The 57,671-nt window shown below is 53.6% G+C and carries 58 protein-coding genes, 1 tRNA gene and 1 other RNA gene (2 of these 60 only partly in view); 28 read left to right on the top strand and 32 right to left on the bottom strand.

The genetic code is table 11. From position 1 onward, the window contains the following. A protein-coding gene (locus HS105_07750) for a prepilin peptidase (protein ID MBE7516484.1) crosses the window boundary here: on the top strand, positions 1–362 show its 3' portion. Its footprint begins 523 nt before the window's first position; the window shows 362 of its 885 coding nt (coding positions 524–885); the start codon falls outside the window, past its left edge; its stop codon occupies positions 360–362. Here the strand turns inward: HS105_07750 and HS105_07745 are convergent. From HS105_07745 to HS105_07705, 9 genes are all read right to left on the bottom strand, one after another. After that, entirely contained in the window at positions 359–622 is a 264-nt protein-coding gene (locus tag HS105_07745) for a hypothetical protein (protein ID MBE7516483.1), read from the bottom strand. The genes HS105_07750 and HS105_07745 overlap by 4 nt on opposite strands. A gap of 8 nt (positions 623–630) precedes the next feature. Beyond that, entirely contained in the window at positions 631–1,371 is a 741-nt protein-coding gene (locus HS105_07740) for a tetratricopeptide repeat protein (protein MBE7516482.1), read from the bottom strand. An 82-nt stretch (positions 1,372–1,453) separates the two neighbouring features. Further along, positions 1,454–1,720 (bottom strand): hypothetical protein, encoded by a 267-nt coding sequence (locus tag HS105_07735; protein ID MBE7516481.1) that lies wholly within the window; start codon positions 1,718–1,720, stop codon positions 1,454–1,456. A gap of 52 nt (positions 1,721–1,772) precedes the next feature. Further along, an RNA gene (gene rnpB, locus HS105_07730) (RNase P RNA component class A) lies at positions 1,773–2,179 on the bottom strand. 58 nt (positions 2,180–2,237) lie between these two features. Further along, positions 2,238–3,176, bottom strand: a complete 939-nt coding sequence (locus HS105_07725) for a polysaccharide biosynthesis/export family protein (protein MBE7516480.1) — start codon at positions 3,174–3,176, stop codon at positions 2,238–2,240. Positions 3,177–3,236: 60 nt separating this feature from the next. After that, positions 3,237–5,054 (bottom strand): phosphoenolpyruvate--protein phosphotransferase, encoded by a 1,818-nt coding sequence (gene ptsP / locus HS105_07720; protein ID MBE7516479.1) that lies wholly within the window; start codon positions 5,052–5,054, stop codon positions 3,237–3,239. Next, a complete protein-coding gene (locus HS105_07715; protein ID MBE7516478.1) occupies positions 5,055–5,900 on the bottom strand; it encodes a TIGR00266 family protein in 846 nt (281 codons plus the stop codon). It abuts the gene before it with no gap. A 32-nt stretch (positions 5,901–5,932) separates the two neighbouring features. Beyond that, entirely contained in the window at positions 5,933–6,547 is a 615-nt protein-coding gene (locus HS105_07710) for an LOG family protein (protein MBE7516477.1), read from the bottom strand. A 12-nt stretch (positions 6,548–6,559) separates the two neighbouring features. Then, positions 6,560–7,906 carry an MFS transporter gene (locus HS105_07705; GenBank protein MBE7516476.1) on the bottom strand — a complete coding sequence of 449 codons (1,347 nt, stop codon included), beginning with the start codon at positions 7,904–7,906 and terminating at the stop codon, positions 6,560–6,562. Between the two features lie 295 nt (positions 7,907–8,201). Between HS105_07705 and HS105_07700 the strand changes: the two genes are divergently transcribed. From HS105_07700 to HS105_07685, 4 genes are all read left to right on the top strand, one after another. After that, entirely contained in the window at positions 8,202–9,794 is a 1,593-nt protein-coding gene (locus tag HS105_07700) for a VCBS repeat-containing protein (GenBank protein ID MBE7516475.1), read from the top strand. 136 nt (positions 9,795–9,930) lie between these two features. Further along, entirely contained in the window at positions 9,931–10,929 is a 999-nt protein-coding gene (locus HS105_07695; protein ID MBE7516474.1) for an NDP-sugar synthase, read from the top strand. A 9-nt stretch (positions 10,930–10,938) separates the two neighbouring features. Further along, positions 10,939–11,967, top strand: a complete 1,029-nt coding sequence (locus tag HS105_07690; GenBank protein MBE7516473.1) for a phosphotransferase — start codon at positions 10,939–10,941, stop codon at positions 11,965–11,967. Between the two features lie 68 nt (positions 11,968–12,035). Beyond that, entirely contained in the window at positions 12,036–12,764 is a 729-nt protein-coding gene (locus tag HS105_07685; GenBank protein ID MBE7516472.1) for a hypothetical protein, read from the top strand. Positions 12,765–12,776: 12 nt separating this feature from the next. Here the strand turns inward: HS105_07685 and HS105_07680 are convergent, their stop codons facing one another. Together HS105_07680 and HS105_07675 are read right to left on the bottom strand one after the other, a co-directional pair. Continuing rightward, positions 12,777–13,208, bottom strand: coding sequence for a hypothetical protein (locus HS105_07680; protein MBE7516471.1), 432 nt, complete (start codon positions 13,206–13,208; stop codon positions 12,777–12,779). Positions 13,209–13,226: 18 nt separating this feature from the next. Then, positions 13,227–15,056: an ABC transporter ATP-binding protein gene (locus tag HS105_07675; protein MBE7516470.1), complete on the bottom strand. Its 1,830-nt coding sequence runs from the start codon at positions 15,054–15,056 to the stop codon at positions 13,227–13,229. A 314-nt stretch (positions 15,057–15,370) separates the two neighbouring features. On the opposite strand from HS105_07675, the gene asnS reads away from it, so the two are divergent. Both asnS and HS105_07665 read left to right on the top strand, forming a co-directional pair. Further along, positions 15,371–16,681: an asparagine--tRNA ligase gene (gene asnS / locus HS105_07670; protein ID MBE7516469.1), complete on the top strand. Its 1,311-nt coding sequence runs from the start codon at positions 15,371–15,373 to the stop codon at positions 16,679–16,681. 27 nt (positions 16,682–16,708) lie between these two features. Next, positions 16,709–17,953, top strand: a complete 1,245-nt coding sequence (locus tag HS105_07665) for an alkaline phosphatase family protein (protein ID MBE7516468.1) — start codon at positions 16,709–16,711, stop codon at positions 17,951–17,953. 3 nt (positions 17,954–17,956) lie between these two features. On the opposite strand, the gene HS105_07660 is transcribed toward HS105_07665, so the two are convergent. The 7 genes from HS105_07660 to HS105_07630 form a co-directional block, all read right to left on the bottom strand. Continuing rightward, the gene (locus HS105_07660; GenBank protein MBE7516467.1) at positions 17,957–18,868 is read right to left on the bottom strand and encodes a metallophosphoesterase; all 912 of its coding nucleotides are present in this window, start codon (positions 18,866–18,868) and stop codon (positions 17,957–17,959) included. Beyond that, on the bottom strand, positions 18,869–20,617 hold the full coding sequence (locus tag HS105_07655) for a UbiD family decarboxylase (GenBank protein MBE7516466.1): 1,749 nt from the start codon (positions 20,615–20,617) through the stop codon (positions 18,869–18,871). A gap of 34 nt (positions 20,618–20,651) precedes the next feature. Next, a complete protein-coding gene (locus HS105_07650) occupies positions 20,652–22,034 on the bottom strand; it encodes an insulinase family protein (protein MBE7516465.1) in 1,383 nt (460 codons plus the stop codon). 86 nt (positions 22,035–22,120) lie between these two features. Continuing rightward, positions 22,121–23,470 (bottom strand): insulinase family protein, encoded by a 1,350-nt coding sequence (locus tag HS105_07645; GenBank protein MBE7516464.1) that lies wholly within the window; start codon positions 23,468–23,470, stop codon positions 22,121–22,123. A gap of 63 nt (positions 23,471–23,533) precedes the next feature. Continuing rightward, positions 23,534–24,382, bottom strand: a complete 849-nt coding sequence (locus HS105_07640) for a 3-hydroxybutyryl-CoA dehydrogenase (protein ID MBE7516463.1) — start codon at positions 24,380–24,382, stop codon at positions 23,534–23,536. Positions 24,383–24,500: 118 nt separating this feature from the next. After that, entirely contained in the window at positions 24,501–25,685 is a 1,185-nt protein-coding gene (locus HS105_07635; protein ID MBE7516462.1) for an acetyl-CoA C-acetyltransferase, read from the bottom strand. Positions 25,686–25,782: 97 nt separating this feature from the next. Next, positions 25,783–26,238 (bottom strand): nucleoside deaminase, encoded by a 456-nt coding sequence (locus HS105_07630; protein MBE7516461.1) that lies wholly within the window; start codon positions 26,236–26,238, stop codon positions 25,783–25,785. Positions 26,239–26,275: 37 nt separating this feature from the next. Between HS105_07630 and HS105_07625 the strand changes: the two genes are divergently transcribed. Beyond that, positions 26,276–26,632, top strand: a complete 357-nt coding sequence (locus HS105_07625; protein MBE7516460.1) for a hypothetical protein — start codon at positions 26,276–26,278, stop codon at positions 26,630–26,632. A 60-nt stretch (positions 26,633–26,692) separates the two neighbouring features. Here the strand turns inward: HS105_07625 and HS105_07620 are convergent, their stop codons facing one another. After that, positions 26,693–27,175 carry a hypothetical protein gene (locus HS105_07620; protein ID MBE7516459.1) on the bottom strand — a complete coding sequence of 161 codons (483 nt, stop codon included), beginning with the start codon at positions 27,173–27,175 and terminating at the stop codon, positions 26,693–26,695. A 9-nt stretch (positions 27,176–27,184) separates the two neighbouring features. Further along, entirely contained in the window at positions 27,185–28,387 is a 1,203-nt protein-coding gene (locus tag HS105_07615; protein ID MBE7516458.1) for a proline dehydrogenase family protein, read from the bottom strand. Positions 28,388–28,522: 135 nt separating this feature from the next. Here HS105_07615 and HS105_07610 point away from each other — a divergent pair, with 135 nt between their 5' ends. From HS105_07610 to argB, 13 genes are all read left to right on the top strand, one after another. Beyond that, on the top strand, positions 28,523–29,995 hold the full coding sequence (locus HS105_07610) for a proline--tRNA ligase (protein MBE7516457.1): 1,473 nt from the start codon (positions 28,523–28,525) through the stop codon (positions 29,993–29,995). Positions 29,996–30,093: 98 nt separating this feature from the next. Further along, a complete protein-coding gene (locus HS105_07605; GenBank protein ID MBE7516456.1) occupies positions 30,094–30,672 on the top strand; it encodes a sigma-70 family RNA polymerase sigma factor in 579 nt (192 codons plus the stop codon). A 2-nt stretch (positions 30,673–30,674) separates the two neighbouring features. Further along, positions 30,675–31,367 carry a zf-HC2 domain-containing protein gene (locus HS105_07600; protein ID MBE7516455.1) on the top strand — a complete coding sequence of 231 codons (693 nt, stop codon included), beginning with the start codon at positions 30,675–30,677 and terminating at the stop codon, positions 31,365–31,367. Further along, positions 31,364–31,927, top strand: a complete 564-nt coding sequence (locus tag HS105_07595; protein MBE7516454.1) for a periplasmic heavy metal sensor — start codon at positions 31,364–31,366, stop codon at positions 31,925–31,927. The genes HS105_07600 and HS105_07595 overlap by 4 nt, the downstream gene beginning before the upstream one ends. 111 nt (positions 31,928–32,038) lie before the next feature. Then, entirely contained in the window at positions 32,039–32,809 is a 771-nt protein-coding gene (locus tag HS105_07590; GenBank protein ID MBE7516453.1) for an ABC transporter permease, read from the top strand. Further along, positions 32,809–33,696 carry an ATP-binding cassette domain-containing protein gene (locus HS105_07585; GenBank protein ID MBE7516452.1) on the top strand — a complete coding sequence of 296 codons (888 nt, stop codon included), beginning with the start codon at positions 32,809–32,811 and terminating at the stop codon, positions 33,694–33,696. The genes HS105_07590 and HS105_07585 overlap by 1 nt, the downstream gene beginning before the upstream one ends. Further along, a complete protein-coding gene (locus tag HS105_07580; GenBank protein MBE7516451.1) occupies positions 33,680–34,885 on the top strand; it encodes an MCE family protein in 1,206 nt (401 codons plus the stop codon). Before HS105_07585 ends, HS105_07580 begins: the two co-directional genes overlap by 17 nt. 106 nt (positions 34,886–34,991) lie before the next feature. Then, the gene (locus tag HS105_07575; GenBank protein ID MBE7516450.1) at positions 34,992–35,405 is read left to right on the top strand and encodes an arginine repressor; all 414 of its coding nucleotides are present in this window, start codon (positions 34,992–34,994) and stop codon (positions 35,403–35,405) included. Then, the gene (locus HS105_07570; GenBank protein ID MBE7516449.1) at positions 35,402–36,445 is read left to right on the top strand and encodes a hypothetical protein; all 1,044 of its coding nucleotides are present in this window, start codon (positions 35,402–35,404) and stop codon (positions 36,443–36,445) included. The genes HS105_07575 and HS105_07570 overlap by 4 nt, the downstream gene beginning before the upstream one ends. Further along, on the top strand, positions 36,442–37,482 hold the full coding sequence (gene argC, locus HS105_07565) for an N-acetyl-gamma-glutamyl-phosphate reductase (protein ID MBE7516448.1): 1,041 nt from the start codon (positions 36,442–36,444) through the stop codon (positions 37,480–37,482). Before HS105_07570 ends, argC begins: the two co-directional genes overlap by 4 nt. Positions 37,483–37,532: 50 nt before the next feature. After that, the gene (locus HS105_07560; protein MBE7516447.1) at positions 37,533–38,696 is read left to right on the top strand and encodes an aminotransferase class III-fold pyridoxal phosphate-dependent enzyme; all 1,164 of its coding nucleotides are present in this window, start codon (positions 37,533–37,535) and stop codon (positions 38,694–38,696) included. Next, on the top strand, positions 38,693–39,691 hold the full coding sequence (locus HS105_07555) for an N-acetylornithine carbamoyltransferase (protein MBE7516446.1): 999 nt from the start codon (positions 38,693–38,695) through the stop codon (positions 39,689–39,691). Before HS105_07560 ends, HS105_07555 begins: the two co-directional genes overlap by 4 nt. Continuing rightward, positions 39,688–40,578, top strand: a complete 891-nt coding sequence (argB, locus tag HS105_07550; protein MBE7516445.1) for an acetylglutamate kinase — start codon at positions 39,688–39,690, stop codon at positions 40,576–40,578. Before HS105_07555 ends, argB begins: the two co-directional genes overlap by 4 nt. Before the next feature lie 53 nt (positions 40,579–40,631). Here the strand turns inward: argB and HS105_07545 are convergent. From HS105_07545 to gap, 7 genes are all read right to left on the bottom strand, one after another. Continuing rightward, positions 40,632–40,716, bottom strand: a tRNA-Leu gene (locus HS105_07545). Between the two features lie 19 nt (positions 40,717–40,735). Next, a complete protein-coding gene (secG, locus tag HS105_07540; protein MBE7516444.1) occupies positions 40,736–41,182 on the bottom strand; it encodes a preprotein translocase subunit SecG in 447 nt (148 codons plus the stop codon). Between the two features lie 27 nt (positions 41,183–41,209). After that, positions 41,210–41,965 carry a triose-phosphate isomerase gene (locus HS105_07535; protein ID MBE7516443.1) on the bottom strand — a complete coding sequence of 252 codons (756 nt, stop codon included), beginning with the start codon at positions 41,963–41,965 and terminating at the stop codon, positions 41,210–41,212. A 17-nt stretch (positions 41,966–41,982) separates the two neighbouring features. Beyond that, entirely contained in the window at positions 41,983–42,849 is an 867-nt protein-coding gene (locus tag HS105_07530) for a YitT family protein (GenBank protein MBE7516442.1), read from the bottom strand. Further along, positions 42,850–44,079 (bottom strand): phosphoglycerate kinase, encoded by a 1,230-nt coding sequence (locus HS105_07525; protein ID MBE7516441.1) that lies wholly within the window; start codon positions 44,077–44,079, stop codon positions 42,850–42,852. 129 nt (positions 44,080–44,208) lie between these two features. Beyond that, the gene (locus tag HS105_07520; GenBank protein ID MBE7516440.1) at positions 44,209–46,548 is read right to left on the bottom strand and encodes a hypothetical protein; all 2,340 of its coding nucleotides are present in this window, start codon (positions 46,546–46,548) and stop codon (positions 44,209–44,211) included. Positions 46,549–46,560: 12 nt separating this feature from the next. Next, entirely contained in the window at positions 46,561–47,568 is a 1,008-nt protein-coding gene (gene gap, locus HS105_07515; protein MBE7516439.1) for a type I glyceraldehyde-3-phosphate dehydrogenase, read from the bottom strand. A gap of 199 nt (positions 47,569–47,767) precedes the next feature. On the opposite strand from gap, the gene HS105_07510 reads away from it, so the two are divergent. The 7 genes from HS105_07510 (at position 47,768) to HS105_07480 (ending at position 54,272) form a co-directional block, all read left to right on the top strand. Next, positions 47,768–49,570: a TolC family protein gene (locus HS105_07510; GenBank protein ID MBE7516438.1), complete on the top strand. Its 1,803-nt coding sequence runs from the start codon at positions 47,768–47,770 to the stop codon at positions 49,568–49,570. Between the two features lie 55 nt (positions 49,571–49,625). Further along, positions 49,626–50,384 carry a glycosyltransferase family 2 protein gene (locus HS105_07505; protein MBE7516437.1) on the top strand — a complete coding sequence of 253 codons (759 nt, stop codon included), beginning with the start codon at positions 49,626–49,628 and terminating at the stop codon, positions 50,382–50,384. Further along, positions 50,381–51,076: an NTP transferase domain-containing protein gene (locus HS105_07500; GenBank protein MBE7516436.1), complete on the top strand. Its 696-nt coding sequence runs from the start codon at positions 50,381–50,383 to the stop codon at positions 51,074–51,076. The genes HS105_07505 and HS105_07500 overlap by 4 nt, the downstream gene beginning before the upstream one ends. A gap of 6 nt (positions 51,077–51,082) precedes the next feature. After that, positions 51,083–52,078, top strand: a complete 996-nt coding sequence (locus HS105_07495) for a GDP-mannose 4,6-dehydratase (protein MBE7516435.1) — start codon at positions 51,083–51,085, stop codon at positions 52,076–52,078. 73 nt (positions 52,079–52,151) lie between these two features. Continuing rightward, positions 52,152–52,778, top strand: coding sequence for a hypothetical protein (locus HS105_07490; protein ID MBE7516434.1), 627 nt, complete (start codon positions 52,152–52,154; stop codon positions 52,776–52,778). Continuing rightward, complete coding sequence (locus HS105_07485) at positions 52,775–53,344, top strand: hypothetical protein (protein ID MBE7516433.1); 570 nt, start codon at positions 52,775–52,777, stop codon at positions 53,342–53,344. The genes HS105_07490 and HS105_07485 overlap by 4 nt, the downstream gene beginning before the upstream one ends. Before the next feature lie 13 nt (positions 53,345–53,357). Further along, positions 53,358–54,272, top strand: a complete 915-nt coding sequence (locus HS105_07480) for a VWA domain-containing protein (protein MBE7516432.1) — start codon at positions 53,358–53,360, stop codon at positions 54,270–54,272. On the opposite strand, the gene HS105_07475 is transcribed toward HS105_07480, so the two are convergent. The 5 genes in view from HS105_07475 to rapZ are tightly spaced (at most 33 nt apart) and all read right to left on the bottom strand, a layout consistent with a single transcriptional unit that may run on beyond the window. After that, positions 54,251–55,378 (bottom strand): D-alanine--D-alanine ligase, encoded by a 1,128-nt coding sequence (locus HS105_07475; GenBank protein ID MBE7516431.1) that lies wholly within the window; start codon positions 55,376–55,378, stop codon positions 54,251–54,253. The genes HS105_07480 and HS105_07475 overlap by 22 nt on opposite strands. A gap of 33 nt (positions 55,379–55,411) precedes the next feature. Then, on the bottom strand, positions 55,412–56,341 hold the full coding sequence (gene rocF, locus HS105_07470) for an arginase (protein MBE7516430.1): 930 nt from the start codon (positions 56,339–56,341) through the stop codon (positions 55,412–55,414). Further along, positions 56,338–56,613, bottom strand: coding sequence for an HPr family phosphocarrier protein (locus HS105_07465; protein ID MBE7516429.1), 276 nt, complete (start codon positions 56,611–56,613; stop codon positions 56,338–56,340). Before HS105_07465 ends, rocF begins: the two co-directional genes overlap by 4 nt. Further along, the gene (locus HS105_07460; GenBank protein ID MBE7516428.1) at positions 56,606–57,040 is read right to left on the bottom strand and encodes a PTS sugar transporter subunit IIA; all 435 of its coding nucleotides are present in this window, start codon (positions 57,038–57,040) and stop codon (positions 56,606–56,608) included. The genes HS105_07465 and HS105_07460 overlap by 8 nt, the downstream gene beginning before the upstream one ends. 1 nt (position 57,041) lies before the next feature. Further along, positions 57,042–57,671, bottom strand: partial view of an RNase adapter RapZ gene (gene rapZ, locus HS105_07455; protein MBE7516427.1) — the 3' portion only. It continues 267 nt past the right edge of the window; the window shows 630 of its 897 coding nt (coding positions 268–897); its start codon lies off the right edge, out of view; its stop codon occupies positions 57,042–57,044.

The raw sequence follows: 57,671 nt of genomic DNA, 5'->3' as shown, positions 1-57,671 counted from the left end.
TCGGTACGTGGCCTGCGTGGGCGCTGAGCCTTGCCGGGGCATTATTCGGTGCTTTGATCGGCGGCGGCTCGCTTTGGCTCGTCGGAGCCGTTTGGAAAGCACTTCGCGGCGTTGATGCAATGGGGCTAGGCGACGTGAAGCTGCTGCTTGGTATCGGAGCTCTACTTGGCTGGAGGCTCACGTTATTGACGATATTCATCGGAGCTTTAACCGGCGCGCTTGCCGGCATTGGCGTTGTGTTGCGACAAAAGGATCGCGACCTGCAAACACAGATACCTTTCGGCATTTTCCTCGGCATCGGTTCTGTTATCTCAATGCTTTGGGGTGAGCAAATGGTGAGTTGGTATTTAGGCAGATTCTAGTCGATACCGATTTCAGCGCATCTGACGCAAAGGGTGCTCCCGCTCTTAAGGATAGCCTTGTCAGCCGGGACCCAAACCGAACACCCCGAGCAGTTAACAAGATGAACAGACTGTTTTGAACCGCCCGAAGGTTGAAGCGAAGCGTTCTGCGCGGCCGCACCGGTAAGCATTTTTGCAAATCCGATGATCTGCGCGATCTGCCTGCGATACTTGACCGCCGTCAAGCCAAGTAGCACCAAGACGACAGCAAATATGAACAAGGCTTCTCTCAATGGATCGGTGAGTAAGTACGATTGTCGATCTGCGACGAAAGCTCTTTTATCAGTTCGTTCTTCGGGTTTGCGGCCTTGAGTTGGTCAAGAACCTTCTTTGCAGAATCGAAGTCCGATTGCCGTATGAATGTGGATGTCAAGAACTGAAGAGCCCTTTCCTGCTTCGGGTTGATCTTGATCGCTTTTTGAAATTGATCTGCCGCTTGTTTGAGATCCGGAGGTTCGGTCAAATAGTATGTCAAAGCCATGTCCGTGATCACGTCGGCATCGTCCGGTTTGACGGCAAGTGCTTTCTGATACGCATCGCGAGCGGCTAAATAGATCTTCGGGTCCTTACGAAAAAACGCAAGGTCGAACTCGGCATTGCCAAGGTCGACAAGCACATCAACATCCTTTGGATCAAGCGTATTTGCACGTTCGAGTAAGCGTTTGCCTTCCTCGATCAGGGTAACGTCCTTTTTCATCGCTGCAAGGCGGTAAATACCTCGGCCGAGATTCTTCTGGAAAACAAGATCCTGCGGATTGGCGTCAGCCTCTGCGATCTTTGCGCGTATCTCGTCATCGGAAACGCCAAGATCATTCCCGCCGCCCGACGTATTAGCATTGCCGCCGCGGCTGTCGAGTTGGGAGCGTAGCGCGTTGATGGTGCTTCTGTTCAGGTTGTTGGCAAGCAAAAAACCGCCCGCAAGGCCAATGACCAACGCGATTATACCGACGACTGTAACCTTTGAATTCACGGCATCAGTTTAACATACGCCCGCAGGCAAGAAAAAAGCCGCCCGCGATAACGGACGGCCGGTTAAAAAGTGTCAACTGTCGTTATTTCTTTTCGCCGCCGGAAAGGAAAGGCAGATCTTCAGCACGCCTGCGGATCGGCGGATCCGTTTCGCGGCGACGCGGGATCGTCGCGCCCGCCCGCCGGTCCACGCTTCCTGCCGGCAGCCCCTTGCCATGTACTGCCTCAATTAGTATGCGTGTTATCTCTTGTGACAAGGTGCGGTGTTCGCCGGCCGCCCGACGCCTCAGAGATTCTTTCAGTTCGCTGGGCACATAAGCCCCGATAAACACACCTTTGCGATTAGCCATAATTTACGACGATTCTCCAATCAAAATTTGGGTTCTTCAGAAATACCATTAGCGATGAGGCCCGCCTATAAGCCGAATTTTGTGCCTGTTCGCACAGGCGGCGACCATTCGTCTAGGCCGGCGGTCACCCGCCTGCTCAAGCGATCTACCCGGAACCTGCGGCTGCCCTGGAGCAACGCGCGTACGAGCCGTACGAACGACAGGGTTCCCTATTTGATCTTGCACCACGAGGAGTTTACCCGGCCGCGAGTGTTGCCACACGCGCCGGTGAGCTCTTACCTCACCGTTTCACCCGTAACCCTTGAAAGGGCCGGTTTGCTTTCTGTTGCACTTGTCGTCGCAGTTAGGTGCAGGACGTACCCGCACTTAAATGCGCCCGGACGTTATCCGGCTCGCTGCTCTATGGTGTTCGGACTTTCCTCTCCTGCATATCGCAGCAGCGGCCGCCCGACGAGCCTCATACTAAGGCTTAAAAAGTATAACAAAAACTGTTCAACATTGAAATACCGGTTATAAGTCATCTCCCGATCAATTCGATTATGTTGCCCTGCCTGATGATAGGGTCGGCAATTTTCCCCGAGCTCAATGTCTTGAGATCGATATCGATCGCAACAAGCTGGCCGGATGCATCGCGAAAGCTGATCCTCGCGGTCTTGGCTTTATCACGTACTCCGCCGGATGCAGCCAGAACTTGCGACAAGGTCATTCCTTCGTAAAGTTCCTTTCGTCCACCTGAAACGATCTGTCCGGCCAGATAGAAGTAGCCGGTAACCCCCGGATTCGTGCCGGCGGCAAATTCGATCTGGTCGCCCGGGAGTATCGAAAAGTTGGAGTTTGCGTCAAGGTCCAAGGAGTATATTTGTAGGCTGCCGTCAACCACGCGGCTCACCTTCGCGATCGCAGCACGCGGATGGGCCATTGCGGTTGCCCGTACAACATAGAGCGGAACTGCATCGCGCCGAAGATCCTGTGCTCCCGGAGCGGCGACAAGCCCCGAAACGATGATCGCATGGCTTCCCGATTCGCGGAGGACGACCTTCACCTTTGGGTTATTGAAGAGCCGAACCCGTGATTCGATCGACCGTCTCACATCATCAACATCGCTTCCCGCGACGAAGACCTTGCCTCCGGCAAGCGGAAAGTCAATAGTGCCGTCTTCGGTTATCGGGAAATTTCCGCGAAGCTTTGTACCATTGAGAAATTCAATGTAAAGCACATCGCCGGTTCCGAGGTGATATGATGCGGTCGGGTCAGCATCCGGCACGCGCGAGGTCGGCGTCTTTCCTAACTGATCTTTCGGCTCGGTCAGTGAAATTCGGTTCGCGGCAGGCTCGATCCTGATGGTAGGTGCCGACATTTGTGCTGACAAAGCTCCGTCATTCGCCCCTGATTGAGCGGCGACAGAGGCCGGCAGGGCCATGGCCGCAAGCACTACAAATTTCAGCACTCGGTTCATTTCTGATCACTGCCGATCAACCGGCAACTATTCGTATAAACAACGAAGTCCTTGATATTTCTAAATTTTTGAAGAGAAAGACCTTTCAAACGGGCGAGTGCTCGGGTGCGTGAGGAGTAATTCCGGCCAATACTTAGCGTAGATCTTGCGAAGTTCATCCTCGACCTCGCCCGCTGTTCCGAGTGTGCATAACGGAGCGATCAGTTCGGCGGCCTTTTCTGAATCTATTGAGCCGATGATCTCAGCGACGCCCGGCATCGAAGAAAGGTTCATGCTCAATTCGCGGGCGCCAAGTCCTATCAGTATCGGTACGTAATAGGCCGCGCCGGCCATTTCGCCTCCGATCACAAGCGGCGTTCTTGACCTTCGAGCCGCTGAAACGACGATCTGTATCGCCTTTAGGACAGCCGGATGCAGCGTCTGATACCAATCCGCAACCGCCTCATTATCACGATCGACGCCCAGGAGATATTGGACAAGATCATTTGTACCGAGAAATCCAAAGTCCGCCGCCGCCAGCATCGCGTCGATCGTCAGTACGGCCGACGGAACCTCGATCATCGCGCCGAGTCTCGGGCACTCGCCTTTAGCTTTGCTTGCGCCCAAGGCATCGATCTCGTCGGCAAGGATCTCACGAGCCCGCATTACCTCATCGGCGCTCGAAACCAACGGCAAGAGTATGTCCACGCATCCGCCCGCGCTGATAAGAGATCTAAGCTGTATTCGGAATTGCCGTTCGTGTTTAAGGCTGAGGCGGATCGACCGCAATCCTAATGCCGGGTTGCGTTCACGGCCGGCGCGGGCCGGCAAAAGCTGGCCCATATTTAAGTCGAACGTTCGCACGCACACACGCTTTTCACCCGCGAGGCCGACTATCTTGCTGTAAACGTCGATCTGTGTTTCTTCACCGGGATAGCGGCTTGCGATATTGAAAAGGTATTCACTCCGGATCAGGCCAATTGACGAAACCCCTGCGTCGATGGCTTGTCGGCATTTTTCAATATTGTCAACATTTGGCGCGATGGTTACCGATACACCGTCAGCCGTTGTGATATGCCCGATCCCTTTTTTCAGATCCTTTCGAGACGGCAGGTCATAGTGCTTCAGCCGTTCGACCGTATCGGCCGCAGGCTCCTGTATCACTTGTCCCAAAAGGCCGTCAACGGCAACCATTGAATCGTTCGGGATGCGTTTTAGAGCGTTGCGAACGCCGGAAACGACCGGTATGCCCAATTCGCGTGCCATTATGAACGAATGAGATGTCCAGCCGCCGATCTCGGTGACTATGGCCTTTGGCTCGTGTTTCGCTAAATTGAGGATCGTTGAAGGGCGAAGTTCCCGTGTGATCACGACCGCATCTTTCGGCGGTTCCGGAGGCTGCCGGTCGTCCAAGAGTGCCGATATCAGATGGTCAATTACATCATCAAGATCGGCAAGGAGCGACCTGAAATGCTCATCTTCGCTTGATCTTAGCCGTTCTCGGTATTCGGCGGCCGCTTCGTTGACGGCCCATTCACTATTGCAGGACTCATCGGCTATGATCTCTCTGATCCGCCCGAGCAAGGATGAGTCATTTATGATCGCGCGTTGGATATCGAATATCTCCGCGGCCGGGTCCGGCCGTTTGCCGTCGGAATGCGCGGCAAACTGATCGAGCTGGTCGAGCACTTCCTTGACCGCATCATCGAGCCTTTCGATCTCTCTATTTACGGGTGCCGGCCTGCGACGGATCGTCTCGAAACGGCCATCGGTGAGGCAAAAAGCCCTCCCAATGCCGATGCCGCGTGAAGCCACTCGGCCTTCGATCCGTATCTCACGTCGCGGTGTCGGATCGGGCATCATTTCACCATTTTCGATGTTCGCAGCCGAAAAAGCCAATTAACTTCCAAAGCTGAAACCGCCGCCGCCGCTGCTTTGCGTCGGGAAGAAGGGTTTGAGCAATCCGGCAAACGCCGCCAGATTGCGGGTTTGGATCAGTATCTCGCCGGGGCCTTGAAATTCTGCGACCAAACCTTCGCCGCTTACAAGGCTTCGGAAAAAGCCGCTTTTCGCTGCTTTTCGCAGGTTGTATTGCATCTGTGCTTCCCACGCGACCAAATGCCCCGTGTCAACAACATACAATTCGCCGGGCCTCAGGGTCTTTCTGTGGATCGAGCCGAATGACGAGACGAGCAGAAGGCCGGTTCCGGATATCTTGAGTACGAAGAGGCCCTCGCCGCCAAAGAACGACTTTGCACCGCCGAATTTTGTATCAACGATAAGCGAGGTGTCACCCGCCAGATATGAACTCGACTGTACGCAGAATGCTTGGTTCTGCATCTCGATACCTGCAACGTCACCCGGTGCACCCGGAGCGAACGACACTTCGCCGGGACCGCCTTTGGCCGTAAATGTTGAAACGAAAGCCGATTCTCCGCCGACCGCACGTTTGAGAGCACCGAAAACGCCGCCTTTCATTTCGGAATAAAGATCGACATTCGCTGACATTGAGACCATCGCACCGGCTTCCGCACAGATCGCCTGCTCCGCGGCGAGGTTTACGACCGCGAGCGCGAAGGCGCCTTGGTGTTCGATCGCCCAAGTATAGCCGCGTCCTTGACCGCGACCGTCCGAATCGAACTGAAAGGCTCCGGCGGCAGGCGGCGGTGCGGTCGCCGGTTGGGCCACAGGCTGCTGGGAGGAAATCGTAAATCCGCATGAACCGCAAAATTTTGCACCGTCCATAAGGCTCATGTCGCAACGCGGACAATTCATAGTTAAACTCCTTTATGGTTATCCAGTAAGATCGAGCACGCCTCAGCGGCATCGTTGGCGAAGGTCAAGAATGACAGGTCTGCGTCGGAGACAACAAGATTATCCTGCCAAGCTTTTACGACGCCGTGCCAACAGTCTCCCACGAGAATTAGCGGCCTCTTTTCAAGCACACCTGTTTGCAGTTTGTTCCATACAAGCGAGACCTCGGTGACGGTGCCCATTCCGCCGCGAAAGGCAACAAAGCCTATAGATCGGGTTATAAGGTTCTGGAGCCGGTCATAAAAATGATCGGTCGCAACCTTGTCGGTCAGAAAGCGGTTCGGCTCGTGCTTGAATTGATTCATCACGATGCCGAGCACACGGCCGCCCCGTTCGCGAGCTCCGCGTGAAGCCGCCTCCATCACGCCTAAATAGCCTCCCGTACAGATCGTAAGTCCCGCATCGGCGAGACGTTCGCCCAATTCCTTTGCTTCGATGTATTCCGGTGCGTCGGAACGACACTTGGAGCCGCCGAAGATGGTTATGATCCTTTCAGTCGGGTTTTCGAGCATATGTTCGGGTTCGCTGCTGCTTGCGGCAGGGACAGTATAGCCGAGTATCGCTTCCCGGCCAAACACTCAAAAAACAGCCTAAGCAGCATTCTCCGGTGCCGTGTTCCCGGCGTCAATGATCGCCTGCTTAGTGTTTGTGAAGAATAAAATGATGCTTCCGATAACAAAGAAAGCGATCAGGCAAAGGATCGCGGGCCGATAGGAATTAGTGAGCTGAGCGACAAGGCCGAATACCAACGGCCCGATCCACGATGTGCCGCGTTCGGAGATCGCATAAAGCCCGAAAAAGGCGGATTCGCGGCCCTTTGGGATCATTTGGGAGAAAAGCGACCGTGAGAGAGCCTGCGAACCGCCGAGCACGAGTCCGATCGCCGCGCTCATTATGTATGCTTCGGTCGTGTTTTCGAGAAATCCGTAAGCATAAATAACGATCAGCGACCAGATAGCCAGCGATATAAGAATGGCCGTCTTGGTCGATGTGAAGTTCGCGATCCGCTCGAATAGAAGCGCCCCGATGAACCCGAATATCTGTGCGAGAAAGAACGCTATCAGAAGCACGATGCGGTCCGTCTCGATGCCGCGTGATTCGAAGAGTTCCTGCGAAAGAAAAACGGCCGACATCGCGATCACGGTCTGAATGCCGTCATTATAAAGCAGATAGCCAAGCAGGAAATGGAATGTCCGCTTAAGGCGAAAGAGTTCGCGAAATGTGTCTGTCAATTCTGAGATGCCGATGGCAAGATAGCTTTTGCCTGCGGGAGCTTCGCGTGCGGGAAGGCGAGTTTTTAGCAAAAGCAGGGTAAAGATCGAAAAGCCGCCCCACCAGATACCGGCCGCCAAAAAGCAAAGCCGCTCGGCCTCGACCCTGCTTAGGCCGAACCTTTCGGCGTTGTACAGTATCAGAAAGCCGACGATCAGCGTTGCTATGCCGCCGAGGTATCCTGCGGCAAAGCCCCAACTGGAGACCTTGTCGCGCATATCCTCGGTCGTGATATCACTCAGGAACGAGTTGAAGAACACGATCGACGCACCGGCTCCGAGGTTTGCCAGAATAAAGAGCAAGGCGCCGAAAAGGTAGTGCCCTTCACCGGCAAAGACAAGAAGAGCACAGGCGAACGCACCGAGATAGCAGAAAACCGCGAGAAATGTCTTCTTGAGATGCGTGTAATCGGCGATCGCACCGAGGGTAGGCAAAAAGAAGACCTGCAGGAATACCGAAATGCCGACCGAGTAAGAGTACAGTGATTTTGCCGTTACCAGTCCGTAGCCGCCGAACGATAAGATCGCACCGTTATCACCGACGCTCCGCTGAGCCAGTGATGTAAGATATTCGCCGATCAGAACGCCCAATACGAGCGTAAAAAATGAGTGATTAGCCCAGTCGTAACACAGCCATCCAAAGATCTCTCGTCGGTCGTTCTTCATTCGTCGGTTTTCGGCTGAGCTCAAGATCTCAGGTTCAGGAAGCTAAGCGTACGATAGAACGAAGTGTCGGGGTTTGTCCAATTCTGCATTGTTCGAATTTTGCGGCAAGCCGATCTCTTCCGTATTTTGCTTTGACACGGATACCTTTCAGTAGTAAATTCACTTTGTAGAAAGTTTAGATTCCGGCAATTACGAGCTTGTTTGTGATTTCCGACCATGGTTTGAGAGTAGAAGGAGTCGGTAGCGGTCTATCGATGGCCGATACGGCGAACTAATATCTTTGGAGGGTGAGTTTATGTATCTGTTTTCTAATTTGAACAAGAGTTGGCGAAAGACAGCCTTCTCGAATGTTTTTAGGGCAGCGTTCGTCGCTTCGATAGTGGCGGCGTGTGTCTTTGCCGTAAGTGCTCAGGCGATTACTGAGGGCTTTGATGATATTACGACACTTCCGGGCAACGGCTGGTTCACAAAGAACAACAGCTCTCCGGTTGGTACTACGAACTGGTTCCAGGGCAACGCCACCGTGTTCCCGTCGCAAGGCGGTGCTACAACAGCGTATATCGGAGCCAACTTCAATAATACCGCGGGGACGGGAACGATCAGCAACTGGCTGTTGACGCCGGTTCGAACGCTTAGCAACGGGGATGTAATGAAGTTTTGGACGCGTGGTGTTGACGGTGATCCGTATCCCGATCGTATGCAGGTGCGTATGTCTTTGTCCGGCTCGAGCACTGATGTCGGAACTTCGGCAACGTCGGTCGGTGTTTTTACGACCCTGTTGTTGGATATTGACCCGACCTATTCAGGTACATACCCCGATATTTGGACGGAATACACCATTACTGTCAGCGGTCTGTCGGGTCCTACAAGCGGGCGATTTGCTTTCCGTTATTTCGTCGAAAACGGCGGGCCGACGGGAGATAACTCGAACTATATCGGCATAGATACGTTCAGCTATACGCCGAACGCGGCACCTGCTAATGTTCAGCATGTACTTGACTTCAACGGCGATGGCAAGACGGATTGGACCGTTGTTCGCAACACGGGCGGCGGAGCCAACGGCCAGGTAACTTGGTTCTACAACCTCAACGGAACGGCTACGACCGAAGCGAAATACTGGGGCTTGGCATCAGATTCCTTCGTAAGCGGTGATTTTGACGGCGACGGCAAATCGGATCTTGCAGTGTGGCGATCGGGTGCGCCGACCGTTGCAGCGTTTTACGTTCTTAACAGCACCGACTTTACGGCACGGGTCGAAGCCTTCGGTCAAACCGGAGACGATCCGACGGTCGTCGGCGACTACAATGATGACGGCAAGACCGACCTCGCGGTTTATCGCGATGGAGCGAATGCGGGGGATGCGAGCACGTGGTTCTACCGCACGACTCCGGGCGGCCCCGTGACGTATCAGATTTGGGGTATGAACGGCGATTTCCCGGCACCGGGCGATTATGACGGCGACGGAAGGGCGGACTTTGTTGTTCAGCGTAACAATGGCGGCGGTCAAGCCCGTTTCTGGGGTCTGTTCACCAAGGGTGTTGCTACAGAGGTCTTTGGCACACCAACTGACACCATCGTGCCGGGCGACTATGACGGGGATGGAAAAACCGACTTAGCCACTGTGCGTGGTGTCGGAGGGGCTCTTCAGTGGCAATATTTGTCGAGCCAGAGCGGCACCATCTTTTACAATACGTTCGGTTCGACTGCAACGGACTACCCCGTGCAGGGCGACTATAACGGCGACGGCAAGACCGACATAGCGATATGGCGGCCGAGCGCGACGCCCGGTGCATCTGCTTTCTGGGTTCTCAACTCAGGCGGCTCGGTCAGCGGCCAACCGTTCGGTGCGAGCGGGGATTACCCGGTCGCGACCTACAACTCTCATTGAGCTTACGTTCGATAGACGGAAAAGGCCGCCAAGCGAGGCGGCCTTTTTCGTTTGCTATCAGCTTGTGTGAATTGCCGTGTCCGCTCGTATCGCTTAAAGTATTCTTTTAAGCCGTCTCGCGGCGGATAGATACTCAATGAAAGCAATGATCCTCGCGGCGGGCTTTGGCACGCGGCTTTTTCCACTCACCATCGATCGTACAAAGCCGGCGATACCGTTCCTCGGCAAGCCGCTTGTAGGCTATGTAGCCGAGTACATTGCACGCTTTGGCATCACGCAATTCGTCGTAAATCTGCATCATCAGCCGCATTCCGTTATCGAAGCGTTGGGCGACGGGAGCACATTCGGGGTCGATATCCGCTATTCGATCGAGGAGCCGGATATTCTCGGCACTGCGGGTGCTCTTCGGCACGCACATTCCCTGCTCGGTGATGAAACATTCCTGCTTGTGAACGGGAAGATCATCACGGATATCGACATAAGTGCGGTTATTGAGACACACAAGGCGTCCGGTGCTCTTGCCACGATGGTGCTCAAGGAAAATCATAAACGCGAGAAGTTCACCGTCGTTGAGACCGACGGCGCATTTATAAAGCGATTCGGACCGCATGCGACACCCGTAACCGAAGCCGAGTTGCGCGATGTCGAGCACGACATACCCGTGCCGCTTATGTTTACGGGCATTCATGTGGTCGAGCCGCAACTGCTTGACCTTATTCCCGATAACAGATTCTCCGACATTGTTACGGACGTCTATATCCCGATGCTTCACGGCGGCGAAAAGATCGCGGCACACGTCGCCGAAGGCGAGTGGTACGAACTTTCGACGATCCCTCGCTATCTCGACATATCACTTGCGATGATGAAAAGCGGCAATGTCCACTTCGGCCATAACTGCACGATGAACGGCACAACGAACGTAAAGGATTCGGTGATATGGGATAACGTCACCATCGGCGACGGCGTCAGCCTCTATCGAACGATCATTGCCGATGATGTCGTCATCCCGGATGCTGAACACTTTGAGAATGCGGCCATAGTCCGCGCCGACATGGTCCGAGGCTGCAGTGAGATCCCTGAAAGGGCACTTCGCGGCTACGTGCAGGGAGAAAACTACATAGTTCCGCTGAATTAGGCTTTAGATATGGAAGAGTCGCCGCTAGAAGAAAGGCTCCGGCAGTTTCTTGCCGCTCGAAACGTCACATCGCCTATCCGGCCGCTCACGGCGGATGCTTCGACGCGTGAATTCTTTCGCATCGAATGGCAAGGCACGACGGCCGTCGCCTGCGTATATCCCGAACCTTTCGATCCGGCCGAGCAGCCTTACATCGATGTTACGCACCTCTTCCTTGCAGCCCATCTGCCTGTTGCGGGTATTTACGATGTTGACGGCGGCCTCGGCGTTATCATCCAAGAGGATCTCGGCGACAGGATACTTCGCGATGTCCTGATCGAGAAAATGCACACCGAGGACGAACGCTCGCTCCGTGAGGCGATATCGCTGATCGCACGTATTCAGACGGCAACCGAGCTTGCGTATGAGATGAATTCCGTCGCGTCGAGGCTAAAATTCGATACCGAAAAGCTGCTGTGGGAGCTGTCGTTCTTTAAGGAGCACTACTTCACGACGTATCGAAAGACGCCGCTCGACGAAAGGACGGATCGGCGGCTTTCGGAGGAATTTGCCGAACTGTCGCGGCTGCTCGAAGGCTATGCGAGCGTGTTGTGTCATCGCGATTTTCACGCCGCGAATTTGATGATCGACCCGCAAGGCAAGATGCGGATCATTGACCATCAGGACGCACGTATCGGTGCGCCCGCTTACGACCTTGTCTCGCTTTTGCTCGATCGGATAACGGAACCGCCGTCACCGGAATGGCTTGCCGAGAAGCGCCTGTATTTCCTTGATATGCGGCGCAAGTTCGGGCTGCCGAAGATCGACGAAGGCGACTTTGCGTATCAGTTCAGGCTTCAGACGCTGCAGCGATGCCTAAAGGCCGCCGGGACATTCTCCTATCAATCGGCTATGCGCGGCAAGGCATATTTCGAGCCGTTCATTCTGCCGATGTTCCGTATCGTATTGCGGTCGTCGCGAAATATCAGCGGCTTTCCCACGCTTATCAGTGTTCTGGAAAAGGAACTTGCGGCCCATTCGGCTGACATCCCGAATTGATAGACGAATTAGCCGCCTACATATAAAGCAATGTGCAGACACACACGCGGATATCCGCCGAATTATTTATGAAGGTCATATACATCGTTGTTATTACACTGGTTCTCAGCATTGCAGCGGCCGCGCAGACGGGTAAGTTCAAGTGGGAAGACGAACTGTGCGTTCACACCGGCACCTATAACTCCAAGAGCTACACCAAGACGCAGCTTTCAGATACGCAGAGGCTGGTCAAAGGCGAGTTGTCGGCGATCTTTGCGTCTGCGATGGTATTCAAATACGCCGACATCGCTTCGATCGATGTGGCAGCCATTGATGCCGAGTACCGGCAGAAATCGGAGACGCTCAAAGCCCTAAAGCTTGTGCCCGGCAAGTATTGGGAGGAACTTCGCCAAAGCGAGATCCGCGCCCTTGAGGAAAGGTATCGGCTTGAGCGGGCAACGGCTCTCGGCTATTCGGATCCGAAGGTGCTCCTAAAGTATGAAGGCGCTGACGCCTGCAAGGCCGCCTATGTAGAACCGCTGATAAAGGGCGGCGATGCTATGATCAATGCGTGGCGTAAGCTGAATCTCGAACAGCAGAAGAAAAATGCCGACCCGAAACGGCTCGAACAGGAATTCAGAACACAGAGTACGTCGCCTGACAAGGGAAACTATGCGCTTGTCGAACTGGTAACATTCGGCTGGACAAATTGTGCCAACGATCTTACGCACAGCGTTGACGCTGTGTCCGACGGAACGGCTGCCGGCCGGTTCCGAAAGCTTTTCACCAAGGTAACATCGCGCTGCGATGAACCGTAGATTTGCGGAGCCTCAGACGCGAAGATGATCGGCGCGCCAATGGGTTACGGCCTTCTTGATGTCGTCCGGTTTGGCAAATTCGCCGTCCAGCGTACGCCGCACGAGGCCTTCCAGCTCTTGATCCGAAGCAAATCTGAGTGAGATGATCTGCTGCACGTCCAGATCGTTTGCTTTGGCGGCAAGGTCGGCGGGCAGAATGTCTTTATAGCGAAGGCGTTCTTCGAGCCGTATGATACGGTTCTGTGCGATCAAAGCTTGCCAGCGTGCGGTGATGGCGAGCAGGACAAGCGTGAGGGCAAAGACGGACCAGTACACGCCATTCATGCTCGGGTGCATGATCAGGAGCACTACTTGCGAAATGAAGTGGAGTGCCAGCAGAGGCACGACGACATAGTGGAACAGCGGGTAGTAACGTCTGTGGTTCGCGTAAGATTGTTCAGCCATACATCTGGTTCCTTCCTTTTACAGTTTCGATGCCGCGACGGTCTCGGCGGCGTGTCCGGTAAAGTCCTCGCCCGGATTCACGAATAGATTCTGCTCAAATCGGTATTGTTTATCATAAAGCTGTTTGTATCTTCCGTCCATAGCGAGCAGTTCGCGGTGGCTGCCGCGTTCGATGATCCGTCCGGCTTCGACGACGAGTATCTGATCGGCGCTTCGGATGGTTGACAGACGGTGGGCGATAACGAACGTTGTCCTGCCGCGGCGCAGATTGTTCAAGCCCTGTTGGATAAGGGCTTCGGATTCCGAGTCGAGCGATGAGGTTGCTTCGTCGAGGATGAGGATACGAGGGTCGGCAAGCAGTGCCCTTGCGATGGCGATCCGCTGCCGCTGGCCGCCGGAGAGCTTTACGCCGCGCTCGCCCACGAGTGTCTTGTAGCCGTCCGGGAACTTCTCGATGAACTCGTCCGCATTGGCGATGACGCACATTTTCTTGACCTCGTCGATGCTCGCCTGAGCGTTGGCGAAGCGGATATTATCGAGGATCGTGCCGTCGAACAGGAAGTTATCCTGCAAAACGACTCCAAGATGCCGCCGATAGTCGCGGAGCTTTATCGAATTGAGGTCCTTGCCGTCGATCATCACGGCGCCGGCACTCGGCTGTATGAAATTGAGCACGAGCGACAAGATCGTTGATTTTCCGGAGCCGCTGGAGCCTACAAGTGCGGTGGTGGAGCCTGCTTCGGCATGAAACGAGACGCCATGGAGCACGGGAACATTCGTGTCGTACTCGAAATGGACATCGCGGAAGTCGATCGTGCCCTCGATCGTGCCGAGCGAGGCCCGCTGTGAGTCATCGTCGTCCTCGGTCGGTTCGTTGAGCACTTCTCGGATGCGGTCGAGGCCCGCGAAAGCCTCGGTCATCTGCGTTCCGATGGCGGTCAGCTCAAAGACCGGCATGGCAAGAATGAACGTGAACGCGATATACATCAGCAGGTCGCCGAGCGTCATTGCGCCCGACATCACGGCGTTCCCGCCCATTACCATCATTACGAGAGCCACTGCGCCGACAAGCACTGCCGAGAAGGATTGTATCGCTGAGACGCCGGTAACCGAGCTTGCGATATTGCGAAAGAGCTGATGAGCGCCGCGTGCGAACGCGAGTTCCTGGCGTTTTTCTGCCGTGTACGCTTTTACGATGCGGATGCCGCCGAGCGATTCGCCGAGGCGTCCGGTAACGTCTGCGGTGATAGCTCCGCGGTCGCGGAAGACCGGCCGCAGATATCTGAGGGCAAGGTACAACGCACCGCCGAACACCGCCAAGATCAAAAGGGTTGCCGCCGTCATTTGCCAGCTAAGCCAAAAAAGCACGCCGATAGCCACGACAGCCGTGAAGAAGCTCCCAAAAAGCTGGCCGAGCCCGGTGCCGACAAGATTGCGTATCCCTTCGGCGTCGTTCATTATCCGCGAGATCAAATTGCCGGTCTGCGTAGCGTCGAAGTACGAGATCGGAAGGCGTTCGACGTGCCGCTGAACCCGTTTGCGCATTTCCGTGATCGCACGCTGTGCCGCGACGCCCAAGATCTGCGATAAAGCAAATCCCGTGGCTCCCTGCACAATTGCGGCAACCCCGATCGCAAGTGCGATCCATTTCAGGAGGCCGTAGTTCTGCTTCGCGAAAACCTCGTCGCCCAGCGACTTGATCGAGGCGGGCAAAACCATGCTTGCAAGCCTCGAGATAAGAAGCAGAATGACCCCCAAACTCAGCCGCCAACGCGCCGACCAAATGATCCGCCTCGCCTCATACCACGCCGAGGCATAGTTGACCTTTTTCTTGGGTTCGTCAGACATGTAGGTACAGTTTTGGCTTCGATATACGCTAAGTCAAGCAGGCGATGGGCAAAAACCGTACAAATCTGAAGAAGTTCATCCCGGAGGCGGCGATCGCGCGACTGCCCGCGGCCCGAACGTGCGGCTTTATGGTCCGGTTAAGATGTGAGATGAGTCGTCCGAGAACCTCGGCGGGACAGCCCAAAAGCACGGCGGCAGGCATCATTTTCGGCCCGGCCGCTGCGTAATTTAGGCACTTTGGATCGCAATGCTATAATCTCACCGATGACGCGAATGCACCGGAAAATTTACCTCTGCGGGTCATCAAGATCATAATGGCACAAACTTATATCAACCAACTTAACAATAAGATCGGCGAAACGGTCACGCTGAAAGGCTGGCTTTATAACTCGCGTTCGAGCGGAAAGCTCGTGTTCCTGCAGCTTCGCGACGGAACCGGCATCGTGCAATGCGTCGTTTTCAAAGGCAATGACGAGGCCGTTTTTGAAACGGCGAAGGGCCTCGGGCAGGAAAGCTCGATCATCGTTACGGGTACCGTAAAGGAGGATACTCGTTCGACGATCGGCGTCGAACTCGACGTAACCGCCGTCGAAGTGCTTCAGAATACACACGACTATCCGATAACCCCGAAAGAACACGGCACGGACTTCCTTATGGATCATCGGCACCTCTGGATACGTTCAAAGAAGCAGCACGCCGTGCTGAAGATCCGCCATACCGTTATCAAGGCCACGCGGGACTACTTTGACGGCAACGGATTCACGCTCGCCGATACGCCGATCTTTACGCCGGCCGCGTGCGAGGGCACGACGACCCTTTTCGAAGTGGATTACTTCGGCGACGACAAGGCCTACCTTACGCAGAGCGGCCAGCTCTATAACGAAGCAACGGCCGCGGCCTTTGGCAAGTCGTACGCATTCGGGCCCACGTTCCGCGCCGAGAAATCAAAGACGCGACGGCATCTTACCGAGTTCTGGATGGTCGAGCCTGAGGTCGCATACGCAGGCTACGAGGATATGATGGAACTCGGCGAAGGCCTCATTCTTGCTATCGTCAAGCGTGTCCTTGCCGATCGGCAGGAGGAACTTGCAACTCTCGAACGCGATGTGTCGAAGCTGGAGGCCATTACGGCACCGTTTCCGCGGCTTCATTACGACGATGCGGTCAAAATGCTGCAGGATGGCCACGCAAAAGGCGAGCTTGAGAACCGGTTCGAGTGGGGCGGCGACTTCGGCGCTCCGGACGAAACGTACCTGTCGAATCAATTCGGCAAACCGGTCTTTGTCCACCACTTCCCCGCCGCGATCAAGGGATTTTATTTCGAGGTCGATAAAGATGACCCGAAATACGCCCTCGGCATCGACCTGCTTGCCCCTGAAGGCTACGGCGAGATCATCGGCGGCGGCGAACGTGCCGCTTCGCTCGAATATCTCGAAACACAGCTAAAACGCCATGACCTGCCGCAGGAAGTCTTCGAATGGTATCTCGACCTTCGCCGCTACGGCAGCGTGCCGCACGCGGGCTTCGGCATGGGAATCGAACGCTGCACCGCCTGGATGGCCGGCATCGAACACGTCCGCGAAACGATCCCATTTCCGAGGATGCTCTATCGCCTGAGACCGTAAGGAGATGTTCTACCCATGTATTCGACGATGAAGATCATAAGACGTTACTTGTACACTCTCGTTTTGGTTGCTGTTGCGGTCGCTTCCGCGGCGGCGCAAAAGCCGATCAAGGACCTGAAACCGACGGTCATTCTGCTCTCGCTGGACGGTTTTCGATACGACTACATCGACAAGTTCAAGCCCTCAGCACTCAAGAAGATCGCAAAGGGCGGCGTGCGTGCAAGATGGATGATCCCTTCGTTCCCGACAAAGACCTTTCCGAATCACTATGCGATCGCGACTGGCCTTTATCCCGAACATAACGGCATTGTCGAGAATAATATCTGGGACTTTGGTGTTGTATTTGGAATGTCGAAACGCGAAGAGGTGCAGAACGGCCGTTGGTGGCTTGGCGAACCGATTTGGGTTACCGCCGAAAAGCAGGGGCAAAGGGCCGCGGCATTCTTCTTCCCCGGAACCGAGAGCGAGATACAAGGGCGGCAGCCGACCTTTTGGAAACAATACGACGGCAAGATCCCGAATGAAGAGCGTGTCGATACCGTGCTAGGCTGGCTCGACCTTCCTGTTGACAAGCGGCCGACGATGTACACGATGTACTTTAGCGATACCGATGACGCCGGGCATAAATATTCTCCGGATTCGCAGCAAGTTGCTGATGCGGTGAAAAAGGTCAACGGTGATGTGCAGAGGCTCTTGGACGGCCTGAAAAAGCGAAAGATCAACAAGAAGGTGAATCTTATCATCGTCTCTGACCACGGAATGGCAACCGTCGATCAGCGGAACGCCGTTGTGCTGGATGATTACTTCAATTTTGACGATGCTGAACGCATCCTATGGACGGGCGAGATCGTTCAGATCTTTCCGAAGCAAGGCAAACAGGACGAGATCCTGCAAAAGCTACATCAGCCCGGCATTCACACGACCTGCTGGGCAAAAAAGGATATACCCGCGAGGCTGAACTATCAGGACAGCCCGCGTATCGCACCGATAGTCTGCTCGTCAGACCTCGGCTGGGTGATGACGAGCCGCGACCGTAATGAAAAGAACAAAAAGCGTGCTGATTATCTCCAACTGGGCGGTGCACACGGCTACGACAACAAATATCAGGAGATGCAGGCGATATTTATCGCCCGCGGGCCGGCGTTCAAGAAAGGCTACGTTGCACAGCCGTTCGAGAATGTCGAGGTCTATAACATTATGTGCAAGATCCTGGGGCTTACACCGGCTCCTAACGACGGCAATATAGAACACGTAACGGCACTCTTGAGGTAAAGTTTATACCGACTGCTCAGGCCGCAAGGTCAGCACGACGATCTCAGGCGGCACCATAAAGCGGAACGGCAGGATACTCGTTCCGACGCCGCCCGTGACGAACATATCAATTCCCTTTTCGCGTATATGGCCGTACGCGAACTTCTGGCCGTAGCTTGAAGGTATCATCGGGCGGCCTAATATCGGAAGCCAAACCTGCCCGCCGTGTGTGTGGCCGGCCAGGAATAGTCGCATTTGTGACGAAAGCAAGGGCGAACCCGCCATTATAGGCAGCACGTCAGGACTGTGTTCCAACACGATGAGGTCGCCGGATCCACCCGCCTCGGTAACCACTTTCTCAATGTCCGTATTCCACCGGCTCCACGTTTTTATATGCATATGATCCCGAAGCCCGAGCAATCGGAAGGCGGTTCCGTTATATTGAACCGCCGCTATTTCGTTCTGCAATACGCGTATCCCGTTCCGTGAGAGGGCCGCAGCAACCTCATCATCGCTATACCAGCCGTCATGATTTCCCAGCACCGCAAAAACACCGATATTGGCATGGAGGCCTGACAGGGCTTTTCCGATCTCATCAACCGGCATTCGAAGCGCTCGCCGCCCAGCGGGTTCGGCAGAATGCGTCTGAGCAACAAAGTCACCCAGAATAACGATAAGATCAGCGTTTTGAGCGTTTACGGTCTGAACTAAATTTTCGATATAGGCATGATCAACTGCGTTCGAACCCGCGTGAATGTCGGAGATGACCGTGATTCGCAAACCATCGAGAGTTCTGTCGAGCCCTTTCACTCTGATCTCTGTATTTCTTACAACGAGGCGGTGCGGCTCAATAAAGTAGCTGTAGGCGAGACACGCTGCGGCGGCGATAAACAGCAGGCCAATGAGCCGTAGCAGGCGGCGGCGAGGCATTTTCATTTATCGAAAATACACTCCCCAGCGATTGTTCACGAGTTCGACCGTCGCTTCATCCGCTTCTACTTCTTTCGGATACCAAGGTTTCATTCGAGCGTCGATGACGATCGGTGAGGTGTACCCGATGTGATTATTCTTGAGCGAGACATCCTTCGCGTAGATGTCGCGTGCAGGATCGAAGCGGGTCCAAGTTGCCCAGAGGAACTTCTCGGTCGAGCGGGCGAACTCGATATCGTCGTGGAGAACTATGACCTGCCATTCGTCGAAAATGCCGCACGCGGCGATCTCTTTGCCTAGCCCAGGAGAGGTTTCGTACGACGGCCCTTGGACGACGAGACAGCCGGCGCAGAACGGCTCAGCCGCGGAAATACCGGCCGGAAGCGATCCGCGAAATTCGCGGATAAGTTCACGTTTTGCATTACCGACACCCAACAGAATTGCCTTGCTGCCGTGGTTCACCTTTCCGCTTGCGTAATCAAGCGTATCAAAGGCGGTCTGGCTCAGAATGTGAAGGTCACGCTGCCAATCCGCGCGAGCGAGAATGTACTCAAAAACTGTTTTGAAGTCACGAAGATCCTGCTCCTTGTCGGTAACAAGCAGGAATTTCGTGAGCGTCAACTGCCCTTCACCAAGTATCCGGAATCCAGCCGAAAGGGCCTCTCGTTCGTAGCGTTCGCGTACGATCGCAGCGGTGAGTGAATGAAAACCGGTTTCTCCGTAACTCCAAAGATCGCGAACGGCGGGCATTACGAGAGGTATCAGCGGCAAGAGCAGTTCCTGCAGGTAGTCGCCGATAAAGAAATCTTCCTGTCGGGGCTTGCCGACGATAGTTGCCGGATAGATGGCGTCTTTGCGATGAAAGACAGTTTCGGCACGGAAGACCGGATACTCGTGCTGCAGCGAATAATAGCCGTAATGATCGCCGAAAGGGCCTTCGGGCCGGCGCTCTTTGGGAGCAACGCTACCGCAAATGGCAAACTCGGCATCCGCAAGCAGTCTATGACGGCAACGCGGGTCGGTAAGTGCTCTAAGCTTTTCTCCCGCGAGGAGTGATGCGAGCATCAATTCCGGCACGCCTTCGGGCAGCGGTGCTATTGCTGAAAGTATCAATGCAGGCGGCCCGCCAAGAAAGATCGTAACGGGCAGCGGTTCGCTTCTTTGTTCGGCCTCGAAATAATGAAAACCGCCGCCTTTGCCGATCTGCCAATGCATTCCCGTCGTCGCCGCATCAAAACGCTGGATGCGGTACATTCCGAGATTGTGTTTGCCGGTCGAAGGGCTTTCCGTATAGACCAGCGGCAGCGTGATGAAATGGCCGCCGTCGTCGGGCCACAACTGCAAAAGCGGCAAGCGATCAAGATCGACACTCGACTGCCGCGATTCGAGAATCGGGGCGTTTGAGACCTTCTTAAGGCCAATGTGCGAGGCTTGCATCGCGAGACCGCGAAACTGCCATAACTTCGATAGGGTCGGCGGCAAAAGCTCTTCGGCGGCTTGCACGACACGTTTTACGAACTCAAGAGGCCGCGGGCCGAACGAAAGATCGATGCGTCGCTTTGTACCGAACAGATTGGTAACGACCGGAAAATCGGAGCCCTTGACGTTCGTGAAAAAAAGGGCTTTGCCGCCGTCTTCGATCACACGGCGATGGATCTCGGCGATCTCAAGATACGGATCAACCTCAACATTGACCTCGATCAGCTCGTTCTCACGCCGGAGAAGTTCGATGAATGAACGAAGGTCTTTGTGCATATGGCGACGGCCGAACCGTTATGCGTCCGTTTTGCTACTTTTGAAGCATCAGGCTGCTGAGATCAAGCTTGTCAGCCGCAATGACCTTCGGCTTAAGCTTCGGAAACCGTTTTGCAAGATCGTCCTTGAAGACCGAGTAATCGCCAACGATTATCAGGTCGCCGTTGACAAAAAGCTTGTCCGCAACCGCCTTTACCTGTTCGGCAGAAACTGCCTCAACGCTGCCGACGTACTTATTCAATTCCGATGTCGGCATTGAAAAACTGTAAAGCGAACCAAGCTGCATGGCAAGGTCAGACGTCGTTTCGAGCCCGCGTCCGAAGCTTCCGATGAGCACGGCCTTGCGCGGCGTGAGCTCGGCAGGGGTAACGATCTTGGTTCGTATCTTGTCAAGCTCAGTGACAAGCAAGGCCGCAACCTCACCCGCCGACTCATTCTTTGTTTGGGCTCTCGCGCTGAAATTTGCACTGTCGCTGCGCCACGCTAAAGAACTGCCCGCGCCATAGCTCAATCCGCGTTTTATCCTTATTTCCTGATTCAACCGGGACGAATAGCCGCCGCCAAGGATCGAATTCATAACCGATGCGGGATAAAAGTCTTGAGAGTTCCGCCCAATGCCATCGCGTTTGACGTAATAGCCGACAGAGGCTTGGCCCGAATTTGGGAGGTCAACGACAAGGATGCTCCCGACGGTAGATGTTGGAACGCTTCCCGACCTTATGCCGCCGGCGCCGTAGCCCCTGCCGGATTTTACGGAAAAGTATTTGGCGCTGAGCGTGCGGGCTTTGGCAGGCGTTATATCGCCTGTAAAGATCACAACGGCCGGGCCTGACGAATAGTAACTATCATAAAATTTCCTAACATCGGCCGCTGTTATCGACTTTATCGACTCAGGCGTGCCGCCGGCCGGATGTTCGCCGAACGAATACTTGCTCGCAACATAATTCGCCAGAGAGGATGGCTGCTTCAGGCTGTAGGCAAGGCCGTCCAAGGTCTGCGTTTTTAGTAATTCGAGTTCCTTTTCATCAAATGACGGGTTGCTAAAGACATCGGCAAGAATGGCCATTGCCTGAGCGAGTTTATCCGAAGTGACCGTAACCGTTACGACCGAGCTGTTCCAGTTCGCATCCGTGTCGAGCGTGCCGCCGAGGAATGCAATGTCCTCGGCGATCTTTGTCGCACTTCGTGCCTTGGTTCCTTTGGTGAGCATAGAGGCCGTGATATTGGCGAGGCCTGCCTTATCGGCGCCGTCAAAATTCGCTCCGGCATCTACAAGTAGCCACACGGTTACAAGCGGCGAAGAATGATTCTGAACGACCGCCACCTTAAGGCCGTTCTTCAGCTTGGCCTCATGCACAGGAGGCACCTTTACAGGTCTCGGGGCGGAAGGAGCCGGCGGCGTTTCAACCTGTGCCATTGTGCCGGACGATGAAATACTGAGAATAGCCATTAACGATACAAAACCGCAGAAACGATTGAAAATTAACTTGAAATAGGCCGGCATTATTTTTCGCCTCCTTGATCGGTGTAGTAGATCACTACGCGATTGTTGTCGTTAAAATATTTCTTCATAACCCGCTGAACATCGGCTGCCGTTACCGCTTGAAGTTTCGCGACGCTTCGATTCACTGCCGACGGATCATGCTGATACGCAACCGCACGCTCGATCGCGATGGCTTTGCCGTCATTGGTTTCCAGATCCTTGACCGCCGATGCGATGAGCTGATTTTTTGCCTTTTGAAGTTCCTTAGCCGTTATGCCTTTCTCCTGTATCAGTTTGAGTTGAGAAAGAAGCGCCGCCTCAAGTTCCTTTGGCGTGTGGCCTTCGGAAGCGATCGCGAGGAAATAGAGCAAGCCGCCGTCAACCTTATTGTCAATACTGAATTCCGCTTCTTGAGCGATCTGCTCCTTATAAACAAGCGACTGATAGAGCCGCGAACTCTCGCCGGCAGCAAGTATATTTTCGGCAACTTTGAGTGCCGGAATGTCGGCATCATCCGAACGCGGGCCCAGATATGTAATAGCAACCGCAGGAAATGGTACATTCGGTGCCGATTTCTCAAAACGAAGTTCCTTCGTTCTCGCAGGTTCTTTGACCGTAACACGAGGTATCGCCGTTGAAGGCTTTGCGAGTTTGCCGAAATACTCATCGACCCATCCATCGAACTGTTTCTGATCAAAATCGCCGACAACGATCAGATACGCATTGTCCGGCCGATAATAAAGGCTGTGAAAAGCGCGCGCATCTGCTGATGTTGCCGCGTTGAGTTGATCGAGGTCGCCGATAACGCCCCGCTTGTACGGATGCGTCGTATATGATAGTGAGCCAAGGTATTCAAAGAGCCTGCCGTATGGTTGTGCAAGTACGCTCTGCCGAAATTCCTCTTTCACGACATCTCGTTCCGAGGCGAAATTCGTATCGTCCACATTCAAATTCGCCATTCGCTCGGCTTCCGCCCACAGCAGCGTCTTCAGATAGTTGGACGGCACGACCTCGTAATAGTTAGTAAAGTCATCCCACGTCGAGGCGTTGTTGTAACCGCCGACATCTTCGGTGAGGCGGTCCATCTGCTCATTTGCCATGTTCTTAGTGGATTTGAACATCATATGCTCGAACATATGGGCAAAACCCGACTTGCCTTGCGGATCATTCTTTCCGCCGACGTTATACCAAACATGGATCGCAACGGTCGGGCTGGAGTTATCGCGGACGGATACGACCTTGAGGCCGTTCGCCAACGTACGTTCTTTGATAGCAAGCGGCTTTACTTTTATTTGTGCCATGCCGCTCTGCCAAAGAAAAATGAGAGCAACCGCTGAGGTGACGATCGACTTAACATATTTCGCATTCATAATTACTCGATATCGGATCGATTGACCCAAAATGGCAGGCAATGGATCTTGCCGTAACCTGCGTTAATTGTAATCGTAAAAGCCCTTTCCGCTCTTGCGGCCGAGCCAGCCCGCATCAACATATTTTTTGAGCAGCGGGCAGGGTCGATATTTCGGGTCGCCAAGACCTTCGTGAAGCACGTTGAGTATGGCCAGACATACATCGAGGCCGATAAAATCAGCCAGCGTAAGCGGCCCCATCGGGTGATTCATACCAAGTTTCATTATCTCGTCGATCGCCTCTTTTGCAGCCACGCCCTCGTATAAAGCGTAGATCGCTTCATTTATCATCGGCATCAACACGCGGTTCGAGACAAAGCCCGGATAATCATTACATTCGACCGGCACCTTGCCGAGCTTTTCCGAGAGCTCCTTGACAGTCGAATACGTCTCGTCGCTCGTTGCGATACCGCGGATGACCTCGACCAGCCGCATCAGCGGTACCGGATTAAAAAAGTGCATCCCGATCACCTTGTCGGGCCGTTTGGTAACAGCAGCGATCTTCGTGATCGAGATCGACGATGTGTTAGATGCAAGTATCGCGTCAGGCGTGCAGATCGAATCAAGCTTCTCAAAAAGCTGCTTCTTGATGTCAAAATTCTCAGAAGCAGCTTCGACGATCAGGCTGCATCCCGTAAGGACGTCAATGTTCGTTGTGGTCTTTATGCGTGCGAGTATATCGGCCTTCGCGTCTTCCGTGATCGTCTCTTTCTTAACAAAACGGTCGAGGCTTTTGGAAATGTTCGCCATTCCGCGTTCGACGATCTCGGCGGATACGTCGCAGACGATCACATCAAACCCCGAAGCCGCTGCGGTTTGCGTAATGCCGTTACCCATTGTCCCGGCCCCAATTACTCCAATAAGATCAGCCATAGTCTTCTTTATGATATTAGTAAGTCAAAGCAAGCTTAGAATTTATCAGAAATACGCTCCAAAACGAAAAAGCGGCCCGAAACTGCGAGCCGCCTTACCCACGAGATGCGTCGTTCCGTTAGTCGCGCTCGACCGCCATCGCGACGGAATTTCCGCCGCCTAGGCAAAGTGCCGCAACGCCGCGTTTTACTCCGCGACGTTTCATTTCGAACAGAAGTGTCGTAAGGATACGGGCGCCGGAATTGCCGATAGCGTGCCCGAGGGCGACCGCGCCGCCGTTTACATTGACCTTTTCGATATCAAGGCCCAGTTCCTGCATAACGCCGAGCGCCTGTACCGAAAAGGCTTCGTTCAGTTCAAAAAGATCGACTTCGGACATTTCCCAACCGGCCTTTGCGAGTACATTTTGAACGCCCTTGACCGGCGCCATCATAATGAGTTTCGGTTCGATGCCCGACGATGCCCAAGCAACGATACGGCCGAGCGGTTCAATGCCGGCCGCCGCAGCGTTCTCTGCGCTCGTAACGACCACTGCCGACGCTCCGTCGTTCACGCCGGGCGCATTTCCCGCCGTTACCGTACCGCCGTCCTTTTTGAACGCGGGTTTGAGCTTTGCCAAAACCTCCGGCGTAGTATCAGGCCGTACGGTCTCGTCGTGGTCGAGAATTATCGGATCACCCTTCTTCTGCGGTATCTCGATCGGGATGATCTCATCCTTGAAGCGGCCCGCAGCCTGTGCCGCCGCCGCCTTCTGATGTGAAGCCGCGGCGTATTCATCCTGCTGCTCTCGCGTGATGTGGTACTTTTCGGCTACGACCTCGCCGGTGTTGCCCATGTGCCAGTTCTCGAACGGACACCAGAGGCCGTCGTGCACCATAAGGTCCGTAACTTTTTGATCGCCCATGCGAAAGCCTTCACGTGCGGTTTGCAGTGCATACGGTATGTTTGACATTGATTCCATACCGCCTGCGACGACGTATTCGGCATCGCCAAGGGCGACCGACTGCGACGCAAGAGCTACCGCACGCAGACCCGACCCGCAAACCATATTCACCGTCAATGCCGAAACTTCCGGCGGCAAGCCTGCCTTTAGTGCCGCCTGCCTCGCGGGGGCCTGTCCTTGGCCGGCCGGCACGACGCAGCCCAATATCACTTCGTCAACCTTGTCAGGTGCGATCCCTGCACGGCTCACCGCTTCTTTCACGGCAACCGCTCCGAGATCAGAAGCCGTAAAACCCTTTAATGCACCTTGAAACTTTCCCGTCGGCGTCCTCGCCGCGCTGATAATGATCGGATATTTCATAAATATTCTAAAAAGTAAAAGAAATTGTTATCAAGTTATAATTGTGGCACCGGCCGCATCGCCTTGCAAATCGGCAATATGCGGCAGCAGACAAACATTATTCCTCGCCGATATCCTCATTCCATATTTCAGGGCTGCGTTTGATAAAGCTTGCCAGCATTTCGACGCATTCATCCGAATCCGCGTCGATAACATCTACGCCCGCTTCACGAAGCCATTCGAGACCGCCTTGAAATGTCCTCGATTCACCGACAACGACAGTACCGATGGCGAATTGTCGAATGAGGCCGCTGCAATACCAGCACGGCGCAAGCGTCGTAACCATCACCGTGTCCTTGTAGCTGCGGCGACGGCCTGCGTTTCGAAACGCATCGGTTTCGCCGTGGATCGACGGATCGTTGTGTTGGATGCGTCGATTATGTCCTCGGCCAAGCAGCTGCCCTTTCAAATCAAAGAGTGCGGCTCCGATAGGGATCCCGCCTTCTGAAAGGCCAAGCCTCGCTTCCTCTATCGCAACTTTCAGCATTCCGTGAATGTCCATATTGGTTAGCATTTTAACTCGAATGGTATGCGTATGTTAATGTTAGATGATGCAGGATGATCTTTCGGCAGGCGACTTTTTGGTGTTTCAGCTTGAATCGGGTTTTGGTCTGCTTCGGCTTCTCGCGGTGGATAGTGGCGACGAACGTGTATGGCATGTCGCGGGCTATCGTGATTTCTTCCCGGACGTTGATTCGGCGGAAGCGGCGGCTCATTCGCCGAGCGATCTTACGCTCGAACTTTCGCACGCGGCGCTGACAGAACGTGCATTCGGCAGCACTGAGGTCGCGCGTCTCATCAATATCCGACTTTCTGACGCCGAGATCGAACCGCTAGACCGCTGGCGAAGCACGCCCGATCGCACGATCTATGATAGATCGGTGCGGCTGTTGATGGGATTTCGATGATCCGCGCTCGGCGTCCGGCACTCGAATGTCCGGCATAGAGACTCTAATATACCGATCCGTTTATTGCTTGGATTCATTTGACACGCGGGATTCGTCCAAACGCCGCGTGGTCGCATCAACAACGCTTGGCGGCACGATATCTTTGAAATTCGCAGCGGGAAGTTCGTTGTTCGCGGGCATTCCGAGAATCCGCGTTTCTGTGATCTCGTCAACGGCACGCGGCGATCTCTTTAGATGTTTACGCAGGAGCATCGTTCGCCAAAACGTTTGGACGTTCCATGCGGCGATCGCGATGAGGAAGCCCGCGGTTACGTAGATCAGCGGGTGCGTATTTTCGCGAAAGCCCAGCATCACATACAGCAGCGTCGCCAGTCCGAGGGCGACGACCACGGTCATAACGCTCAGCACGGCATTCGCATTCACGTTCTGGATCGGAGTTTGTGCCTTCTTTCTTGGCTTATCGAGGTCGGGCAAGTAGGTGCCGCAACGGCGGCAGAATGTTTCGGCTTGTTGGTCGGCGTTACCGCATTTTGGACAGAACATCAGCTGAGGTTACGAGGCTTTCGCGTTCGAAGTTCGCAATGATGAGCGGCGCTTTATCTCCTTCTGAAGCATAACGAGTTCGCGGCTCATATGCCCTGCGGCCGATGAGTTCTCTTCGGCTCGGCGAATGAGATACGGAACCGTGTCTGAAACCGGGCCGTACGGCACATATTTCGACACGCGATAACCATTGTCGGCCAGAAGGTAGGAAATATTGTCGCCCATTCCGTAAAGCTGCGAGAAAAAAACATGCTCGTGGTCAACGGGCACGCCTTCCCGGTACATAGCGGCAGCAAGTGCTTCGGTACTCGCCTCGTTATGTGTGGCGGCAACGAATGCGATCTCATCTATATTCCGCAGGCAATGTTCGATCGCCGCATCGTATGCAGTATCGGTATCCTGCTTGGTCGGATAGATCGGCGATTCGTAGCCAAGCTCTGCGGCTCTCTCGCGTTCTTTTTCCATATACGCGCCTCGCACAAGCTTGACGCCGAGGAAATAGCCGTTATTGACCGCTTCTTGGTGTGAGTCCTTGAGAAACTGTAGCCTGTCGGTGCGGTACATTTGAAGCGTATTGAAAACGATAGGCCGTTCTCGGTTGAATTGCTCCATCATCTCTGTCGTCATCCGATCGACGGCATCCTGGGTCCACGATTCTTCGGCATCAACGAATATCGGCTGTCCGGCATCGTATGCATAACGGCAGATCTCATAAAAGCGGCTTTTAATGCGTTCGCATTTTGCTTGGCTTTTTGCATCGAGCTTTTTCTTTGCACTCATGCGGCCGAGTGTGCCGAACGGCGCAATACCGCTCACCTTGAACACCGAGAACGGGATATTCGGATCGTTCTTCGCCCTTTCGATCGTTCGGATGATCTCGTCTTTCGTAGCGTCAAAATCAGCCTCGGCGGATTTGCCTTCGATCGCGTAGTCAAGGATGGTTCCGATCTTCGCGTTTCCGAGCCGGCGGATGACATTGTCGCATTCCGCTATTGTTTCGCCGCCGCAGAACTGTTTATAGATCGTTGATTTGATCAGCCCTTGAACCGGCAGTCCGATCTTTAACGCCAATTTGGTCGCCGACGCACCCAATGAATTGAGCGCCGGTGAATTCAGCAGTTTGAACAATCTGTGTTTCTCTTTCAGTTCCGCATCGGTGCGGTCGGCAAAGGCGACCGCCGTATCTTGAAGATCAAGCCGAAATTCGCTCATAGCGCGAAAATTCTAACATAACGCCAACCGAACACGCAGTGGCGGCGTGCGGAGTTGAGGCAAAATTGCTACATTTTGCCAATTGCCTTATCATTGCAGTTTTACCGACGCGGCACAGCCGCGCGATACATCATTATGAGCAAAGGACTTCCGAAAAGGTCGGAGAATTACTCCGAGTGGTACAACGAGATCGTCAAACGGGCCGATCTGGCGGAGAACTCTTCCGTTCGCGGCTGCATGGTGATAAAGCCGTATGGCTTCGCCATATGGGAGAAGATGCAGCGCGCTCTTGATGATATGTTCAAGGCAACAGGCCATCAGAATGCGTATTTTCCGCTCTTTGTACCGCGATCGTTCCTTGAAAAGGAGGAAGAACATGCGGAGGGCTTCGCAAAAGAATGTGCTGTCGTCACCCATTACCGCCTGAAGGCGAAACCTGACGGTAAGGGCCTTATGGTCGATCCGGATGCGAAACTCGAAGAAGAACTGATAGTGCGCCCTACCTCGGAAGCAGTGATCTGGAATACCTACAAGAACTGGATCCAATCGTGGCGCGATCTGCCGCTCTTGATCAATCAATGGGCAAATGTTGTCCGCTGGGAGATGCGGACGCGTCTGTTCCTTCGTACAACGGAATTCTTGTGGCAGGAAGGACATACAGCTCATGCCACGAAGGACGAGGCAGTAGAAGAGACCGAGAAGATGCTCGGCGTTTACGCGGACTTTGCCCAAAATTGGATGGCGATGCCCGTGTTGAAGGGCGTGAAAACGCCGAACGAACGATTTGCCGGTGCGGAAGAGACCTATTGCATCGAAGCGCTAATGCAGGACGGAAAGGCATTGCAGGCCGGCACGTCCCACTTCTTAGGGCAAAATTTTGCGCGATCCTTTGACGTGCGATTCGTTAACAAGGAAAATCAGCTCGAATATGCATGGGCGACAAGCTGGGGCGTGTCAACGCGGTTGATGGGAGCCTTGATAATGGCTCATTCCGATGATCAAGGGCTTGTGCTGCCGCCGAAATTGGCGCCGATCCAGGTCGTGATCGTGCCTATTTACAAAGCACCGGAAGATTTAGCCGCGATCACCGCAAAGATCGATCCGATAGTTGCCGATCTCAAAGCCGCAGGCGTTTCGGTAAAATACGATGACAGCGACAATCAGCGTTCGGGCTGGAAGTTCGCCGAGTATGAACTTAAGGGCGTACCGGTAAGGCTCGCGATCGGGATGCGCGATCTCGAAAACAATACCGTTGAGGTTGCGCGGCGTGATGAATTGACAAAGGAAAGTGTGTCGCTTGAAGGTATTGTCGGCCACATTACGCGGCTGCTCGATGATATACAGTCGAATATCTATGCACGTGCGTTGAAGTTTCGTGCTGAAAATACTTTTGTTATAGACAGTTGGGGCGATTTTAAGGCACAGATCGAGCGCGGAGGCTTCGTGTCGGCGCATTGGGACGGCACCGCTGAAACCGAAGAGGCGATAAAGGCTGAGACAAAGGCGACCATTCGCTGCATTCCCCTCGATGAGGGCGACGGCGCCGGGAAATGCGTGTTCTCAGGCAGAGACTCAGCTCGTCGTGTAGTGTTCGCAAAAGCGTACTGATCTAGGTTTATTCGACTTTTTTTGTAATTCGGCCGTCTAATGTTACATAAGGCGGTCGTTTTTCGTATCGGCCGCGAAAGTTTTAGGGCCGTTTCTGAATGTACAGGGACCTGACTGACGAAAAATTGGTCGAGCTTGCAATACGTGACGATGATGACGCGTTCGGTGAGATCGTGCGCCGTTGGGAACGGAAGATCTTTGCATTGTGTTTCGGAATGCTGGGCCGTGAGGACGACGCGGCAGACGCGACCCAAGAGGCTTTTGTGGCGGCATATCGAAATATCAAAAAATTCAGAGGCGAGGCGAAGGTTTCTTCGTGGCTCCATAGAATTGCCGTTAACCAGTGTCTTACGATCAAGCGGCGGCAAAAGTCCCGGGCGGAAGACCACTTGGACAGCGAGGACGGAAGCGAAGATCGCGTATTTGTGGCATCGGCATCGGCTTCACCGGCCAATACAGCCGAACGAGCGGAGCGAATGTCGCTTATCAGAAATGCGGTAGCTGGGTTGCCCGGCGACCTTCGGCAGGTGATCGTGATGAAGGAATTTGAGGAAATGACGTTCCAGGAGATCTCCGACACTCTTGAATTACCGTTGAGTACGGTCAAAAGCAGGCTTTACACGGCGTTGAAGCAGCTTCGGCATAAATTGGATCGAACGCCCATCGAGGTGGTTTAGCGATGAAAGCAATTAAGAGCAACGACTGTGAATTTTACGAATATTTGACTTCGTATATCTACGGCGAGCTTTCGACCACGGACGGAGAGAAGTTCGAAGGCCATCTGGCTGATTGCTCTTTGTGTATAGATGAGCTGGCAGCCGTTTCGCTGTCGCACTATTCCGTCTTTGAGTGGAAAAATGAAGAATTCGAGCCGCTTCGAACCCCGCGGATCGTAATTCCCTACGGCGAAAGGCAGCCCGGATTCATTGAAAGTCTGAAAGGCGCATTCTCATGGGGTTGGTCAACACCCGCATTCGTCGGTGCGTCAGTTTTGATCGTACTGGGCCTGATGACCCTGATGTTGGTTCAACGAAGCGGCGATCGGACCTTAACGGCACGCAACAGTGCGGCTCCTGCGGTAATTTCGCCGGCGGTGGCGGATCAGCGTGCGGCGACAGAAACCGAGACGGCAAATGCTGTAACTGATGACAATTCTGCCGAGATCGTTGCGGCGAAGGTTGTTCGGCCCAGACAAGGATCGATACGGCCTCAAACGGCTGCATCGACCGGCAGTGCCCCTCACGTTCCTGCGGTGAAGACGCGCTCGGCTTCGCCTGCCCGGACGGTTCCCGATCCGCAGTTCGAGGCGGATGAAGAGGATCAGTCACTTCGTTTGAGGGACCTTTTTGACATGGAAGAGGCAAGCTTATGATAAGTTCATTTGTAAAACATATCGGGTTGACGGCCGCTGCGTCGGTGATAGTTTTTACATTTGCAGCGGCCGCCAATGCTCAGGATGCTCCTCCGCAAAAAGCACCGGCTCCGCCGATGTCGAAAGGCAACCCTGAGCGGGGCAGCTTTTTGATGCACCTAGGACTAACGGCCGAGCAATGGGCGGATGTCAAGGCTCTTTATGCAAAGCAGAAGCCTGTGCTTCAGGCGGCGCAGCATCGTCTTCGCGAAGCAACGAAGAGTCTCGACGAAGCGATCTATGCTGACACCCTTAATGAACCGGATGTGCAGCAGAAGCTGAAGGAAACGCAGGAAGCGCAGGCCGAGGTCGCCCGAATCCGGAACATCTCTGAGGTTTCGATTCGTAAGATATTGACGCCTGAGCAGCTTATACGTTTTCGTGATCTGAGAAAGCAATTCGAAGGAATGCGCCGGCCCGCCGCCCGGCCAAGGATGCCCAAAAACCGAATGGCTCCCGGCCGTCCCGGCGGCACAGACAGCCGTGAGGCTCCGCCGATGCAGCATCCGCGAACGAACTAACGGCAGACAGCAACCCTCCGTACCCGGCCTTTCGCTTTTTGGGAAAGGCCTTTTTGCTATGGACGTTCATTCGTTATACCATTGTTGCGAAACGACTTTAGTCCTGCCGCGATGAATCTGTTCAAAAAGTTCCTGTTAGAGCTTCAAGGTGCAGCCAATCTCTTGTGGCGTGCGATTAAAGGGCTTGGGAAACAGCCTCGCTACGCCCAAGAGATCATACGGCAAATGGATCTGATCGGTGTCGGTTCGGCAGGCATAGTGCTTTTGACAGGGTTTTTTACCGGCGGTGTCCTCATTCTCCAGGCATATCCGACGTTGGTTTATTACGGTGCACAAAATAATGCCGGCCAGGGTGTCGCCACTTCGCTTATTCGCGAACTTGGGCCGGTACTGACCGCATTGATGGTCGCCGGCCGCGTGGGCAGTGCGATCTCGGCGGAATTAGGCTCAATGGTCGTATCCCAACAGATCGATGCAATGCGGGCGCTCGGCACATCACCTGCAAGAAAACTTGTGACGCCGCGCATTACCGCCTTGATCGTGATGCTGCCGCTCTTGACCGTTGCGGCGGACCTTGCCGGACTGATCGGCGGCGGTTTGATAGCAAAGTATCTTTACAATCTTGATATGGCGGTTTATAGCTCGTCGGTCCGTGCGGGTGTATCATTTACCGACCTTCTCGGCGGTGTTATAAAGCCTTTGGTCTTTGGGCTGATAATCGGGCTTGTTAGCTGCTACAAGGGTCTGAATACAACCGGCGGTACCGTTGGTGTCGGGCGATCGACGACGAATGCGGTGGTTGCTGCCTCTGTCTGCGTGATCATTGCCGACTTCTTTTTGTCAAAGATCCTGCAAACCTTCTTTTCGAGTACGATGTTCTGATGATCGCAGTTGACGAAATCGCTGATAACGCTGTCGTCGAAAGCCGCGGCGAAGAGTTCGGGCTTGTTCCGGCGATCGAGTTTCAAGATGTTGAACTGGCGTTTGATGACCTCGTGATCCTAAATAAGGTCAGCTTTACGCTCGGACGCGGTGAAACGCGGCTTGTACTCGGCGGCTCCGGTACCGGGAAGTCAACCATCATCAATTTGGTGCTCGGCCTTATCCGCCCCGACTCGGGAAAGGTCTTTATTGACGGCGAAGACATAACCGAGCTTGATGATCAGGAAATGATGCGTATCCGGAAGAAGATCGGAATGGTCTTTCAGGAGGGTGCTCTTTTCGATTCGCTCTCGGTTTACGATAACGTCGCCTACCGGCTTGCCGAGGAGAATGTCGATGAGGACGAGATCGAGGATGAAGTGAGGCGAATGTTAGAGTTCGTCGATCTCGCGGACGCGATAGACAAGATGCCGTCCGAACTGTCGGGCGGAATGCGGCGGCGCGTCGGCATCGCGCGGGCACTCGTCGGAAGTCCGACCATTGTGCTGTTCGATGAACCGACAGCGGGACTCGATCCGCCGACGGCACGCACGATCTGCGAACTTGCGATCAAGCTCCGTGATCTTGAGGAAGTATCCTCCCTTTTCGTCACGCACGAGATGAACAACCTTGAGTATCTCGCGTCAGAATATGCTATTGTTGACGACAAGGGCGGCGTTAGTTTCGAAAAAGAGGGCGAAACGCTCTGTATGCTGAATACTTCTGTTATGATGCTCAGACACGGAGATATCATATTCAGCGGCTCTGAGAACCAGCTGTTCGAGAGCCGCGAAGACTATATCTACGACTTTATTCGCGGACGAAGGACGAATGCCACGAAGCAATAAGGCCATTACGATCAGCGAGTTACGCGTCGGTATTTTCGTGCTGGCGGCTCTGATCGCGCTCGGTTTCTTGATCCTGAATTCGAGCGGCGATTTCAACCCATTTGCAAAGAAGCTTCGATTGAAGGCTCGCTTTCCAACCGCGGACGGGCTCAGACCCGGAGCTGAAGTGCAGCTCGCCGGCGTTTCCATCGGCAAGGTCGATGAGGTAACGTTCCTCGGTTCGGATGCAACGGAGCAAGAGCGTGTCGAGGCGTCAATGTCGGTTACGCGAACCTTCGAGAAGCGCCCGATCACCGAGCTTATCAGAACGGATTCGACCGCGCAGATGGTGGCAACCTCGCTGCTTGCGAACGACAAGCTAATAAACATTTCGCCGGGCACGTCAAAAGGTTCGCCCATCGATGAGAACGCCATCCTGCCGAGCATCGAATCGATCTCGATGAATCAGCTAACCGAAACAGGTAACAACCTTCTCAAACAGATCAATAAGCTCGCAACGCCGGTTAACGACATCTTGAACAAGGCGAATACTGGCGAAGGTACGCTGGGACGTGTGATCAATGACGAGCAGTTATACGACCATCTTGACGGAGCCGTGGCGGAAACGCGCGACACCGTATCGCGCCTTAAGACAACGATCGAAAAGATAAACAGCGGCGAAGGCAGCGCAGGCAAACTTGTTAACGACCCCGAACTTTACGACAGCCTAAACCGCACCGTTGCTCAGCTCGAGGCAATATCCGCTGACATTAAAGCGGGCCGAGGCTCGGCCGGAAAATTCGTTTCTGATGATGCGCTTTACAACGAGACCCGTGCGGCGGTTACCGATCTGCGCAAAGCGGTAAGTCAGTTCAACGATATTGCTGCCGATCTGAAGGTCGTTTCTGCCGACCTGCGCGACGGCAAAGGTTCAGCGGGCAAGCTGCTGAAGGACGAGGCCCTTTATAACGATGCCCGTTCTGCTCTTGACAGATTTAATACTGTAGCGGCAAAGCTCGACGCGATACTTGGCGATGCCCACAACGGCAAAGGCACGCTCGGCAAGATATTGAATGACGAGACGTTGTATAACAATCTAAGTGTTACAGCGAATAATGTGGCGACATTTACAGGTGAAGGGACGCAGCTTGTTAAGGACTTTCGAGCAAATCCGAAAAAATTCCTCCGCATAAAACTTGCCTTGTTTTAGGAAAGTTCCGCATAAATATACATCGTACTTGCATAAACATACATTTATTTGTATAGTTATGTTTGCTTACTGAGCATCGGTGTTCCGCTGATATTCTGTGTTCGTTATGAAAAAATCCGACAGACAAAAGGCCTTGCAGCAGCTTATTAGGCAGAAAGACATTTCAACGCAGGAAGAGTTAGTTGCAGAACTGATCGAGGTCGGTTTTGCGGTAACGCAGGCGAGCATTTCGCGGGATATTGAGGAACTTGGTATTGCAAAGGTGAACGGGCATTACAAAATGCCGCCTGTTGCTATCGGCGACCCGATGCTGCGATCTCTGGAACCGGCGGGAAGCAATCTGATCGTAGGCCATTGCCCTTCCGGCCTCGCATCCGCTGTTACTGTTAAGATCGATGCCGCCGCCATTCCATACATCATCGGCACCATCGCCGGCGACGATACGATATTTATTGCAGTGGCCGACGAAACTATGCAGGCGGCCGCGGTCAAAGCGATTTGGGAGTTGTTCGAGATATGAAAATGGTCGAGGTGCAAAAGCACGGCTCAGTTGTCGGAAATCTTGGTTTGGGCCGAACGGTCTCTGTCGTTACCGAGCGAAGGAAAGTTCGGATGGGCGATGTAGTTGCGGTTCGAGCTCTTACGGAAAGCCTTACCTACGGCAACATAGAACTTCCTTCGGGCCGCCTTGCAAAGGTAAATTCCGGTGATGTTTTTATCGGGGCATTTGGAAAGCGCCGAGCTCTAAAGGGATTTGTCGGCGAGGTGCCGGAATCCGTTCAACAAGGCGAACGTCTCCATTTGCTCAACATGGGCGGCGTCATAGGAGAGTGCCGCGGCCACCACTCGTCTTTTTCGGATGCGATCGAGGTCGAGGTTATCGGCGTTGTATGCTGTGATAACGGCGGAATGGTAAACATCGACCGGAGTGCATTGCCCTCGGAAAGTTCGCTGAAGATCGATTCCAGGCTGGTCGTAGTAGCCGGTTCATGTATGAATTCGGGTAAGACGGTTGCAGCGACCGAGATCATCAAGCAAGCAGCCTATGCCGGCGTGCGTGTCGCCGGCGCAAAGCTGACAGGCATCGCCTGTATGCGGGATACACTGAATATGCAGGATCATGGGGCAGTCGCGACGGCGAGTTTTCTTGATTGCGGGCTTCCCTCTTCGGTCGATCATCCTGACCTCGCATCAGTGGCGAAGGGTATTCTGAACCATCTTGAGAAAAGCGGGCCTGAACTTATCGTTGCCGAATTGGGTGACGGCATCCTCGGCGGCTATTCTGTCGAATCGATCCTTGCTGATGCTGAGATCCGTGATGCGATGGGAGCTTTTGTTTTCTGCGCATCAGATTATGTCGGTGTCGCCGGCGGCATTTCGATCTTGAAGCAGTTCGGCATCATTCCCGATGTGATCGCCGGTTCCGTAACCGATTCGCAGATGGGCGAGGACTTTGTTGCACACAATTTCGGCATCGCGGCCGGAAATGCTCGGCGCGACGGCAAAAGACTGTATGAATTGGTCGATGCCGCACACACCTTTGCGGAGGCAGTCGCATGACCGATCAGCGAGATCAACGCATCCGTATAGGCATATTCGGTGGTTCGGGTTATGGAGGAAGTGAGCTGCTGCGAATACTCTTGATCCATCCGAACGCGGAGATCGTCTTCGTTACCGCTAATGAACACGGCGGGAAGGCTGTCGGTTCTGTTCATCGGAACCTCTACTCGCTCACCGATCTGGAGTTCATACCGACACCGGAAGATCTTACCGAATCGGAGATCGACGTCGCATTTTTCGCACTGCCGCACGGGCAGGCGCTTGAACTCGTCCCGCAGCTGCCGCCGAACGTCAAGGTAATTGATCTGTCGGGCGATTTTCGTTTGGACGACGAAGACGTGTTCAAGGAATACTATGGCCGCGAGCATGCCGGTGATCTGCAGAAGAAGTTCGTGTACGGCCTGACCGAGACGAATCGCGACAGAATAAAGGACGCTCAATACATTGCAAATCCGGGCTGCTTCGCAACGGCAACATTGCTCGCGCTGGCCCCGATGGTGAACAGCGGCCTTTTGAGCGGAAAGATCATAGTAGATGCCAAGACGGGGTCGAGCGGTTCGGGGGCAAAGCCGACCGCAAATACGCACCATCCGCAGCGAAGCAATTCTTTTTATGCATACAAACCATTTGTTCATCAACACTTACCGGAGATAACCCAGCATTTATGCGAGGTCGGTCCGTTCGCTGACCGTCTGGTATTCATGACGCACAGCATGCCGGTTTCGCGCGGGATCTTTGTATCGTGTTATCTGGACACGACGGTTCTGGTTACTAACAATGACCTCCGGCACCTTTTTACCCACTACTATCGCAGTTCCTTCTTTGTTCGCGTGGTTGACGGCTCGCCAGATATAAATTGGGTGAAGAACACGAATTTCTGCGACATCTCTCTTTACACAAGCAATGATCAGGTCGTTATATTCGCGGCGATCGACAATCTCGTCAAAGGCGCTGCGGGCCAAGCGGTGCAGAACATGAACCTTATGTTCGGCCTCGAAGAGCGAACGGGCCTTGTCTTCACAGGATCAAATCCGTAGGGGCGGCCGGCCGCGACCGATAAGAGCGGCGGTCATTTTGGGCGTTTCAAATGAAATTCGAAGATATTAAACACATCGAGGACAACTGCGAAGTGTCCACATACGCAAAGATGGGTATTGCTGTTGAGCGTGGTTCGGGCACGCGAATTTGGACAAGCGAGGGCCGCGAATACCTTGATCTCTACGGAGGCCATGCGGTGTGTGCGACAGGCCACTCGCATCCGCACGTTGTCAGAGCGATAACAGAACAGGCAAACCGGCTGATGTTCTACTCGAATCTTGTTTATTCTGACGTACGTGCAAGAGCCGCAGAAAAATTGGTCTCGATAGCTCCCGACAGCCTGAGCCGCGCGTTCTTTTGCAATTCGGGGACAGAAGCGAACGAAAATGCGATGCGGACGGCCCGCCTTGCAACCGGCCGCGCGAAGGTCGTGTCATTCGACGGCGGCTTTCACGGACGAACTGCCGATTCGATCTCAGCAACATTTCTCGGAAGATACCGGCAGATCGGCGAACCGAATGTTCCTTTGCATTTGATGGCAGCGTTCGGCGATATCGAAAGTGTGCGTCGGGTTGCAGATCGCGACACAGCGGCGATCATTGTCGAGCCGATACAATCAATGGCAGGCGTGCGCGAGGCACCACCCGAATTCTTTATTTCCCTGCGTGAATTGTGTAATGAACTCGGCATCATTCTGATATTCGACGAAGTTCAGACGGGAGTCGGACGCACGGGCAACTGGTTCTTTTCTGGCAGCGATAACGCCGGCGGAGTTTGTCCTGATGTGATCACGCTCGCAAAGTCCTTAGGCAGCGGTGTTCCGGTCGGCGCCTGCCTTATGAGCGAAAGTTTGGCTTCGGAGATCAGAACAAATGACCTCGGCACGACTTTCGGAGGCGGAATGCTTGCGATGGCCGCGGTCTCGGCAACCATCGAAGCCATCGAGCAAGAGAATATGCTGGAGAATGCACTGGCCGCCGAAAAACACCTGCGTTCGTATCTCGAAGGGGCCCGCAGTGTCATCAGCATACGCGGAAAAGGCTGTTTGCTTGGGATCGAATTTGACACTGAATGTGCTCCGATCCATCAGAAACTTATCGAAAGAGCAATAATTACCGGAACATCGAGCGATCCTAATGTGATGCGGCTTCTGCCGCCGCTCTGCGTCAGCACGGATGAGTTGGATAAATTGATCGAGGTATTGGCTGAATGAAAAATTATCTTTCGACCGCGGGGCTTTCGGCCGAACGGCTCAACTCACTGATCGATCTTGCATTAAAGATCAAAAGCGGCGCGATCGTCGAAAAGCCTCTTGCAGGAAGGTCCGTCGCGCTTGTTTTCTTTGATCCGAGTTTGAGAACAAGAGCGTCGATGCAGGCAGGCGTTTACGAACTTGGCGGAAATCCTATCATTCTTGAACCCGGAAGCACATCCTGGAGTTTAGAGCACCGCGAAGGTGTTGTGATGGATGGCGATAAGACGGAACATTTGAAGGAGTTTGTTCGGGTGCTTGAACGTTATGTTAGTGCGATCGGGGTGCGGACATTCGCGAAACTCGCGGATTGGGAAAGCGAACGAACGGATCCGATCCTTAATGCTTTCGCGAGATACGCATCGGTACCGATCATAAATCTCGAATCGGCGATGCACCATCCGTGTCAATCAGTGGCAGATATGATGACGATTCGCGAAAAGCTCGGTGCGGGCAAAAAGAAGGTCGTGATGACTTGGGCGTGGCATCCTAAGCCATTGCCGATGGCCGTGCCTAACAGCTTTGCTCTTGCATCTGCGCAGATCGGCCACGAGCTAACGATCGCGGCACCGAAAGGATATGAGCTGGATGATGAGCTTGTTCGGACACTCAACGAAAAAGCTGATGAGAACGGAACGACCGTTGAACTCACGGATGACGTGAACGCTGCGTTCGAGAATGCAGATGTCGTGTATGCAAAAAGTTGGGGCGCCAAACAATTTTACGGTGATGCGGCGGCGGAGATCGCGTATCGTGAAAAATTACGCCCCCAATGGATCGTTGACGCCGCAAAGATGTCGCGGACCAATGATGCGATCTTTATGCATTGCCTGCCGGTTCGCAGAAATGTGGTCGTTACCGACGAAGTTATAGAATCTGCCCGCTCCGTCGTCGTTGATGAGGCCGAGAACCGCCTCCATATTCAGAAGGCGATCTTGACCGAGGTGTTTAAATGAATATTGAAATGCTTGACCTGCTGCGCGAGGCACTTCCGTATATTCAACGCTTTGCCGGCAAGACTTTTGTCATCAAGTTTTCAGGCAAGGTTACCGAAGATAAGGCAAACCTCGAATCACTGGCAGAAGAGATCGCCTTGCTTCACGAGGTCGGCATCCGCGTGTGCGTGATCCATGGCGGCGGCAAGCAGCTTACCGAACTCGCAGAGAAACTCGGCGTGGTCCAAAAGATAGTCGAGGGCCGTCGCGTTACGGATGATGACACGCTCGAACTCGCGAAAATGGTGTTTCGCGGTAAGATCAATACCGAAATTCTCGCGCAGTTCCGCCGACGAGGTATCCACGCGGTCGGCATTTCAGGTATCGACGGCGGCATTATTTCGGCACGACGCAGGCCGCCAAAAGATATCCTCGATAAGGATACGGGCGAAAGGACGACGATAGACTTTGGCCATGTCGGCGATGTTGTGAGCGTTGACGTTGCTTTGATAAATGCAATGCTTGCCGAAGGCTACCTGCCGATAGTTTCATCGCTCGGGGCAGATGACGACGGCCGCGTGTTCAACATAAATGCCGACACTATCGCTGCGGAGATCGCGGTGAGCCTGCACGCCGAAAAGCTAATTTTGCTGTCGGATGTGAACGGCATCTATCTCAAACCGGAGGATGAAACGACAAAACTTTCATGCATTACGACCGATGACGCTCGTGGAATGATCGAAACCGGAAAGGCCCTCGGCGGAATGGTACCGAAACTCGAAAGCCTGATCTCGCTGCTGGAGCGCGGCGTAGCATCAGCTCACGTCGTCAGCGGCACTCATCGTAACGCCATCTTGGCTGAGGTCTTTACTGATGAAGGAACAGGGACGATGGTCGTAAGATCGTAGGCAAAAAATGCAGGCTGTGCACCTCGTGCTGCCTGCATTTCTTATTAAATGAGTGGTGCTCAGGGCGAGACTCGAACTCGCACGGATCACTCCACACGCCCCTCAAACGTGCGCGGCTACCAATTACGCCACCTGAGCAAAATTTTCAAACAAAGCCCTACTTCTTCTCGACGGGCTTCTTTGTGCTGTCGGGTTCTTCCTTGATCACCGCGCCATGGCCGGTATCCGGAACGAGAACTGAATTCGCGGCCGGCGCCGCTTCCGTGTTATCGGCGGGAGCCGCAGTATTCGCATTCGCATCCGCGGGTGCCGGATTAGCGGGTGCCTCGGTGACTGCTTCAGTTTCCGAAGCAGTACTGTCAGGGTTGCTCGAAAGTACTGAAACATTGCCTGTCAATGCCGGCATCGAAAGCAAAAGAGCCGAGACCATAAAAATAACGGCTGCCGCGATGGTGATCTTTGACAGGACGCTTGTTGTTCCGCGCGGAGCAAGTGCCGAGCTCGCAACGTTGCTCGTGAACAACGCTCCCGCATCGGTCTTGCCGGGCTGCAAAAGTACCGCGCCGACCAAGACGATACAAGAGAGAAAAAATATTCCGTACAAGAGGTATTCCAACGTCGCGACTCCCGATTACTTATAATTAACGATCTTAGCGAAGCTTTCAGCATCGAGGCTGGCTCCGCCGACCAATGCACCGTCAAGATCGGGCTGCGACATAAGCGTCGAGATGTTGTCCGGTTTGACCGAGCCGCCATAAAGGATACGGACGGCTTTTGCTACATCCGCGCCGTGCGTATCGTTAAGCGTTCGGCGGATATGAGCGTGCATTTCTTGAGCCTGTTCGGGCGTTGCCGTCTTACCGGTACCTATCGCCCAGACAGGCTCGTAAGCGATTATGATACGTTCCATGTCGGCAACTGTCAAACCTGACAGGCCCTGTATCAACTGTGCCTCGACCACTGCATTTGCCGCACCTATCTCACGCTGATCGAGCGTTTCGCCCACGCAAACGATCGCCGTAAGCCCGGCCGCAAGTGCTGCAGCCGTCTTCTTGTTGACCGAGGCATCGGTCTCGCCGCAGAACTGCCGCCGCTCGCTGTGACCGATAATGGTATGCGTACAGCCTACGTCGCGCAGCATGACAGGTGCAACCTCGCCGGTTCGTGCTCCGAACTCGTTCATTTCGGCACAATCTTGGGCAGAGATACGTACATTTGAGCCTTCCATACGGTCTGCAACGGTCTTCAGTGCGGTAAAAACAGGTGCAATAATGACCTCGCAATGGTTCGCATTCGCAACGAGCGGTTTAAGAGCAAGAGCCGTCTCAACGGCTTCGGCGAGCGTCTTATACATCTTCCAATTTCCGGCAATTACAGGTTTTCGCATAGTGTGATCTTATGGCATCAATGAAGGAGTTGCCGTTTGATAAGGCCTCCGTCCACATCGGTCAAAGTGTGTGTAGTGATGAACGCATATTGGTCAATATCCGTTACGGCGGACTTGATCACTCCGATCTCCAGACGCGTAACTACACAGTAGAGAATATCGCGTTCTTCAGCGGCCTCACCCGCTGTTCGAAGTCCTCCGCTTCCTTTCAAGACGGTTACGCCGCGTCGAAGCTTTGTGACCAGAGCCTCTCGGATCTCATCGTTCTTTGTCGATACGATCATTATTGCAGTGTACTCTTCGACGCCGTGTATCAGGAAGTCAATCGCCTTTGTCGCCGCGACATAGGTCAAGATGGAGTACATAGCCGGTTCGATGCCCAAAAAGAACGCCGCAGCAAGAAAGATCAGTACGTTAAAGATCAGTATCACATCGCCGACGTTCAGTATGTAACTGCGACGGCTGATCAATAGAGCGGCGATCTCGGTGCCGTCGAGAACTGACCCTCCGCGGATAGCGAGGCCGATGCCCGCACCGATAAAGAGTCCGCCAAATACCGCGGTCAAAAGTTTGTCCGGCGTTACGTCGGGAAAATGTACGACCTGCAGCACCACGGCAAGCCCGACGATGCCGAGCGTGCTTTTGATCGCGAAAGCCCTGCCGATCTGTTTATATCCAAAAGCGATGAACGGCAGATTAAAGATAACCAACAGCGTGGGCAATGAAAATCCGAATATATTCGATACGAGCATCGAAACGCCCGTGACGCCGCCGTCGATGAAATGGCTTGATAGAAGGAAACCTTTTAGTCCGAATGCAGCTGAAAAGATACCTGAGGCAATAAGGCCGCAATTCACAACTGCACCGGGAACTCCTTTTATCATCTATTTATCGTTCAAAGCAGCAACTCCGGGCAAAACATCGCCCGCAAGGAATTCGAGCGTTGCGCCGCCGCCCGTCGAAATGTGTGTGATCCGATCGTTAAGCCCTGCGAGGTTTATCGCCGCAACTGAATCACCGCCGCCTACGATCGACGTCGCACCGGCGTCCGTCGCCCGTGCGACGGCTTCGGCAATAGCAAGCGTCCCTTCGTCAAATGGCTTTTCCTCGAACATCCCCATCGGGCCGTTCCAAACGATAGTTTTGGCACCTTCGAGTGCTGCGGCAAAACGCGCCGCCGTTTCGACGCCGATATCAAGGCCGACAAGTCCCGCGTTAGTGAACTCGATCGGTATCGTACGCCGTGAATTTAGCGGATCGAATGAATCAACAACCTGATGATCGGTCGGCAGAATCAGCTCAACGCCTGCGGCTTTCGCCATTGCCTCGATCTCGAGTGCCTTGGGCATCATATCGTCCTCGACAAGTGATTTTCCGACCGTGAAGCCCTGTGCCTTGAAGAATGTGTACGCCATAGCACCGCCGATCAGCAGTTTGTCCACCTTTCGCTCTATGAGCGATTCGATGACCGGGATCTTATCCGAAACCTTTGCTCCGCCCAAAATGGCGACGAATGGCCTTTGAGGGGCATGCAAGGCCCTTCCGAGAAACTCGATCTCCTTTTCCATCAGAAGGCCGGCGACCCTTTCCCCTACAAAGTGCGTTATGCCTTCGGTTGACGCATGAGCGCGGTGAGCGGTGCCGAATGCATCATTCACATAAACATCGACGCCGTCAGCAAGTTGTCTTGCGAACTCGTCGTCGTTGGCCTCTTCGCCAGCGTAAAGTCGTAGATTCTCAAGCAGCAGTGCCTGACCATCATTCAAAGCAGAGACATTCGCCGATACATCACCGCCAACGCAATCGCCTGCAAATGCAATAGTTAAGTCATCTAACTTCGACAAGTACTCAAAGACAGGCCTCAATGAATACTTAGCCGGATCGTACGGCAGGCCGCGTTCCTCCGCTTTCTTCTTATCCTTGAGAGGCCGGCCGAGATGCGATGCGATCACAAGTCGGGCGCCATGCTCCAACGCGTATCTTATAGTCGGCAAAGCGGCCTTTATGCGGGTGTCATCGGTGATGACGCCATCCTTTATAGGTACGTTAAAATCGACCCGCAAAAATACACGTTTACCGGCGAGATCAACTTCTCGAATACTCTTTTTGTTCATCCGTTCTGTCCAAGCCCGATGCGGGCGCGTGCCAATACTTTACCATTCTTGGTCAAAAGCGCGTTAGGTGTGATGTGAATGTTCAGCGTTTAGGCTCCAATTTCAACAACTTTTCGATTTACGGGCGCCTTAAGGATCGTCGAAACAATACTTCTTCCGTTCGAATATGGCCTCGTCAAATTTCTGATCAAGTTTGATCTCATCGAGAGCGATGTCAACAACCTTGCCGCTCTTAAGCCGAAACGGCAAAAGCAGGCCGTCAGCATTACGATAATCCGAAAGGTCAAACAGGCCTGCGGCTTGCGAGTAGGAGAGAAGCATCCCGGAAACCGGATCGAAACCCAGCAGCACCTCACCACCCGCCTTTAATTTGACGGCCATAATATCCAGCTTACCGTTCGGCATTCTCGGCGAATCGAACCGTCCGTAATAAACCAGTCCGGAAGCGGCATCCGGATCGTTGATCAGTTTGAAAATATAAAAAATATCGACATTGTCGATCGTGGTTATACCCGGAATGGTCTTTTCAAGTCCGAAATCGGTCTGGAGTAAAAGCGTCTTACCGTCGAAGACCTGCCTTGCCTCACCAACGGTTTCGGACGAGAGGAGCATCAAGTATTTGCCTTCCCCATTTCCAAAGACCTTGAAACCAAATTCCGTTAGTGAGCCGGCGATCTCAACCGTATCCATACCGCTTGCGCTATATGAACGCAGCTTTGCGAGTGCAAAACGGCCACCGATCTTTGCAATAAAATCATCGATCAGTTTTCGAGCAACAGGGTCGAATGGCGTTGTCTGTCCCGAGCCGGAACCCGAACCGGAACCTAAAGTTCTTGGCGGCGATGGATCTGCTTCGCGAATGCCGCCACTCGGCGTTACTTTAGCCCTTGGCGGTGAGTCACGATCGGCGGCCTGAATCGCATTGCCGCTTATCGTTTTGACCTTAGCATCAGGCGGCGGGATCACTTTGGGCTTTTGCGGTGCGTCGCCGCGAGCAATAGCGGCGAGGGCCGTGTCAAGCTGAACATCATGTCCGGCCAGCATGGCCGCTCGGTCATTTACCGCGGCAATGTCGGGCTTTACGCCATTGCCTTCGATCAGGTTGCCGTCGCGCGTACGAAAATTCGCCGCCGGATAGATCAGAACGCCGCCATCCGGAAGGCGCAGGCTGAGCGACGGCAATGCTTCGCCGCCCGTCGGCTCACCTACCAGCAATGCCCTGCCATTCTCTTTAAGTCCTGCCGCAAAGACCTCTCCGGTCGAAAGCGTATAGGCGTCGGTTAGCAAGATGAGTGAGCCGGTGAAGTGATTCGCCTTTGGATATGCAAGTACTTCTTCATTTCCATGGCGGTATATCGCCGTACCCATCAATTCCTTTCTGTCAACGAGCATGCCGGATAATCCGTTTATCGTCCCCAGAACGCCGCCGACATTGCCCCGAAGGTCAATTACCAAGGCTTTCTTGTTCTTGAAATCCCGTACAGCACTGCAGAACCGATCCATAACAGGTACGGCGAAAAGATTAAATCGAATATAGCCTACGTCGTCCGTTAGTGACCTGGCCTCGAAGTCGAGAAATTGGCGCGGGAAATTTGGGCCGATCGAGATCAACTCGCCTTTTAGACGCTCGCGGCTTATCAGGAAATCGACGGGCCTATTTTCACCGTCAAGGCAGCTTATGGCGACTTTCGTATCCTTTTCTCCGTTAAGGAACCATTCGACGATCTCGCGTGGAAGCCGCCGCTCCATATTTCGGATATACGAATAAAAGGTAAGTGTGCGCCACATTACATCGGTCATCGAGACGCCGTTGATCTTATCGAGAATATAACCCGCTTTAACGCCTGCGAATGCCGCAGCCGAATCATTCTCGACACGCGAAATGACCAATTTTTTACCAATAAGGCGTAGTTCAACGCCAATACCGAACCTGTAGTTCGATTCATTGGTAAGGATCAGCGGTTCGTCCTCATCGTTATCATCGGGAATGCCCGCGTTGGCCTGAGGCTTGTTCATTGCCTTTTCCCGTGCCCGCGATTCTGTCCGGGCCTTGTTTATTTCTTGATACGCGGATGGAGCTATGACGGCGAAGTGCGACCTGTTCAGCGTATTCAGCATCTCATACATCAGCTTGTTGAACTCGAGATCGTTCTGAACTGCAAGAACGCGGGGCCGAAAACGCACCTTCACCTTGTTCCAATCGTTTCCGTTAAAGGTAGTGTCAAAGTAGTTGTCGCGAACGGTCTCCCAGATGCGCACAAAAGTTTCGAGTCGGATCCTTTGTTCGGGCGTTGCGTTCTTCGGCGGGGCGTCCGTATCTACGGTTGTGTAGATATTCGCTATGATCTCCCGCCGCTGGACGGCCTTTTTGCGCTTCTGTGCGGAGGCCGCCGGTGCGAATACAAGCAAAAGCGTGCCAAGCAAACAAACTGCGAGGCACGCATGGAAGGCCTTTGTAAGAGATGTCATAAATTGATGGCCTTAAAGTCCTTTTGAGGCGACATATTTTACGAGATCGCGTACCCTGCACGAATAACCCCACTCGTTGTCATACCATGACAGGATCTTTACGCAGTTGCCGTCGATAACGGTCGTATTTTCGGCGTCAACGATCGATGAGTTCGAGTTACCTTTGAAATCCATCGAGACAAGCGGTTCTTCGCAGAACGCAAGAATGCCCCGCAGTTCTTCGTTCGCAGCATCCTTGAGGGCTTGGTTGACCTCTTCGGTCGTCGTTTCCTTCTCAACATTGATGACCACATCGACCAGAGACACGTCCGGAGTGGGAACGCGAACCGAAATGCCGTCAAACTTCCCTTTCAGATCAGGAATGACAAGAGCGATCGCCTTTGCCGCACCCGTTGAGGTTGGGATCATTGAGAGTGCTGCGGCGCGTGCACGCCGGAGGTCTTTGTGAGGAAGGTCAAGCAGCTGCTGATCGTTCGTATAGCTGTGGATCGTGTTCATCAAGGCATTCTTGATGCCGAACTTGTCGTGGATTACCTTTGCGACCGGTGCCAGGCAGTTCGTTGTGCACGACGCGTTCGAAATAATATGATGATTTTGCGGATCATACATCTCTTCGTTCACGCCAAGCACGACCGTAACATCCTCACCTTTTGCCGGAGCCGAGATAATGACCTTCTTTACGCTTCCGCGAAGGTGTTTGCGGGCATCTTCGGCCTTCGTAAAGCGGCCGGTCGATTCGATCACGATCTCTGCTCCGACGGAATTCCAATCGATCGCGGCAGGGTCTTTCTCGCTAAAAACCTTAAAAGTGTCTCCCTCGACCGTGATCGAGCCTTCATTTGCCGTGATCGTGTGTTCGAGGTTTCCCATCACAGAATCATACTTGAGCAGGTGTGCCAGCGTCTTTGTGTCTGTGAGATCATTTACTGCGACGAGGTCAATATCCTTATCGCCAAGCCATGTACGGACTACCGAGCGTCCGATACGTCCGAAACCGTTAATGCCAACTTTGATAGCCATTGTTTTAAGAAGCTCCTCCCGGAATATTTGTGTCCCAAAACATTTAGATTAACGCACGCGGCCGTAAAATTCAAAAAATCGCCGCTCGCGGCACTCCTTATGAGCCGACAAATTGTTGAAACATGGCATTGTTTCACTCCGTACTATGTATTCGACGCCTAAAGTGGCGATCCTTAGCTCGGAGACGCCTTTTTAACAGATGACCTCTTTCCTGCAAAGGTTAAAGTATAGGACAATTCTCGCCGCCGCATTCATCTTTTTCGCGGCGGCGCATTTGAGTGCCCAAGAGGTAGCACATTCCGGTACCGTTGCAGAAAACCTTCTTAAGGTAAAGGTCGTCTTTTTGCCGGAGAACGTGGCCGCGGCCAATACAAGTTCATCGACGATGGACCGAGTCGGAGTACAAGCAGCGCAGCCGCTTGCCCTTTCGCTTAACGAAGCTGTTCAGCGGGCACTAAAGAACAATAATGATATCGAGATGTCGCGTTCCGATGTCCGTATCGCGGAAACGACGGTTCGTTCGCGGCTTGGGATCTATGATCCGACGTTCTCGTTCTCGCCGACGCTTTCTCACAGTCAAACAACGGGCGGAGCGGGTACGAACGATCTTCGTACGAGCGCAGGATTAAATCAATTTATCAGGCCGGGCGGCGGCAGCTTTAATACTTTTTTCAACAATAATAGAACCGAGAATGCTTTTGCCCAGGCACAGGCAAGCTCAGGCGGACTCTCGGGCGGCAGCGGTGCAATTTACACATCAAGCCTCGGGGTCTCATATACGCAGCCATTGGCGCGTAACTTCAATATTGACAGCAAACGATATGCGATAAAGATCGCTAAGAAGCAGCTTGCTCAATCTGATTCGGATTTTCGATCAAAGGCGATCAATACCATCGCAGCGACACAGCGTGCGTATTGGAATCTGGTATTTGCTCTCCGCGATCAGCAGAATCAATCCGACAATCTTGAGCTTTCACGTGAGAATCTTCGGCAGATAGAGGCCCGCATTGCCGCGGGCGCTGCGGCTCCGCTGGATAAGGCCGAGGTTGATACGGAACTCGCGACCCGCGAAGGCAATCTCCTTTTGGCTACACAGCAGGTAACTGTTGCGGAGAATGCTTTGAAGCAGCTGATCTTCGGTGATCCGATATCGCCGGATTGGGAGCGGAGCATCGTGCCGACAGATAAGCCGGCATTTTCCACGGACACAGTGAGCCTCGATGCGGCAATGAAGGATGCGATGGATAATCGTTTTGAGCTTCGGCGACTCAAGCTTGCCCGCGAGATCAACGCTATCGATATCAAGTATCTGCGTAATCAGACCTTGCCGCAGATCGACCTTAATACGCAGTTTTCGTTGAACGGCCTCTCACAGAGCGGCTCAAGCAGTGCGTTTACCACAAACCTCTTTACAAGCACGGGCGATCTTTTCCTCTTGAACGGGATAAATACGACGCGATCGTTCGTCGGGCTTCCGGTGCTGGCCAATCCGAGTTTTGTTGTCCCGGCGTCGCCGGCGTATCTTTACGGAGGCTTCGGGAGGTCGCTGTCGAATATCTTCCGCAGTGACGCTCCAAATTACTCGATCGGCGTTACGATCTCGTTCCCATTTCGCAACAGGACGGCGAAAGCTGATCTTGAAGCGGCGAAGATCACTTCAGAAAGGCTCGCGGCCCAGACACGTTCACAGGAGCAAGCGATCATCGTCGATGTCAGGAATGCGGTTCAGGCCGTCGAAACGGGACGCAAACGCGTTCTTACCGCGCGCCGGGCACGCCAGAGTGCCGAAGTGCAGCTTGACGGCGAAAGAAAGCTCTATGAAGCAGGCCGCTCAACGACCTTCCTTCTGTTCCAACGTGAGAATGCATTGGCGAACGCTCGAACGGCAGAGATCCGCGCAGAAACGGATTATATTTCGGCGATCGAAGCCCTTCAGCAGGTAACTGCAACAACCTTTAGGGAGAATAACATTACCCTCGACTCACCGGTCGAGATCAAATGACGGGGCGATAATCATCTCGCTATTCTTTCGATTTTCGCCGAAAACTGAGAAAATCTTGCTCGTGAAGATCTCAGCCGTGATCATCGTCAAGAATGAGGAGCTCCATATAGGCGGACTTTGTGAAACGATCCCTTGGGTCGATGAGATAGTTATCGTTGACTCCGATTCGACTGACCGCACCGTCGAGATAGCACGGCAATACACTGCAAATATTTTCAACCGCGAATTTCGGGGCTTTAAGGATAAGCACGAATTTGCGGATGCACAGGCGACCGGCGATTGGATATTTTGGCTCGACGCGGATGAGCGCGTAACACCCGAACTTGCCGCTTCCATACAGAAACTTCGCTCCGTGCCTGACGAGAAGTTGCTGAATGGGTACAAGGTCCGTCGAAAGGCTTTCTACTTGGGCCGATGGATCGAACATTCGGGTTGGTACCCTGATATGCAGATGCGGTTTTATCGAAAAGCAGGCAGCTATTGGGACGGTGTCGCGCCGCATCAGTCGGCTCGCGTTCAGGGCAAGCTTGGTGTTTTGGACGGAGAACTGCTCCATTTCACGAAGCAGGATATTGCCGAGCACCACCACGTAACGGGTTTCTATGCGGCGTTGGCTGCCGAGTTCAATGCAAAAAATGGACGCCGTGCCGGCTTTGTCTCGATCTTTTTCAAACCGATATTTGCATTCCTGCGCGTGTATTTTGTGAGGCTCGGCTTTCTTGACGGGATACAGGGGCTTATTATTGCGTACATGGTCGCTCATGGCGTCTTTCTGAAGAACGCACAACTCTGGGAGGCCCGACAAAAGCAGTGACGAAAGCAGTCATTCTGTGCGGCGGACGAGGGACACGGCTCGGTGAACACGGACTTGCCCTGCCGAAAGCACTTATACCGATCGGCGGCCAGCCAGTGATACGGCATTTGATGTCGGCGTATGCGCGGCACGGCATTACGGAATTTATCCTTTGTCTCGGCCATCTTGGCGATGTGATACGCGCTTGGTTCGCTGAAAACGATGTACCGTGGTCGGTTCAGATGTTCGATACCGGAGTTGATACAAATACAGGCGGCCGGCTTCTCGCAATACAGGATGCTGTTGGTGACGGCACCTTTTGCGCAACCTATGGCGACGGGCTTTCAAATATCGATATCAGCAGCTCGCTGGCGTTTCACGCAACGCATGGCCGAGCGGCGACTATTGCGGTCGTACATCCGATCTCGAATTTCGGCATTGTCGAGATCGGGCCGGAGAACGAGGTAAGACGGTTTACAGAAAAGCCGGTGATGAGCGAATGGGTCAACGGCGGTTTTTTTGTTTTTAACAGTAGTATCTTTGAATATTTGACGGCTGACTCAGTTCTTGAGCGGGAGCCGTTCGAGCAATTGTGTGCCGAGGATGAGATGCGTGCGTTCAAGCACGAAGGCTTTTGGAAGTGTATGGACACCTATAAAGACACAATAGAAATGGAGAAACTGTGGCGCGAAGGTGCGCCTTGGACGCGATAGAGTGATATGACCGATCTTTGGACGAACAGGCCTGTTTTCGTTACGGGTGCATCGGGTTTCGTAGGGGCTAATCTTACGCAGCGGCTGGTTTCCTCAGGCGCGCGGGTCGTTTGCCTTGAACGCGATGCCGTTAACCCGAACTCACTTGACCTGCTCAGGCTGCGGGACAAGGTTTCCATCATAAGAGGCTCGGTCGAAGACCTTGCTTTGATGACGCGTGTGCTGAATGAATTCGAGATCGACGCCGTTTTTCACCTCGCGGCGCAGGCTTTGGTAGGCTCAGCAAATCGTTCGCCCGTTTCAACATTTGAGTCCAATATCCGAGGCACATACCACCTGCTCGAGGCATGCCGGCTTTCACCGAACGTAAAGCGCGTTGTTGTAGCATCGAGTGATAAAGCCTACGGCTCGCATACCGCACTTCCCTACTCTGAAGATCTCGCCCTTGACGGCATTTTTCCGTATGACGTTTCAAAAAGCTGCACGGATCTGATCTCGCGGTCATTCGCCTTGACCTTCCATATGCCCGTTGCGATCACACGTTCGGCAAATATCTACGGCCCGGCCGACGTTAATCTTTCAAGGATAATTCCGGGAACGATCATTTCTGTACTAAAGGGTTTACGCCCTATCATCCGCTCGGACGGCACGCCCGTCCGCGACTTTATCTTTACAGATGACATTGTTGACGGCTATTTGCTGCTGGCGGAACATATTGACGAAGTACAGGGCGAAGCGTTCAATTTCGGATCGAACGCACCGGTGAATATGCTTGATCTGGTGAATATGATCATCGATGAAATGGGCCGTACAGATACACTTACGCCGCAGGTGATGCTAAATAAAAAGATCGATCGCGAGATCGACGCACAATATCTCTCCTCGCAGAAAGTGAATGAACGGTTCGGCTGGCAGCCGAAGTACACCCTGAAGGACGGGTTGGCCTTGACGGTGCGTTGGTATCGCGAGAACTGGCCGCTAACGCCGATAAATATGGCCTAAAGACAACCGCCGGTGCTAACGAAACATCAAAACCTTACACTGTCGCGGTGTAATTTTGGTATAGTTTCCTATAATGAAGCACTTGCTCCTTATCGCCTGTTTCCTGCTTGCGGGTTCTGTTTGCATATCCGCACAAAAGGGTGTTGATACTCAAACTCAAAAGATCAAAGATGAAACGGTAAAGGTTACTACCCGCTCGGTCGAGGTCGGCCATTCGATCGACTGGGGCAAGGGGAAAACAAAGGTCCGCGATCGCTTGCCCAATCCGTATAAGCTCAATTCACGGCGTGATTCGCTTACCGAAACCATAATTAGCGTCTTGCGTGATAAAAAGATCGTTGTGGATGAGGCGTCATCGCGTTTGCGCGACGGCCTGATCGTTACGCAGCCGGTGGTTTTCGCAAAAGGTGCCGTGATCTCGGCCGGGGAACTCCGCCGCTACGGTGTACTTTCAGACAACGATTCGATTTGGACCCGCGGCCAATATACGCTGACCATCGAAATACAGCCGATCGACGGTATCCAGAATAATATTTCCGTAATTGCAAAGGTAGAGGGACGTGCCGGCAACGGACTTGGTTCGGAGTGGCGTACGGTGCCGAGTTCAGGCTTAGCCGAGGATGAGTTCCTTTCAAAACTGGTAGAAGCGGTAACGGGCGTATCACCGGAGCCTGTTCAGGACGTTGAGAAGCAACCGTGATGATCGACCGAGCACATTTGATCGTACTTTTCGTTCTCGTTTCGGTATTTGCAATGCCGGCGCTCGCTCAGAACGCGGATAACGCGACCGAGATCACCGCTACGGCAAAAGAAGGCCGCAAAGACCTGCCAAAAGACATTCGCGAACAACTCGATAAACTTCGGATCGAACAGAACAAGAAAGACTATAAGAAGATGCTCGATCGGGGAGATGAAGTATTAAAGATATCAGCCGACCTTGAAAAGCGGAACGTTTCCTCGGCCGAAATGGCAAGTTCCGACGCAGATAAGATCGTCGCGCTCGAGAAACTCGTCAAGAAGATCAGGAGCAGTCTCGGCGGAAAAGAGGATGATATTGATGACGACGCTGATCAGCCGCAGCGTGATGGGCAGCAATTCACAGAAGCACCGAAGGATCATGTTTCCGGTGTAAAAGCGTTGCATGAAGCCGCCGCGAACTTGGTCGATGAACTTAAGAAAACGACGCGTTTTTCGATCTCGGCCTCGGCCATCTATGCGGCGAACGCAGTCCTTCGGCTCACGCGCAGCCTTCGATCGCAACGCTAGCTGAGAGATCCTTATGCGGTTGTTCCGATCCAAGACGAGCTCGCTTTGCATTGCTTCCTTTGCCATTCTGATGGCTGCCTCCGTTTCAGCCTTTGCACAAAAGCAAGATGACGATGTAATTAAGGTCGATTCAGCTATAGTCCTTGTGAACGTAGCTGTAACTGATGAAGAAGGACTTGCCGTTGAAGGGCTGAAGCGCTCTGAGTTCACCGTCCTCGAGGACGGAAAAGAACAGGAGGTCAGCATTTTCGGCTCAGAAAGCACGCCCTTCGCAGCGGTCCTTCTCATCGACTCTTCAGGAAGTATGGAGTCGCGGATAAGCCTCGCCCGCTCCGCCGCGATCAACTTCTTGGACGGCCTCCGAACGGACGATGCGGCGGCGATCTACCATTTTTTTTCAAAGGTCGTACAAGTACAGGATTTCTCGAATTCACACGACATCAGCGAAAGGATCTTCGACGTAAAGCCAGACGGAATGACGGCGCTCAATGATGCCGTATATGAAGCTGCGCAAGTTCTGAGTCAGCGGCACGAAAAGCGGCGAGCGATCATCGTCCTTTCTGACGGCGGTGACAATATCAGTAAGCGGTCGAGCGAGAAGGCACTCAAAGCAGCTGATGCCGCGAACGCTACGATCTACACGATCGATATGAGTTCGCCTGAGCTTTCGATGGCTGAAAGGGCCGCGAACCGCGGCGTCTTGAAAAAATTTGCCGAAAAGACCGGCGGTACATTTATCGAAACGCCCGGTGGCGCAGCGATGCGTACGGCGTTTCGAGCGATAGTTGAGGAGCTGGGCTCACAATACACGCTCGCCTACGAGCCGAAAGGGCCGCCAGACGGCAAGCACCATGCGATCGAGGTTCGGATCGCACGGTCGAATCTTACGATACGGACGCGAAAAGGCTACGATTCGCCAAAGAAGTAACTGTTGCGCTGTTTATCCTTATAACGCTCAAGCCCGAGTTCCACAAGTTCGTCAATAACCGCCGAGAAAGGCTTGCCGCTCGCGGCCCACATCTTCGGAAAGCCCGAGGCGCTTGTCAGCCCCGGCATTGTGTTGATCTCGTTAACAAGCAGCGAACCGTTGTCCTTACGTAAAAAGAAATCAACGCGGGCAAGCCCCGATCCGTCGATAGCCTTGAAGGAATCAACAGCCAATTGCTTTATCTTTACCGTCAATTCGGTCGAGATCGGTGACGGGACAACGAATTCGTTATTTCCGGTGCCCGAATACTTTTCCGTGTAATCGAGAAATGCCTTTGTATCATCACGGATGAGATATTCGCCGGGCTCGCTTGCTGCGGGGCGATCATTGCCCATCACGGCACACTCGATCTCACGCATATCCAAGCCCTCTTCAACGATGATCTTACGATCGTACTTCGCGGCCTCGACTATGGCATTATGAAGGGCGAGAGCGTCATTTGCCCGTGATACGCCGACCGAGGAGCCAAGGTTTGCCGGCTTTACGAAACATGGGAAACCGATCTTCGACTCGATAAGAGTCAAGACCTTATCGCGATCCGACTCGAACTCGGAGCGGAGGAACCACACATATTCACAGATCGGCAGGCCTGCTTCACGGAATAGTGTCTTCATAACGACCTTATCCATCCCGCAGCTAGACGCGAGTACGCCGCAGCCGATATAGGGAAGATCGGCCATCTCAAGGAGTCCCTGAATAGTGCCGTCCTCGCCGAAAGTGCCGTGAAGCACGGGAAAAGCAATATCGATCAGCTCTGCGGCGAGAAGGGCCGGCACGCCGCTGAGCCGTGACTCTGCAGTATCGTTCGTAACGACGGCTGAAGGTTCGCCGAAGTGCTTCCTGAAATGATCGACCGTTTCATCGTTAAAAAGATCCAGTGAGTCGGCCGGCGACAGCCAATTCCCTTCGGGAGTTATCGCAAGGGGCACTAATTGATACTTCTCGGCATCTGCTTGTTCGATCACCGTTTGAGCAGAGCGGATCGAGATCGCGTGTTCACCCGATCGTCCTCCAAAGATCACACCTATCCGAAGTTTCATATTCAATATCTAAGTGGCCGGTCAATTGGCCGTTTTCTTCTAAAGTATTGTCTTGCCAAGTGCAGAAAGTATAAGCTCACACGCCAATTCGACCGTAATATTCGATTGATCGAGAAGCGGATTCACCTCAACGATCTCAAATGAGCGCATTCCGCCATGTTCTGCCATCATTTCCAGTGCAAGGTGAGCTTCGCGATAGGTTGCACCGCCGCGAACAAGCGTACCCGACCCCGGCGCGAAGCGCGGATCGATGCCGTCCACATCGAATGTTACGGCAAAGCCGCCCGGCGCGGCCGATACGATCCTTAGAGCATCCTCCACACAGGCGGCCATTCCGCGGCGGTCGATGTCGCTCATCGTAAAGAATTGTGAGCGTATGCCCATCGCCTCGATGTTCGCCTTTTCGCCCGGATCAATATCGCGAGCGCCGATATGGGCGATGTATCGTGTGTTGAGCTTTGGTGCAAATCCGCACATATTGACCAATTCGCTGTTCCCGCGGCCAAGCAGGACAGCGAGCGGCATTCCATGGATATTGCCTGACGGCGAGGTCTCCGGCGTGTTGATATCGGCGTGCGCATCGAACCATATCAGGCCGATCTCCTGATCGTTCCTTCTGTAATGAGCCGAAAGTGCCGAAAATGTTGGGATCGCGATCGAGTGGTCGCCGCCGAGGATTATCGGAAACTCATCTGTGGCCAGTATCTCACTCAGCTTGCCGACGATGTTCTTGCTCGATGCCAGCATTTCCGCAAGATGCTTTGGATTGTCGCCGTGCGGAAAGGCCGGACGCACGATCTCAACATCGCCGTGGTCGTTAACACCGATCCCGAGATCATTGATATGCTCCGCAAGGTAGCGGCCGCGCACCTTCGAAAGACGCATCGCGTTGACGCCGAGTTCACTGCCCGTCTGCCCTGCTCCGAAACCCAGCGGCACGCCGAGGATCCCGGCCTTCTTTTCATTCATACTAATTCTCCGAAGCCCGTTCGGAACATCTCAACCAGCGTTTCCATAGCCTGCTCTTCATCAGATCCGCTGACACTTATCAGTAATTCGGTACCGGCAACGGCAGAAAGAGCCAGCAAGCTCAGGATCGACCGTGCATCGGCATGCGTGCCTTTCTTCAGGTCTGTCAGTGCCACACTGCTTTCAAATACAGCGGCACACTTGACCACTTTTGCGGCCGCTCTGGCATGCAGGCCCAAGGGATTGATAAGCCGAACCTGCTGCTCAAGCATCCTTTTTCTGTGATGCGGGAGCCAGCAGCACGCTTGCCCTGCAAATCGCCGATTTTCCTTGCTCCTCGAGTTCTTCTGCAAGCTCATTAAGGCCGATCCCTTTATTGGTCGTAGCAAGTTTGATGACCATCGGCAGATTCACACCGGTCACGATCTCGACCTCTCCCTCCTTGAGAAACATCGCCGAAATGTTCGTCGGCGTTCCTCCGAACATATCTGTCAGCAGTAGAACGCCCGCTCCGTGCGACACTTCACTGATGGCTCGTTCGATCTCGGCCTTTGCCGCCTCTACATCATCGTGCCAGCCGATGGAGACCGCAGCAAGGTTGGTCAGATCGCCGACAACTGTCTCCGCGGCCGCCAAAAGCTCAGTCGCAACCTGTCCGTGTGAGACGATCACGCCGCCGATATCTGTTCTTTCTTCCATATCACTTTGTTATGTCACGATGAACGGTCAGCACGTCGTAGCCCGCACTCTTTAACACGTGAGCGATAGAATTTGCTGACATCACCGAGCGATGCCTGCCGCCGGTACAGCCGATACCTATCGTAAGATATGATTTACCTTCGCGTTGGTAAAGCGGCAAAAGATATTCTAACAGTTCCGTGATCCTGCCGATCGTTTCGGCAACTTCCGGCTCCTTTTCAAGGAACTCGATCACACGCGGATCATCGCCCGGAAGAGCCTTCAGATCTTTATTAAAATACGGGTTCGGTAAATGCCGAACATCGAACATCAGATCGACACCCTGCGGGTTGCCGAATTTGTGTCCGAAGCTGACTATCTCGACCTGAAGGGGCTGCCCTTCGGGCCTGCCGCTGAACTTCTGCACGATCAGACGCCGCAGAGTGTGAACCGTAAGATCGGACGTATCGATGATCAGATCGGCCATGCGTTTCACGTCTGTAAGGGCCTTACGTTCAGAACGAATGGCCGTAACGAGGCCTTTACCTTTGTCTGCCGGATGGGGCCTCCTTGTCTCAGAGAACCTGCGTTGCAGAACTTCGTCAGAGGCTTCGAAAAAAACGATGAACGGAGCAAGTTTGCGTTTTGAGAG

Origin of the sequence: Chloracidobacterium sp. (assembly GCA_015075585.1) — a bacterium.
In the GTDB taxonomy this organism is placed as follows: Bacteria; Acidobacteriota; Blastocatellia; order Pyrinomonadales; family Pyrinomonadaceae; genus OLB17.
This window is presented reverse-complemented; position numbering and strand designations above follow the sequence as displayed.

Bases quoted from the DNA above. Each gene is read 5' to 3' on its own strand.
- HS105_07735 (MBE7516481.1), bottom strand. From the start codon at position 1,720: ATGGCTAATCGCAAAGGTGTGTTTATCGGGGCTTATGTGCCCAGCGAA.
- HS105_07725 (MBE7516480.1), bottom strand. From the start codon at position 3,176: ATGAACCGAGTGCTGAAATTTGTAGTGCTTGCGGCCATGGCCCTGCCG.
- HS105_07715 (MBE7516478.1), bottom strand. From the start codon at position 5,900: ATGGACGGTGCAAAATTTTGCGGTTCATGCGGATTTACGATTTCCTCC.
- HS105_07705 (MBE7516476.1), bottom strand. From the start codon at position 7,906: ATGAAGAACGACCGACGAGAGATCTTTGGATGGCTGTGTTACGACTGG.
- HS105_07700 (MBE7516475.1), top strand. From the start codon at position 8,202: ATGTATCTGTTTTCTAATTTGAACAAGAGTTGGCGAAAGACAGCCTTC.
- HS105_07695 (MBE7516474.1), top strand. From the start codon at position 9,931: ATGAAAGCAATGATCCTCGCGGCGGGCTTTGGCACGCGGCTTTTTCCA.
- HS105_07690 (MBE7516473.1), top strand. From the start codon at position 10,939: ATGGAAGAGTCGCCGCTAGAAGAAAGGCTCCGGCAGTTTCTTGCCGCT.
- HS105_07685 (MBE7516472.1), top strand. From the start codon at position 12,036: ATGAAGGTCATATACATCGTTGTTATTACACTGGTTCTCAGCATTGCA.
- HS105_07680 (MBE7516471.1), bottom strand. From the start codon at position 13,208: ATGGCTGAACAATCTTACGCGAACCACAGACGTTACTACCCGCTGTTC.
- HS105_07675 (MBE7516470.1), bottom strand. From the start codon at position 15,056: ATGTCTGACGAACCCAAGAAAAAGGTCAACTATGCCTCGGCGTGGTAT.
- asnS (MBE7516469.1), top strand. From the start codon at position 15,371: ATGGCACAAACTTATATCAACCAACTTAACAATAAGATCGGCGAAACG.
- HS105_07665 (MBE7516468.1), top strand. From the start codon at position 16,709: ATGAAGATCATAAGACGTTACTTGTACACTCTCGTTTTGGTTGCTGTT.
- HS105_07660 (MBE7516467.1), bottom strand. From the start codon at position 18,868: ATGAAAATGCCTCGCCGCCGCCTGCTACGGCTCATTGGCCTGCTGTTT.
- HS105_07655 (MBE7516466.1), bottom strand. From the start codon at position 20,617: ATGCACAAAGACCTTCGTTCATTCATCGAACTTCTCCGGCGTGAGAAC.
- HS105_07650 (MBE7516465.1), bottom strand. From the start codon at position 22,034: ATGGCACAGGTTGAAACGCCGCCGGCTCCTTCCGCCCCGAGACCTGTA.
- HS105_07645 (MBE7516464.1), bottom strand. From the start codon at position 23,470: ATGAATGCGAAATATGTTAAGTCGATCGTCACCTCAGCGGTTGCTCTC.
- HS105_07640 (MBE7516463.1), bottom strand. From the start codon at position 24,382: ATGGCTGATCTTATTGGAGTAATTGGGGCCGGGACAATGGGTAACGGC.
- HS105_07635 (MBE7516462.1), bottom strand. From the start codon at position 25,685: ATGAAATATCCGATCATTATCAGCGCGGCGAGGACGCCGACGGGAAAG.
- HS105_07630 (MBE7516461.1), bottom strand. From the start codon at position 26,238: ATGCTAACCAATATGGACATTCACGGAATGCTGAAAGTTGCGATAGAG.
- HS105_07625 (MBE7516460.1), top strand. From the start codon at position 26,276: ATGCAGGATGATCTTTCGGCAGGCGACTTTTTGGTGTTTCAGCTTGAA.
- HS105_07620 (MBE7516459.1), bottom strand. From the start codon at position 27,175: ATGTTCTGTCCAAAATGCGGTAACGCCGACCAACAAGCCGAAACATTC.
- HS105_07615 (MBE7516458.1), bottom strand. From the start codon at position 28,387: ATGAGCGAATTTCGGCTTGATCTTCAAGATACGGCGGTCGCCTTTGCC.
- HS105_07610 (MBE7516457.1), top strand. From the start codon at position 28,523: ATGAGCAAAGGACTTCCGAAAAGGTCGGAGAATTACTCCGAGTGGTAC.
- HS105_07605 (MBE7516456.1), top strand. From the start codon at position 30,094: ATGTACAGGGACCTGACTGACGAAAAATTGGTCGAGCTTGCAATACGT.
- HS105_07600 (MBE7516455.1), top strand. From the start codon at position 30,675: ATGAAAGCAATTAAGAGCAACGACTGTGAATTTTACGAATATTTGACT.
- HS105_07595 (MBE7516454.1), top strand. From the start codon at position 31,364: ATGATAAGTTCATTTGTAAAACATATCGGGTTGACGGCCGCTGCGTCG.
- HS105_07590 (MBE7516453.1), top strand. From the start codon at position 32,039: ATGAATCTGTTCAAAAAGTTCCTGTTAGAGCTTCAAGGTGCAGCCAAT.
- HS105_07585 (MBE7516452.1), top strand. From the start codon at position 32,809: ATGATCGCAGTTGACGAAATCGCTGATAACGCTGTCGTCGAAAGCCGC.
- HS105_07580 (MBE7516451.1), top strand. From the start codon at position 33,680: ATGCCACGAAGCAATAAGGCCATTACGATCAGCGAGTTACGCGTCGGT.
- HS105_07575 (MBE7516450.1), top strand. From the start codon at position 34,992: ATGAAAAAATCCGACAGACAAAAGGCCTTGCAGCAGCTTATTAGGCAG.
- HS105_07570 (MBE7516449.1), top strand. From the start codon at position 35,402: ATGAAAATGGTCGAGGTGCAAAAGCACGGCTCAGTTGTCGGAAATCTT.
- argC (MBE7516448.1), top strand. From the start codon at position 36,442: ATGACCGATCAGCGAGATCAACGCATCCGTATAGGCATATTCGGTGGT.
- HS105_07560 (MBE7516447.1), top strand. From the start codon at position 37,533: ATGAAATTCGAAGATATTAAACACATCGAGGACAACTGCGAAGTGTCC.
- HS105_07555 (MBE7516446.1), top strand. From the start codon at position 38,693: ATGAAAAATTATCTTTCGACCGCGGGGCTTTCGGCCGAACGGCTCAAC.
- argB (MBE7516445.1), top strand. From the start codon at position 39,688: ATGAATATTGAAATGCTTGACCTGCTGCGCGAGGCACTTCCGTATATT.
- HS105_07535 (MBE7516443.1), bottom strand. From the start codon at position 41,965: ATGCGAAAACCTGTAATTGCCGGAAATTGGAAGATGTATAAGACGCTC.
- HS105_07530 (MBE7516442.1), bottom strand. From the start codon at position 42,849: ATGATAAAAGGAGTTCCCGGTGCAGTTGTGAATTGCGGCCTTATTGCC.
- HS105_07525 (MBE7516441.1), bottom strand. From the start codon at position 44,079: ATGAACAAAAAGAGTATTCGAGAAGTTGATCTCGCCGGTAAACGTGTA.
- HS105_07520 (MBE7516440.1), bottom strand. From the start codon at position 46,548: ATGACATCTCTTACAAAGGCCTTCCATGCGTGCCTCGCAGTTTGTTTG.
- gap (MBE7516439.1), bottom strand. From the start codon at position 47,568: ATGGCTATCAAAGTTGGCATTAACGGTTTCGGACGTATCGGACGCTCG.
- HS105_07510 (MBE7516438.1), top strand. From the start codon at position 47,768: ATGACCTCTTTCCTGCAAAGGTTAAAGTATAGGACAATTCTCGCCGCC.
- HS105_07495 (MBE7516435.1), top strand. From the start codon at position 51,083: ATGACCGATCTTTGGACGAACAGGCCTGTTTTCGTTACGGGTGCATCG.
- HS105_07490 (MBE7516434.1), top strand. From the start codon at position 52,152: ATGAAGCACTTGCTCCTTATCGCCTGTTTCCTGCTTGCGGGTTCTGTT.
- HS105_07480 (MBE7516432.1), top strand. From the start codon at position 53,358: ATGCGGTTGTTCCGATCCAAGACGAGCTCGCTTTGCATTGCTTCCTTT.
- rocF (MBE7516430.1), bottom strand. From the start codon at position 56,341: ATGAATGAAAAGAAGGCCGGGATCCTCGGCGTGCCGCTGGGTTTCGGA.
- HS105_07465 (MBE7516429.1), bottom strand. From the start codon at position 56,613: ATGCTTGAGCAGCAGGTTCGGCTTATCAATCCCTTGGGCCTGCATGCC.
- HS105_07460 (MBE7516428.1), bottom strand. From the start codon at position 57,040: ATGGAAGAAAGAACAGATATCGGCGGCGTGATCGTCTCACACGGACAG.